Source organism: Nocardiopsis potens DSM 45234 (assembly GCF_000341105.1).
Lineage (GTDB): Bacteria > Actinomycetota > Actinomycetes > Streptosporangiales > Streptosporangiaceae > Nocardiopsis_A > Nocardiopsis_A potens.
In genome coordinates, this window is sequence record NZ_ANBB01000010.1 from 1 (window position 1) to 48,981 (window position 48,981).

The 48,981-nt window shown below is 76.0% G+C and carries 51 protein-coding genes; 26 read left to right on the forward strand and 25 right to left on the reverse strand.

Going from position 1 to position 48,981, the window contains the following annotated elements; all coding sequences use genetic code 11:
* The 4 genes from D459_RS0103940 to bioB all read right to left on the reverse strand — a co-directional run.
* Positions 1-319: RNHCP domain-containing protein (locus tag D459_RS0103940; protein ID WP_081620440.1), on the reverse strand; the 319-nt coding region annotated here is incomplete at its 3' end.
* A 289-nt stretch (positions 320-608) separates the two neighbouring features.
* Complete coding sequence (locus D459_RS0103945) at positions 609-1,238, reverse strand: hypothetical protein (RefSeq protein ID WP_017591697.1); 630 nt, start codon at positions 1,236-1,238, stop codon at positions 609-611.
* 83 nt (positions 1,239-1,321) lie between these two features.
* Positions 1,322-1,783, reverse strand: a complete 462-nt coding sequence (locus D459_RS0103950; protein WP_026120034.1) for a GNAT family N-acetyltransferase — start codon at positions 1,781-1,783, stop codon at positions 1,322-1,324.
* 148 nt (positions 1,784-1,931) lie between these two features.
* A complete protein-coding gene (bioB, locus tag D459_RS0103955) occupies positions 1,932-2,999 on the reverse strand; it encodes a biotin synthase BioB (protein ID WP_017591699.1) in 1,068 nt (355 codons plus the stop codon).
* Positions 3,000-3,164: 165 nt separating this feature from the next.
* On the opposite strand from bioB, the gene D459_RS0103960 reads away from it, so the two are divergent.
* Together D459_RS0103960 and D459_RS0103965 are read left to right on the forward strand one after the other, a co-directional pair.
* Positions 3,165-4,700, forward strand: coding sequence for a hypothetical protein (locus D459_RS0103960; RefSeq protein WP_017591700.1), 1,536 nt, complete (start codon positions 3,165-3,167; stop codon positions 4,698-4,700).
* Between the two features lie 98 nt (positions 4,701-4,798).
* Positions 4,799-5,386 carry a TIGR03086 family metal-binding protein gene (locus D459_RS0103965; protein WP_017591701.1) on the forward strand — a complete coding sequence of 196 codons (588 nt, stop codon included), beginning with the start codon at positions 4,799-4,801 and terminating at the stop codon, positions 5,384-5,386.
* A 1,637-nt stretch (positions 5,387-7,023) separates the two neighbouring features.
* On the opposite strand, the gene D459_RS0103970 is transcribed toward D459_RS0103965, so the two are convergent.
* Positions 7,024-7,605 carry a TIGR03086 family metal-binding protein gene (locus D459_RS0103970; protein WP_026120035.1) on the reverse strand — a complete coding sequence of 194 codons (582 nt, stop codon included), beginning with the start codon at positions 7,603-7,605 and terminating at the stop codon, positions 7,024-7,026.
* Positions 7,606-7,831: 226 nt separating this feature from the next.
* Between D459_RS0103970 and D459_RS0103975 the strand changes: the two genes are divergently transcribed.
* Complete coding sequence (locus D459_RS0103975) at positions 7,832-9,244, forward strand: sugar porter family MFS transporter (protein WP_017591703.1); 1,413 nt, start codon at positions 7,832-7,834, stop codon at positions 9,242-9,244.
* Positions 9,245-9,286: 42 nt separating this feature from the next.
* Here the strand turns inward: D459_RS0103975 and D459_RS0103980 are convergent, their stop codons facing one another.
* Positions 9,287-9,730, reverse strand: a complete 444-nt coding sequence (locus D459_RS0103980) for a VOC family protein (RefSeq protein ID WP_017591704.1) — start codon at positions 9,728-9,730, stop codon at positions 9,287-9,289.
* Positions 9,731-9,824: 94 nt separating this feature from the next.
* Between D459_RS0103980 and D459_RS0103985 the strand changes: the two genes are divergently transcribed.
* The 4 genes from D459_RS0103985 to D459_RS0104000 all read left to right on the forward strand — a co-directional run bounded on the left by D459_RS0103985 (position 9,825) and on the right by D459_RS0104000 (position 12,189).
* Positions 9,825-10,151, forward strand: coding sequence for an ArsR/SmtB family transcription factor (locus D459_RS0103985; protein ID WP_017591705.1), 327 nt, complete (start codon positions 9,825-9,827; stop codon positions 10,149-10,151).
* A gap of 154 nt (positions 10,152-10,305) precedes the next feature.
* Positions 10,306-10,803 carry a hypothetical protein gene (locus D459_RS0103990; protein WP_017591706.1) on the forward strand — a complete coding sequence of 166 codons (498 nt, stop codon included), beginning with the start codon at positions 10,306-10,308 and terminating at the stop codon, positions 10,801-10,803.
* Positions 10,804-10,906: 103 nt separating this feature from the next.
* Positions 10,907-11,233 carry an ArsR/SmtB family transcription factor gene (locus D459_RS0103995; protein ID WP_017591707.1) on the forward strand — a complete coding sequence of 109 codons (327 nt, stop codon included), beginning with the start codon at positions 10,907-10,909 and terminating at the stop codon, positions 11,231-11,233.
* On the forward strand, positions 11,233-12,189 hold the full coding sequence (locus tag D459_RS0104000) for an SRPBCC family protein (RefSeq protein ID WP_017591708.1): 957 nt from the start codon (positions 11,233-11,235) through the stop codon (positions 12,187-12,189). Before D459_RS0103995 ends, D459_RS0104000 begins: the two co-directional genes overlap by 1 nt.
* Before the next feature lie 115 nt (positions 12,190-12,304).
* Here D459_RS0104000 and D459_RS30680 read toward each other — a convergent pair whose 3' ends face one another.
* From D459_RS30680 to D459_RS0104035, 7 genes are all read right to left on the reverse strand, one after another.
* Positions 12,305-12,940, reverse strand: coding sequence for an NAD(P)-dependent oxidoreductase (locus D459_RS30680; RefSeq protein ID WP_017591709.1), 636 nt, complete (start codon positions 12,938-12,940; stop codon positions 12,305-12,307).
* A 97-nt stretch (positions 12,941-13,037) separates the two neighbouring features.
* Positions 13,038-13,676, reverse strand: a complete 639-nt coding sequence (locus D459_RS0104010) for a PadR family transcriptional regulator (RefSeq protein ID WP_017591710.1) — start codon at positions 13,674-13,676, stop codon at positions 13,038-13,040.
* Between the two features lie 218 nt (positions 13,677-13,894).
* Complete coding sequence (locus D459_RS0104015; RefSeq protein WP_017591711.1) at positions 13,895-14,599, reverse strand: sensor domain-containing protein; 705 nt, start codon at positions 14,597-14,599, stop codon at positions 13,895-13,897.
* 342 nt (positions 14,600-14,941) lie between these two features.
* Positions 14,942-15,334, reverse strand: a complete 393-nt coding sequence (locus tag D459_RS0104020; RefSeq protein ID WP_017591712.1) for a VOC family protein — start codon at positions 15,332-15,334, stop codon at positions 14,942-14,944.
* A gap of 308 nt (positions 15,335-15,642) precedes the next feature.
* The gene (locus tag D459_RS0104025) at positions 15,643-16,122 is read right to left on the reverse strand and encodes an SRPBCC family protein (RefSeq protein ID WP_017591713.1); all 480 of its coding nucleotides are present in this window, start codon (positions 16,120-16,122) and stop codon (positions 15,643-15,645) included.
* A complete protein-coding gene (locus tag D459_RS0104030; RefSeq protein ID WP_017591714.1) occupies positions 16,119-16,517 on the reverse strand; it encodes an ArsR/SmtB family transcription factor in 399 nt (132 codons plus the stop codon). Before D459_RS0104030 ends, D459_RS0104025 begins: the two co-directional genes overlap by 4 nt.
* A 107-nt stretch (positions 16,518-16,624) precedes the next feature.
* Entirely contained in the window at positions 16,625-17,086 is a 462-nt protein-coding gene (locus D459_RS0104035) for an ASCH domain-containing protein (RefSeq protein WP_017591715.1), read from the reverse strand.
* Positions 17,087-17,176: 90 nt separating this feature from the next.
* Here D459_RS0104035 and D459_RS0104040 point away from each other — a divergent pair, with 90 nt between their 5' ends.
* Positions 17,177-17,710 carry a pyridoxamine 5'-phosphate oxidase family protein gene (locus D459_RS0104040; RefSeq protein ID WP_017591716.1) on the forward strand — a complete coding sequence of 178 codons (534 nt, stop codon included), beginning with the start codon at positions 17,177-17,179 and terminating at the stop codon, positions 17,708-17,710.
* Between the two features lie 102 nt (positions 17,711-17,812).
* Here D459_RS0104040 and eda read toward each other — a convergent pair whose 3' ends face one another.
* The 4 genes from eda to zwf form a co-directional block, all read right to left on the reverse strand.
* Positions 17,813-18,445 (reverse strand): bifunctional 4-hydroxy-2-oxoglutarate aldolase/2-dehydro-3-deoxy-phosphogluconate aldolase, encoded by a 633-nt coding sequence (gene eda, locus D459_RS0104045; RefSeq protein ID WP_017591717.1) that lies wholly within the window; start codon positions 18,443-18,445, stop codon positions 17,813-17,815.
* The gene (gene glk, locus D459_RS0104050; RefSeq protein ID WP_017591718.1) at positions 18,442-19,437 is read right to left on the reverse strand and encodes a glucokinase; all 996 of its coding nucleotides are present in this window, start codon (positions 19,435-19,437) and stop codon (positions 18,442-18,444) included. Before glk ends, eda begins: the two co-directional genes overlap by 4 nt.
* A gap of 11 nt (positions 19,438-19,448) precedes the next feature.
* Positions 19,449-21,257, reverse strand: a complete 1,809-nt coding sequence (gene edd, locus D459_RS0104055) for a phosphogluconate dehydratase (protein WP_020380046.1) — start codon at positions 21,255-21,257, stop codon at positions 19,449-19,451.
* A 149-nt stretch (positions 21,258-21,406) separates the two neighbouring features.
* Entirely contained in the window at positions 21,407-22,897 is a 1,491-nt protein-coding gene (gene zwf / locus D459_RS0104060) for a glucose-6-phosphate dehydrogenase (protein WP_017591720.1), read from the reverse strand.
* Positions 22,898-23,041: 144 nt separating this feature from the next.
* Here zwf and D459_RS0104065 point away from each other — a divergent pair, with 144 nt between their 5' ends.
* Positions 23,042-24,250 (forward strand): ROK family transcriptional regulator, encoded by a 1,209-nt coding sequence (locus tag D459_RS0104065; RefSeq protein WP_017591721.1) that lies wholly within the window; start codon positions 23,042-23,044, stop codon positions 24,248-24,250.
* A gap of 148 nt (positions 24,251-24,398) precedes the next feature.
* Here D459_RS0104065 and D459_RS0104070 read toward each other — a convergent pair whose 3' ends face one another.
* Positions 24,399-24,869, reverse strand: a complete 471-nt coding sequence (locus tag D459_RS0104070; protein WP_017591722.1) for a hemerythrin domain-containing protein — start codon at positions 24,867-24,869, stop codon at positions 24,399-24,401.
* Positions 24,870-25,112: 243 nt separating this feature from the next.
* Between D459_RS0104070 and D459_RS0104075 the strand changes: the two genes are divergently transcribed.
* Positions 25,113-25,625: a GNAT family N-acetyltransferase gene (locus D459_RS0104075; protein ID WP_017591723.1), complete on the forward strand. Its 513-nt coding sequence runs from the start codon at positions 25,113-25,115 to the stop codon at positions 25,623-25,625.
* 1,552 nt (positions 25,626-27,177) lie between these two features.
* Here the strand turns inward: D459_RS0104075 and D459_RS0104080 are convergent.
* Positions 27,178-27,675, reverse strand: a complete 498-nt coding sequence (locus D459_RS0104080) for a MarR family winged helix-turn-helix transcriptional regulator (protein ID WP_017591724.1) — start codon at positions 27,673-27,675, stop codon at positions 27,178-27,180.
* A 95-nt stretch (positions 27,676-27,770) separates the two neighbouring features.
* On the opposite strand from D459_RS0104080, the gene D459_RS30685 reads away from it, so the two are divergent.
* Positions 27,771-29,513 (forward strand): FUSC family protein, encoded by a 1,743-nt coding sequence (locus D459_RS30685; protein ID WP_017591725.1) that lies wholly within the window; start codon positions 27,771-27,773, stop codon positions 29,511-29,513.
* Between the two features lie 430 nt (positions 29,514-29,943).
* On the opposite strand, the gene D459_RS36080 is transcribed toward D459_RS30685, so the two are convergent.
* Positions 29,944-30,117: a hypothetical protein gene (locus D459_RS36080; protein ID WP_017591726.1), complete on the reverse strand. Its 174-nt coding sequence runs from the start codon at positions 30,115-30,117 to the stop codon at positions 29,944-29,946.
* 79 nt (positions 30,118-30,196) lie between these two features.
* Between D459_RS36080 and D459_RS0104095 the strand changes: the two genes are divergently transcribed.
* From D459_RS0104095 to D459_RS0104115, 5 genes are all read left to right on the forward strand, one after another.
* Positions 30,197-30,718 carry a CGNR zinc finger domain-containing protein gene (locus tag D459_RS0104095; RefSeq protein ID WP_026120040.1) on the forward strand — a complete coding sequence of 174 codons (522 nt, stop codon included), beginning with the start codon at positions 30,197-30,199 and terminating at the stop codon, positions 30,716-30,718.
* Positions 30,719-31,201: 483 nt separating this feature from the next.
* Positions 31,202-31,387, forward strand: a complete 186-nt coding sequence (locus tag D459_RS0104100; protein ID WP_017591728.1) for a hypothetical protein — start codon at positions 31,202-31,204, stop codon at positions 31,385-31,387.
* A gap of 177 nt (positions 31,388-31,564) precedes the next feature.
* Entirely contained in the window at positions 31,565-32,134 is a 570-nt protein-coding gene (locus D459_RS0104105; RefSeq protein ID WP_017591729.1) for a PspA/IM30 family protein, read from the forward strand.
* A complete protein-coding gene (locus tag D459_RS33480) occupies positions 32,127-32,765 on the forward strand; it encodes a hypothetical protein (protein WP_017591730.1) in 639 nt (212 codons plus the stop codon). Before D459_RS0104105 ends, D459_RS33480 begins: the two co-directional genes overlap by 8 nt.
* Before the next feature lie 66 nt (positions 32,766-32,831).
* Positions 32,832-33,521, forward strand: a complete 690-nt coding sequence (locus D459_RS0104115; RefSeq protein WP_040709182.1) for a metal-dependent transcriptional regulator — start codon at positions 32,832-32,834, stop codon at positions 33,519-33,521.
* 10 nt (positions 33,522-33,531) lie between these two features.
* Here D459_RS0104115 and D459_RS0104120 read toward each other — a convergent pair whose 3' ends face one another.
* On the reverse strand, positions 33,532-33,939 hold the full coding sequence (locus tag D459_RS0104120; RefSeq protein ID WP_241484954.1) for a DUF6463 family protein: 408 nt from the start codon (positions 33,937-33,939) through the stop codon (positions 33,532-33,534).
* Positions 33,940-34,209: 270 nt separating this feature from the next.
* Between D459_RS0104120 and D459_RS0104125 the strand changes: the two genes are divergently transcribed.
* Genes D459_RS0104125 through D459_RS0104135 form a run of 3 tightly spaced genes read left to right on the forward strand, consistent with a single transcriptional unit; the run spans position 34,210 to position 37,297 of the window.
* Positions 34,210-35,466 carry an ABC transporter substrate-binding protein gene (locus D459_RS0104125; RefSeq protein ID WP_017591733.1) on the forward strand — a complete coding sequence of 419 codons (1,257 nt, stop codon included), beginning with the start codon at positions 34,210-34,212 and terminating at the stop codon, positions 35,464-35,466.
* On the forward strand, positions 35,463-36,425 hold the full coding sequence (locus D459_RS0104130) for a carbohydrate ABC transporter permease (protein ID WP_017591734.1): 963 nt from the start codon (positions 35,463-35,465) through the stop codon (positions 36,423-36,425). The genes D459_RS0104125 and D459_RS0104130 overlap by 4 nt, the downstream gene beginning before the upstream one ends.
* A complete protein-coding gene (locus D459_RS0104135) occupies positions 36,422-37,297 on the forward strand; it encodes a carbohydrate ABC transporter permease (protein WP_017591735.1) in 876 nt (291 codons plus the stop codon). Before D459_RS0104130 ends, D459_RS0104135 begins: the two co-directional genes overlap by 4 nt.
* A gap of 82 nt (positions 37,298-37,379) precedes the next feature.
* Here D459_RS0104135 and D459_RS0104140 read toward each other — a convergent pair whose 3' ends face one another.
* Positions 37,380-38,132 (reverse strand): (2Fe-2S)-binding protein, encoded by a 753-nt coding sequence (locus D459_RS0104140; RefSeq protein WP_017591736.1) that lies wholly within the window; start codon positions 38,130-38,132, stop codon positions 37,380-37,382.
* Positions 38,133-38,304: 172 nt separating this feature from the next.
* On the opposite strand from D459_RS0104140, the gene D459_RS0104145 reads away from it, so the two are divergent.
* From D459_RS0104145 to D459_RS0104155, 3 genes are read left to right on the forward strand one after another with little or no spacing between them, the layout of a single operon-like run.
* Positions 38,305-39,201 carry a metal ABC transporter substrate-binding protein gene (locus D459_RS0104145; RefSeq protein WP_017591737.1) on the forward strand — a complete coding sequence of 299 codons (897 nt, stop codon included), beginning with the start codon at positions 38,305-38,307 and terminating at the stop codon, positions 39,199-39,201.
* The gene (locus D459_RS0104150; protein WP_017591738.1) at positions 39,198-39,983 is read left to right on the forward strand and encodes a metal ABC transporter ATP-binding protein; all 786 of its coding nucleotides are present in this window, start codon (positions 39,198-39,200) and stop codon (positions 39,981-39,983) included. Before D459_RS0104145 ends, D459_RS0104150 begins: the two co-directional genes overlap by 4 nt.
* Positions 39,983-40,879, forward strand: a complete 897-nt coding sequence (locus tag D459_RS0104155) for a metal ABC transporter permease (protein ID WP_017591739.1) — start codon at positions 39,983-39,985, stop codon at positions 40,877-40,879. Before D459_RS0104150 ends, D459_RS0104155 begins: the two co-directional genes overlap by 1 nt.
* A 19-nt stretch (positions 40,880-40,898) precedes the next feature.
* On the opposite strand, the gene D459_RS0104160 is transcribed toward D459_RS0104155, so the two are convergent.
* A complete protein-coding gene (locus D459_RS0104160) occupies positions 40,899-41,711 on the reverse strand; it encodes an alpha/beta fold hydrolase (RefSeq protein ID WP_017591740.1) in 813 nt (270 codons plus the stop codon).
* 72 nt (positions 41,712-41,783) lie between these two features.
* Positions 41,784-42,602 carry an alpha/beta fold hydrolase gene (locus D459_RS0104165; protein ID WP_017591741.1) on the reverse strand — a complete coding sequence of 273 codons (819 nt, stop codon included), beginning with the start codon at positions 42,600-42,602 and terminating at the stop codon, positions 41,784-41,786.
* Between the two features lie 263 nt (positions 42,603-42,865).
* Between D459_RS0104165 and D459_RS0104170 the strand changes: the two genes are divergently transcribed.
* Positions 42,866-43,648 (forward strand): APH(3') family aminoglycoside O-phosphotransferase, encoded by a 783-nt coding sequence (locus tag D459_RS0104170; RefSeq protein WP_394296690.1) that lies wholly within the window; start codon positions 42,866-42,868, stop codon positions 43,646-43,648.
* Between the two features lie 77 nt (positions 43,649-43,725).
* Here D459_RS0104170 and D459_RS0104175 read toward each other — a convergent pair whose 3' ends face one another.
* Positions 43,726-44,277 (reverse strand): GNAT family N-acetyltransferase, encoded by a 552-nt coding sequence (locus D459_RS0104175; RefSeq protein WP_020380049.1) that lies wholly within the window; start codon positions 44,275-44,277, stop codon positions 43,726-43,728.
* 298 nt (positions 44,278-44,575) lie between these two features.
* On the opposite strand from D459_RS0104175, the gene D459_RS0104180 reads away from it, so the two are divergent.
* The 3 genes from D459_RS0104180 (at position 44,576) to D459_RS30695 (ending at position 48,861) form a co-directional block, all read left to right on the forward strand.
* A complete protein-coding gene (locus D459_RS0104180; RefSeq protein ID WP_241484955.1) occupies positions 44,576-45,127 on the forward strand; it encodes a GNAT family N-acetyltransferase in 552 nt (183 codons plus the stop codon).
* A 195-nt stretch (positions 45,128-45,322) separates the two neighbouring features.
* Positions 45,323-46,705, forward strand: a complete 1,383-nt coding sequence (locus D459_RS0104185) for an MFS transporter (protein WP_017591745.1) — start codon at positions 45,323-45,325, stop codon at positions 46,703-46,705.
* Positions 46,702-48,861, forward strand: a complete 2,160-nt coding sequence (locus D459_RS30695; protein ID WP_017591746.1) for a molybdopterin oxidoreductase family protein — start codon at positions 46,702-46,704, stop codon at positions 48,859-48,861. The genes D459_RS0104185 and D459_RS30695 overlap by 4 nt, the downstream gene beginning before the upstream one ends.
* Positions 48,862-48,981: the final 120 nt, after the last annotated feature.

A 48,981-nucleotide genomic window follows, 5' to 3' on the forward strand; every position in this document is an offset into this window, starting at 1 on the left:
TCAGCATCAGCGGGTTGTCGTCCCCGGCGCTGCGGTTGGCGCTGAGCGCGTCGCACCCGGAGCAGCGGTGGATGATCACCCATTCGCCGCCGCCGCGCACCGAGATGGCGATGGGCTCCATGCGCGCGTGGCACTCGGAGGCCCGGTCGCCCGGGACGCGGTCGTCGACGTGCTTGCTGTGCAGGCAGTTCGGGCAGTGGTTGCGGTGCCGCGTCCCCGGCGCGCTCAACGGGACGTCGAGGCGGCAGTGGACGCAGCGGAAGGAATCGGCCTCCTGGCGGAAGCGCGGTCGTCGGTTTTCGTCGCGTCGTCTGGACACGATCAGTGGCTCCTTGCCGAGTGTCGAGCGGTACCGGTCACACGGCGCCGCCCGCCCCTCCGCGCGGGCCCTCACTTCCCGGAGCCCTCCCGGGCCTCCGGTTCCGGCAGTGGTCAAGCCCCTCGCGGAGAGACGACGGCGCTCGACACGGCCCGGGGGGCACCCCACCACTGACTGCACATACAGACGACATCCTCGCTGCTCAACGGGAAGAATCGGAAAGTGCGGGACGCACTGCGCCCGCACCGACGATTGAAACCCCCGGCCCGCCCGGCGCGCAACGGGTTTTTCAGCCGGCGGCGAGCAGCGCCGCCACGTCCCCGCCGGTCCACCGCCCCGCGGCCCCCGGCCGGGAGGCCAGGTAGTCGCCGGTGCGGCGCGGCCCCCACCGGTGGGCGGCCTCCAGCCCGGAGCCGATCACCGCCAGGTACCCGGCGGAGGGGGCGGTCGGCTCGGTGTCGGCGGCGCCCCAGTGCGCGGTGAAGGTCAGCACCGGGCGGCCGGCGATGTCGCCGCAGTACAGCAGCGTCTCGTACCGGCCGGGGCCGAGGACCGCCCGGCCGGTGCGCAGCGCGGCGCGCGGATCGGGGCCGTCGCCGGGGGAGCGGTACATCTCCTGCGCGGCGATGTCGGCGAACTGCTCCGCGGTGACCAGGTAGGCCCTGGCCGGCGCCGCGCCCGGCAGCCCCGGGTCGAGCATCGCCAGGCCGCCGCCCCACATCGGCGACTCCAGGCCGAAGTGGACCCCGCCGGCCAGCCACACCGCGGCCTCGGCCCGCGGCGGCGTCCGGTTCCTGCACCCCGGGTTCTCCCGCGTCCCGCCCGGCGGCGCCCCGCCGGAGACGTAGCAGGAGAACCGCCCCCGGTCGGTGTTGGCCCCGTAGCTCGCGTACCAGACCAGGTCGCCGCCGGCCGCCATCCGCGCCCCTTCCCGTGCCGGTTCCGCCTCCCCTTCCAGGGTTCCCCGGAACGGGAGCGGCGCACCGGTTCCGGGGGCGGCGGTCAGTCGATGAGCTTCCGCTCGTAGCAGATGCTCGCCGCGCAGTCCGCGTAGTGGCCGAAGCGGTCGATCCGGTAGTAGCCGCACCGCTCGTACAGCCGGATCGCCTCCGGCTGCTCCGCCCCGGTCTCCAGGCGCATGATGACGGCCCCGGCGTCGGCCGCGTAGCGCTCCAGGGCGCGCAGCAGCACCTCGCCGATGCGCCGGCCGCGCCACTCCGGCACCACGTACATCCGCTTGACCTCGAAGGACTCCGAGTCCAGCCGGCGCAGGGCGCCGCAGCCCACGGGCTCACCGCTGCGGCCCTCGGCCGCCATCAGGAAGACGGACACGTCTCCGCCGGAGGGCTTGGGACCGAGCTCGAGGTCGGCGCCGTACCGCTCGATGGTCTCCCGCTCCTGGTCGGCCCGGAGCCGCACTCCGACCGGATCGTCCCAGCTCGTCTCTTCAAGGGTGATCTGCACGGAGAGGAACCCTATGCCCCGCGGAGAAGCGGCCGGAAACCCGCCCCCGCGAGGCGGGGACGGGGCCCGCCCCGGGCCGGCGCCGCCCAGGGCCTAGCGGTCGCGGGCCGCACGCCCGGGGCGCCCGCGCGGGCGCCCCGGGCGGGGATCAGGCGTTGGGCGGCAGGTCGGTGCCGGCGCCGCGGCGGCGGGCGCGGACCAGGTCGGGGCGCTCGCCCCCGCCGTCCTCCTGCTCGGGCCCGGCGCCCAGCACGGTGAACCCGGCGTCGCGGATCATCTCCAGGTCGGCCTTGCCGGCCTGGCCCTCGCTGGTCAGGTAGTCGCCGAGGAAGATCGAGTTGACCACGTACAGCGCCAGCGCCTGCAGGCTGCGCAGGTGCACCTCGCGCCCGGCGGCCAGCCGCACCTCGGTGTCGGGGAAGAGCAGCCGGGCCGCGGAGAGGATGCGCAGGCAGTGCTGCGGGGTGAGGTCCCAGCGCCCGGCCAGCGGGGTGCCCTCGAAGGGGATGAGGAAGTTCACCGGGACCGAGTCGGGGTCCAGCTCGCGCAGGGCCAGCAGCGCGTCGGCGATGTCTCCCTCGGACTCGCCCATGCCGGCGATCAGCCCGGAGCAGGGGGACAGCCCGGCCTGCTTGGCCTTGGACACGGTGTCCACCCGGTCGTCGAAGGTGTGCGTGCTGCAGATGTCGGCGTAGCGCTCGCCGGAGGTGTTGAGGTTGTGGTTGTAGGCGTCGGCGCCGGCCCGGCGCAGCTCGTCGGCCTGGCCGTCGGAGAGCAGGCCCAGGCAGGCGCAGACCTCCACGCCCGGGTGGTCGGCCTTGATCTTCTCGATGGTGGGCGCCAGCCGCCGGATGTCCCGGTCGGTGGGGCCGCGCCCGCTGGCCACCAGGCAGACCCGGGCGGCGCCGGCCCGCACGCCGCCGGCCACCGCGTCCCGGGTCTCCTCCGGTTTGAGCCAGGTATAGGTCACGATGTCGGCGGAGGAGCCCAGCCGCTGGGAGCAGTACCCGCAGTCCTCCGGGCACAGCCCGCTCTTCAGGTTCACCAGGTAGTTGAGTTTGACGGTCCGCCCGAAGTAGCGGGTCCGGGGCCGGGAGGCGGCCGCGACCAGGTCGAGCAGCTCGTCGTCGGTGCTGGTGAGCACGGACAGCAGCTCGTCGCGGGTGAGCGGCTCCCGGCGCAGGGACTTGGCGGCGAGTGGTTCGAAATCGGCCATGGCGACGATCTTTGGGCATGGCGGTGCGGCCGCGCATCCGCGGACGGCGACAAAGAACCCGCCCCGGTTTTGTGCGCCGCAGGTGGGCCCGCGTGTCGAAGACCACGGGCCGCATCCGGCCGCTGTTCCGGGGTCGCCGAGTGGACGTCGCTCCGGTGTGGCAGGATGCGGCGGGTGATTCAAGAGTTCCGCACCGCCGTCGGCAACGTGGCAGAAGTCGCCGAGAGCCGCCCCCACGAACTGCGCATGGCCATGGCCGAGGTCTTCCGCGCCGCCCCGCACGTCTCCCGGGAGGTGCGGACCGAGGGGATCGACGCGCTGGCCCGCACCCTGACCGAGCACCGCTGGTCGCCGGGGGTCGCCGTGGAGGTCGCCATCCTCTGCGGCGCGCTGGTGGAGAACGACACCCCGGCCGGCGCCGCCGGGGTGGAGGTCATGCGCCAGCTCTCCGAGAACGGCAAGGGCGCCGACCTGTTCCGGGCCGCCTGGGAGGAGGCCGGGCAGAAGCCGCCGGCCCCCGACGAGGTCACCGCCGACTCCGAGCGGCCGGTCGCCGAGTACCTGGCCCGGCCGGAGTTCGAGGTCGCCGACCCGGCGAGCATGGCCGCGAGCATGACCATGTGCTGGTGGGTCTCCCAGCGCTACGGCCTGGCGGCCAAGACCATGCTGAACGACGCGGGGGTGCGCGCCGCTCTGCGCGCCGAGCCGGAGATGCTCGGCGAGCTCACCACCATCGCGCAGAACCTCTCCGCGCACATCGAGGAGTACGGCGAGGTCCACGAGCTGCTGCGGATGGCGGGGGCCGACCGGGCCCTGGTGCTGGACCGCGCCTCGGGCCGCGGCTTCCGGGTCCGCTTCGACGGCGTCGCCGACAACTTCCAGCTGCACGTGCTGCTCGCCGACGCCCTGATCGGCGCCGAGGGGCGGGGCGTCCCCGGCGACCGGCCGCACCCGGCCTGGGTCGCCGCCTTCCGCGACGCGGAGAAGGACCCCCAGGCCGACATCGTGCAGGGGGTGTGGGACCTGGTCGGCGCGGACGGCTCCTGGGTGGGCAACGAGGCGCCGCCGGCGGCCGTCCCGGTCGTGGACGGCGAGCGCGCCCTGGTCCTGGAGCCGATCTCGCTGCCGCACAGCTGGCGGGCGGGCCGCCGGCACCCGCACATCGCAGGGTGGCTGGAGGTCGAGGAGGAGATCTCGACCGAGCAGGCCGCGGCCTGGTGGTCCAGGATCCACCCCGCCGGCGCCGTGGTGCACCCGCTGCAGGCGGGTTCCGCCGGGGGCGGCGCGGAGGCCCCGCAGGGCGCCCCCGCGCCGGAGTCCGCCCCGGCCTCCGCCGAGGGGGAGAACGCCGTCCCCTTCGACGAGGCGGTGGACGCGATCGCGGAGCGGATGGGCGAGCTGCTCGGCCTTCCCCCGGAGGCGGCCCGGGCACCGGAGCCCGCCCCGGCGCAGCCGGGCCCGGAGGGCCCCGCCGGGCCGGTCGGGGAACCCGTCCCCGCCCCCGCCCCGGTGGCGGCCGAGGCGCCGGTCGGCCCGCACGACGGCGCCCCGGCCCCCGCCGCCGGAGAGGACGCAGCCGGGCCGCAGACCCCGCCCGGCGCCGACTTCCTTCCGCCGCTGCCTCCGGGCGTCTCGGACAGCGCCGGGTGGAGCCCGGAGTGGAAGCAGCGCGCCTCCCTCCGCCTGCCCCCACGCTCCTGACCGCCCCGGGGCGGAAACGCCCCGGCGCCCGGAGCGATGAGTTCCAGGGGCCGGGGCGGTCCCAGTGGTGAGATGTCCCCATCGAGAGGAGCACCACCATGGACTCCCGCCCGGACCTGGCAGCGGCGGCGGAGCAGATGGCGGCCGTGGCGGCGGGGATCGGCGAGGACGACCTCGCCTCGCCCACGCCGTGCGCCGGGAGCACCGTGGGCGACCTGCTCGCCCACGTGCTGATGCTGACGCTCGCCTTCCGGCTCGCCGCCGAGAAGAAGCCGGCCCCGGTGGAGGGCCCGCCCCCGGAGCCGTCGATCGCCGACCTCCCGCCGGACTGGCGGCGTGTGCTCCCCGAGCGCCTGGACGACCTGGTCGCGGCGTGGCGTGACCCCGCCGCCTGGCAGGGCCGCACCACCGCCGGCGGGGTCGACCTGGCCGGCGGTGAGGCGGGCGTGGTGGCCCTGAACGAGCTGGTGCTGCACGCCTGGGACCTGGCCTCGGCCACCGGCCTGCCCTACCGGTGCGCCCCGGAGGACGCCCGCGCCTGCCTGGCCTTCGCGATGAGCGTCCCGGACGACCCGCAGGCCCGGCAGGGGCTCTTCGGCCCCCGCGTCCCGGTGCCCGAGGGCGCGCCGGACTTCGACCGCCTCCTCGGCTTCAGCGGCCGTGACCCGTCCTGGTCCCCGAGCTGACCGCCTCTCCGCAGGCCGGAGGGGCCGTACCGGCCCTTTCCGGCCTCCCGGCACCGCCCCACCTGCCAGAGCCTGGGCTGAGCCGTCCAGGCCGAAGCCCTCGACGAGTCCTTCGTTGCAACGATCACTCGACGGCAAACGCCTTCGCCATCAGTGGAAACGGGACACCTGGAGGCGGGGGCGGGGTCGGGCGCTCCGACCGAGCGCGGCGCCCCACGGAGTGAGTGTTCAAGCAGGCAGCGACGGCGAAGGTAGGGGCAGGGCGGAGGCGATCGCCCGGGCGCGGCACCTCGCGGGGCGGGGGTTCAAGCGGGCAGCGAAGGCGGCAGTGGGGGACCGGCCGGTCGGTCGGGTGCGGCACCCCGCAGAGCGAAGGTCAAGACGGGCGGCGACGGCAGCGGTAGGGGCGGGGCGGGGGCGGTCGCCCGGGCGCGGCGCCCCACGGGGTGAGGGTTCAAGCAGGCGGCGAGGGCGGGGAGGGGGACCGGCCGGCCGGTCGGTCCGGCGCGGCGCCCCGCGGGGTGAGGGTTCAAGCGGGCGGCGAGGGCGGTGGTGGGCACCGGCCGGTCGGTCGGGTGCGGCAGAGCGGGTGGGGGCGGTCGGGGTGGGCCGGGGCGGCGAGTTCGCCGTGCCCGCGTCGCCCGGGCGCCGGGGCCGGCCGCCCTTGAAACCGCTGCACCTCTCTGACCTGGGTGAATACTTAGGGTGATGGTTGGGTGGGGTGCCCTGCGCATCGCGAGAGCACCCCGGTGATTCCCGGGCGCGCATCCCGGCCCGGAACAGGCCCCTGGCGGCCCGAATGGCTCTGATCGGGCCGGTGTTCGGGGGTTCGAGCCGCCCGCAAGGCCGCAAAGCAGGGGGCCGGAACCCGGGAAGAGCAGGGGCGGGGGCGGAATGTCGCTTTTGCCCTGCGGGGAGGACCCGCCTTGGCCACTCTGGGTGATCGGCGAGGGGGTGGTGGGGGCCTGGGGGCTTACTACTCGCTGGTAGATGTAATCGGGGTGCTCTCGCGGTGCGCAGGGCGCCCCCGCCCCTGCCCGGTCCCCGCCGCGAACCCGGCATAGGGGATAAGGCCACCCCCTGGCGGGAGCGCGCACCGGGCCGGGCCGGTGAACGCGGCGCCCGGCCCACTGCCGCCTTCGCCGCCTGCTTGAACCCCCGCTCCGCGAGGCGCCGCGCCCGACCGACCGGCCGGTCCCTCTCCCCGCCTTCGCTGCCCGCTTGAACCCCGGCCCCGTGAGGCGCCGCACCCGGGCGACCACCCTCGTCCCGCCCCTACCTTCGCCGTCGCCGCCGGCCTGAACCTCCGCTCCGCGAGGCGCCGCGCCCGACCGACCGGCCGGCACGCCCCCTTCCCCTCGTCGCCGCCCGCTTGAACCTCCGCCCCGTGGGGCGCCGCACCTGACCGACCGGCCGGTCCCCCTCCCGCCGTCGCCGCCCGCCTTGACCTTCGCTCCGCGAGGCGCCGCGCCCGACCGACCGGCCGGCACGCCCTCCGGCCCTCGCCGCCTGCTCGAACCCCGGCCCCGTGGAGCCCTGACCGGCCGGCGCCCTGGGTCGGTCCGTGCTTCCGGGCGGCTTTGCCGTCAGGGCCCGCCCGCCGTCAGGGCCCGCCCGCCGTCAAGATCCGCTCGCCGTCAGGGCGTCCGTCCGGTGCGGGCCAGCAGGATCTGCTGGGGGCCGGCGTCGTTGGGGACCGACTTCTCCGGGGCGAAGATGCCGGCGCCTCCGCCGTCCTGGACCGCGCCGATCTCCTCCTCGAACCGCTCGGAGTCGATCAGGTCGCGGACCAGGCCCGGGTCGAGGGTGGCGTCCGCGCCGATCCCCTGGGCCAGGTCCCAGGCGTGCACGGCGAGGTCGAAGGTCATCTGCCAGAGGTAGAGGCTGCCGGGGGCGTCGCCGAAGGACAGGTGCACGGTGCGCTCCAGGGCGCCCGGCTCCAGCCAGGCGGTGCGCGCCGCCCGGGACGCCTCCTCCCAGGCGGCGACGGGGTCGGAGCCCAGCACATCGCCGTCGAAGCGCCCCTGGGCCTCGGCGATGGTCCCGCCGTCGAGCAGGTGCGGCACCCACAGCTGCTCGGAGACGAGGTGGGCGACGAGCGCTCGGACGTCCCACTCCTCGCACGGGGTGGGGCGGTGCCAGTCGGCGCCGCCGATCAGGTGCATGCGGCGGTCGAACTCCGCCATGGCGGTCGCGTGCAGGTCCAGCTGCCCGGGCATGGGCGCCTCCTCATCGGTCGTGGCCGGCCCCGGTCCCGCGGGGCCGGAGTCCAGCATGGCCTCCGGCGGGCCGTCGGGAAACGGCAATCTTCCCGGCTGTGTACGGCAACACGCCGCGCGGCTCGGCCGCCGCGGCGAGCTCCGCCGCCACCATGGGTCCCGGCGGGGCCGCGACCGCGCCCCCGACGTGACCACCCGAGACGTGACGACCCGAGGAGGAGCGGCCGTGGCCGGATCCGATTCTCGCCCCTCGGAGGGGGGCTCCGAGGCCAGCCTCGCCCACGTGTTGCTGATCGCCGGGGCCGCGGCCATGGGCGGGTTCCTGTTCGGCTACGACAGCTCGGTGATCAACGGCGCGGTCGACGCCGTCCAGGAGCGGTTCGGGGTGGGGGCGGGCGTCACCGGGCTGACCGTGGCGGCGGCGCTGCTCGGTTCGGCGGTGGGCGCCGGCATCGCCGGCGGCGCGGCCGACCGGATCGGCCGGATCCGCGTCATGCAGCTGGCCGGGGTGCTGTTCGTGGTCAGCGCGGTGGGTTCGGCGCTGCCGTTCGCCATCTGGGACCTGGCGATCTGGCGGGTGGTGGGCGGCATCGCGATCGGCATCGCCTCGGTGATCGCGCCGACCTACATCGCCGAGGTGTCTCCGGCGGCCTACCGGGGGCGGCTGGCGTCGATGCAGCAGCTGGCGATCGTGCTCGGCATCGCCGTCTCCCAGCTGGTCAACTACGCGCTGGCGGCGCTGGCGGGCGGCAGTGCGCTGGGCCGGCTCGGCCCGCTGGAGGCCTGGCAGTGGATGCTGGGGGCGGAGGCGGCCCCGGCGCTGCTGTACATCCTGCTGTCGCTGGTCATCCCGGAGTCGCCGCGCTACCTGGTGCGGGTGGGGCGGACGGACCGGGCCCGCGCGGTGCTGGCCGAGGTGGAGGGCGGCGACGTGGAGGGGCGCATCGCCGAGATCCGGGACGCCCTGGGGACGGAGGTCAAGCCGAGGCTGAGCGACCTGCGGGGCCCGTTCCTGCTGCTGCCGATCGTGTGGACCGGCATGGCGATCTCGGCGTTCCAGCAGCTGGTGGGGATCAACGTCATCTTCTACTACTCGTCGTCGCTGTGGCGGTCGGTGGGGGTGAACGAGAGCGACTCGCTGCTGCTGAGCCTGTTCACCTCGGTGGTGAACATCGTGGGCACCTTCATCGCCATCGGCCTGGTGGACCGGATCGGCCGCAGGCCGCTGCTGCTGGTCGGCTCGGCGGGCATGGCGGTGGCCCTGGCGGTGACCGGCTACGCCTTCTCCCACGCCGAGGTGGTGGAGGCGCAGGCGTCGCTGCCGTTCCTGTGGGGCGCGGTGGCGCTCACCTCGGCCAGTGCGTTCGTGCTGTTCTTCGCGCTGTCCTGGGGCGTGGTGACCTGGGTGCTGCTCGGCGAGATGTTCCCGCTGCGCATCCGCGCGGCCGCGATGGCGGTGGCCACGGCGACCCAGTGGATCGCCAACTGGCTGGTCACCGTCACCTTCCCGGCGCTGCGGGACTGGAACCTGCCCGGCACGTACATGCTCTACACCGCCTTCGCGGTGCTGTCGTTCTTCTTCGTGCTCCGCTACGTCGCCGAGACGAAGGGCAAGACCCTGGAGGAGATGGGCAGGTGAGGCGGTGGGGGCGGCCCGCGCGGGCCGCCCCCACCGGTGCGGTCAGAGGCCGTAGATGCCCTCGGTCAGCGCCACGGGCGGGCCCGCGCTGCCCTTGGCGACGTCCCAGTCCCAGAACTCCACGACGTTCCCGTCGGGGTCGGTGACGTAGGCGGAGCGGGTCCGACCTCCGAACTCGACCTCGTCGACGGTGTGGCCGTGGGAGCGGATCCGCTCGACGATGCCCGGGTACTCCTCCCGGTCGACGTGCACGGCGTAGTGGACGTGCACGCCGCCGCGCCCGCGGGAGATGCCGATCTGGGGGCGCCAGAGCCCGATGCGGGTGGTGCCGGCCAGGACCCACACCGCTTCGCGGTGGTTCCACTGCGGGCCGGACCAGCGCTCGATGACGGGGAAGTCGAGCACCCCGCTGTAGAAGCGCTCCGCGGCCTGCAGGTCCTTGACCTCCAGGACGAGTTCGTTGACGCCGTTCACCCGTGCGGCCATGGCCTTGCCTCCTGTCCCCGCCGCGCGGCGGGAATATAGGGAATCGCCTATTTAGTCCTCTGACTATATAGAGTGCGCGCGATACCCTGTCAACGTGCCTTCCACCGCCGCCCCCGCCGCCCCGGACACGGACACCGCCTCCGCCGGCGACGAGTCCGCCGTCCGGCGGTTCCGCGCCCTGGGCCACCCGGTGCGCCTGGGGATCCTCCGCCGGCTCGCCCGCACCCCCGACACCTGCGCCTGCGACTTCGCCGAGGTCTTCGACGTCAGCCAGCCCACCATCAGCCAGCACCTGAAGGTGCTGCGCGAGGCCGGCCTGGTCACCTCGGTGCGCCGCGGCAACCAGATCTGCTATTCCTCGGCCCCCGGATCCCTGGCCGAACTGCGCGCGCTGCTCGGCGCCCTGGCCCCGGAGGACTGACCGCCGGGGCCGCGATCCCCCTCTTCCCCGAGGAGATCCGGGCGGCCCGGCGGCGGAGCGGTGCGGCCCGGGGGATCGGCACCGGGACCGGCGGAACCGGCGTTGAGTACCGGTACTCACGCGCTCCCGACGGCGGCCGCGACAGGATGGGCACATGGACGAGACGATGCGGACCCGCTCCCGCAAGAACCCCGCCCTCCCCCTGGCGGGAGGGATCGCCCTGCTGGCCGGGGCCGCCCCCGCGGCCTGGTGGGCCGCCCGCACCTCCCCCGAGGAGGCGGCCGCCCGCCACGGCCATCCGCTCGGCGAGGCCGAGTACGCCGTCGAGCCGCTGCCGCTCCCGGACTGGGCGGTGCACGCGGCCGGCCTGGGCGGCGCCGCCGTCGCGCTGGCCGCCGCGGCGCTGCTGGCCTGGGGGATCTCCACCGGCCGGATCGAGCGGGTGTGGGGGCCGGTGCTGGTCTGCCTGCTGCCGCTCCCGGTGATGGCCGGCCTGTGGTGGGCGATCGCGACCGCGCCCGTCATCGGCGCCAACATCGGCCTGGGGCTGGCGACCTGGGCCTTCCCGCCGCTCGCCGCGGTCTTCCTGGCGACCGCGGCCACCATCGCGGTCCTGTCCCGGCGGCGGCGCGCCGGCCGGACCGCCTCCTGAACCGCGCGGGCACCACCGGAGAGGACGGCTCCGGCGGTGCCCGCGCCCCTTCCCGTCCGGCGCACCCCTTCCGCTTATATTCCATCTCGGTTATATTGCCGGCATGGTATTCGAGGTGCTGGCCGAACCGCGGCGCAGGCAGATCCTGGACATCCTGCGCACCGGAGAGCAGCGCGTCGGCGACCTGGTCGACCGGCTCCGGCTGACCCAGCCCGCGGTCTCCAAGCACCTGGCGGTGCTGCGCGACGCCGGGCTGGTCGAGGTGCGCCCGGACGCCCAGCGGCGCTGGTACCGACTGCGCCCGGAGCCGCTGGAGGAGCTCGACGCCTGGCTGGCCCCCTACCGGGCGCTGTGGGAGGACCGGCTGGACGCCCTGGAGCGGCGCCTGGACGCCATGCCCGATGACACGCCCGGGAAGGGGAGCACGTGATGGAACGGCCCAAGGCGGTCCTGCGGACCATCGGCGGGGAGCCGGTACTGCGCTTCGAGCGCCGGATCGCCCACCCGCCGGAGAAGGTGTGGCGGGCGGTGTCCGACCCCGCCGAACTGGCGCACTGGTTCCCGGCCGAGGTGCGGACCGAGCCGCGCGCGGGCGCGCCGGTACGGTTCGCCTTCCCCGGCGAGGACCCGAACGGCGGCGGCGCGGGGAAGGTGCTGGAGTACGACCCGCCCAGGGTGCACGCCTTCACCTGGGAGCAGGACGTGCTCCGCTTCGAGCTCTTCCCCGACGGGGAGGGAGGCTGCCTGCTGGTGTTCACCCACACCGTCGGCGGCGGCGCCCCGGGCCTGCTCACCGCCGGGCGCGCCGCGTACGGCTGGGACACCTGCCTGGCCGCCCTGGAGGACCGGCTGGCCGGCGCGGAGCCCGCCCCTCCCGGCGGGATGCTGGAAGGAGTGGAGGGCTACGTCGCCCGGTTCGGCCTCGACCAGGGCGAGGTGCGGCCGGGCGGGGACGGCGGCGGCACCGTGCACTTCGCCCGCGACCTGGGCTGGGCTCCGGTGGAGAAGGCCTGGGAGATCCTGTCCGGCGGCGGGTCCGCCGAGCCCGGGGGCGAGCCGCCGGCCGGGTTCACCAACGCCTACGTGCCGCCGGGCCGGATCTCCGCGGCCGAACCCCCGCACCTGCTCGAATACGCCTGGCTGCACGAGGGGGAGCCGGCCGGAGCGGTCCGCTGGGAGCTGGTGCACGCCCCCGAGACCGGCACCCGGGTGGAGCTGGCGCAGACCGTCCCGGCCCGCCTCTCAGAGGCGCTGCCCACCGCGCTGGCCGCCTGGCAGACCCAGCTGGAGATCCTGTTCGCCGCGGTGCACGGCGAGGTGCGCCGCCCCTGGCCCGAGGAGCGCACCGCCGAGCTGGAGCGGATGTACGCCGAGCGGCTGGGCTGAGCCGCCGCCCCGGCCGGGAAGGGCGCCCCCGGCCGGGGCTGAACCGCGCCGGGGAGGGCGGGGCCCGCCGGTGCCCCGCCCTCCCCGGCCTTCCGCGCGCCCGGAGGCGGCGGAGTCACCCGGTCTTGCTCTTGGCGCCGCCCTTGGAGCGGGAGCCGGTGCGGATCCCGCCGACCCCGACCGCCCGGCGGATCAGCGAGTCGTCCTCGGCCGTGTCGATCAGGGCCATCGCGTAGTCGGCGCGGGGGAGCCGGTGGTCGCCGCCGGTGGCGTCGGCCTCGAAGTCGGTGTGCACCTTCCCGGCCCCGGCGTCGTCGGTGAGCATGGAGCCGCGCACGACGGTCCAGTCCAGCTCGCTCATCTCCAGCATGCCCTCGGCGCGGGCCAGGTCGGCGTAGGAGGTGCGGAGCAGGATCCACATCACCGCCACCACCGCCTTGGGGCGGGTGGCGACGATGGAGCGGCTGCTGGTCATCACCAGGCGCTTCACCCCGGCCTCGGCCATGGCGGGGATCAGGGCGCGCAGGATCGCGCTGGATCCCACGGCGGAGACGACCGCGTCCTGGCCCTGCAGCGCCTCGCGCAGGACCTTCGGGTCGGTGGCGTCGCCGCGGACCTCGGCCTGCGGGGCGCGCCCCGGGCCCTGGAGCGGGCGGCGCGCCAGCGAGGTCACGGTGTGGCCACGCCCGACCGCCTGGTCGACGACGAGCCGGCCGGTCCGGCCGGCGGCTCCGATGACGAGGATCTTCATGGTGGTCCTTTCGATGGGCGCCCCGCTCCCGTGTGGGCGGAGCCGACTTCCGGGCGGGCGACCGCCGTGCCCGGGCCCGCGGGCCTCCCGTTCACGGTCAGCCGCCGCGGGGCTCCGCTCCGGGGCCGTGCGGCTCCGGGTCGGATCCCGGAACGGGCAGGCCGGCGAAGCCGGCGGGCGCATCGAGGCCTCCCGCGTCCAGGTCGTCGGCCAGGGCCGAGACCCAGTCCCGCTCGGCGGCGATGCGGGCCGCCTCGTACTCGTTCTCGATCAGGAGGAGGCGCGGCAGCCTCCCTTCCGCCTCACCCAGGGCCCGGGCCAGCTCCGCGTGCTGCTCGGCCAGGTCCTTGACCCGGTCGCGCAGGGCGGCCGCGGCCTCGCCCGGCTGCAGCACCCCGAGGAAGGACAGTGCCGCCACGAGCGGCGTGGTGTCCCGGTCGGGGGTGCGCAGCAGGCGCAGCTCCCGGTCGCGCAGGGCGGCGCGCCCGTCCGGGGTGATCGCGTAGACGGTGCGCTCGGGGCGGGCCCCGCCGCGGGTCGTCCCCACCGCTTCGACCAGGCCGTCCCGGTGCAGCCGCTCGACCGCGTGGTACATGCTCCGCGGCAGGCCGGTGACGAAGTCCTTGTGCGTGCCGACCATCATCCGGTGCATCTCGTAGGTGTGCCGGGGCCCGGTCGTCAGCAGCGCGAGAACGGTCAGCCCGGTCAGGTCCCGGTCCGATCGGCGCAGTGCCATGCGCGCCTCCTCATATATTGCTTACTTCATTATGGCGGCGTGCACTATATGGAGGCAAGGGGGCGGGCAGTGGCGCCGGTCACGGGAGGGCGGCGTGCGGCCTGTCCGGGACCGCCGCCCGGCCGCGGGGCGGCGGTCGGGGCGCGCACGGCGGCGCCCGGCCGGCCGTCGCCGCCTGCGGGGGCGGGACGGCCGGCCGGGCGCCGCGGGGAGCGGGGTCAGCGCATCGCGTAGGCGGAGGCCGGGTCGGCCGAGGGGGCCTGCGGGTACGGGTACGGCGGGTGCGGCGGGCCCGCGGAGCCGGGCCGCACCGGGGCGACCGGGGAGAGGAAGGCCTTGGCGAAACCCGCGTTGAGCTGGGCGAGGAAGCGCAGCACCACGGGCAGCAGCAGCGCGAAGAGCGCGCCCAGCACCAGGTGGAAGGCGATCCCGGTGCGCAGGTCGCCGCCGTGGCCGAGCAGCTCGGGCAGGCCCTGGTTGCCGGGGATCCGGTGCAGCGCCCAGCCGTAGGCGGGGTAGAGCAGGCCGCCGATGGCCACCGCCCACCAGGAGACGGTGATCGCGAAGGAGGCCACCGCGAGCGGCAGGCGCAGGATGCCGTGGCCCAGGTCCATCCAGCTCTGCCCGCAGGTCAGCGGGGTGATCCCGGCGCGGAACCAGCCGGCCCCCTCGGGCGGGCGCCGGTAGCGCGGCGCGTCGATGGGGCGGGCCAGCACCTCCGCGGACGCCTGCCGCTCGACGGCGGCGAACCCCCGCGCGATGATCAGGGCCAGGCCCAGCGCGAACAGCCCGCCCACGATCACCGCGGTGCCGAGCCCGGCGGCGAACACCGGCACCAGCAGGCAGAAGGAGACGACAGCGAGGGGGAACCCGGTGATCAGGTAGCGGGTGTCGGCGCCGGCGCGGCGGATGATGTTCGACATGCCGGCAACGCTACGCAGCGCGCGGGCGGCGGGCACTACTCCGCTCGCCCGTCTCCATGGTGGTGCGCACTCCACCACCGCCCGGCGGAGCCGCTCGCCTCCGACCGGTGCGGGTGGTCCGCCGTCCGCGCTCGGCGCGCGGAACCCGCACCGGACGCGCTCCCGCCCCTCGGCGCTCCGCGGCCGGTCCGGCGGGGTGGCCGGCCCCGGGGCGCGGCCCGAGGGCCGGATCCGGGGGAGCGCCCCGCCGTGGGCGGAGGGGCGGGCGGAGGGGCCGGTGGAGTCCGCCCCGGCCCGGGCCGGCGCCCTGCGCCGTCGGGCCTCATCGCGGGCGGCGGGCGGTCAGGGGCGGCGGCGGGCCAGGACGCAGAACTCGTTCCCCTCCGGGTCGGCGAGGACCACCCAGCTCTCGTCGCCCTGGCCGACGTCGGCGTGCCGTGCACCCAGGTCGAGCAGGCGGCGGACCTCTTCGTCCTGCTCCCTGTCGGACGGGCTGACGTCGATGTGCACCCTGTTCTTGACGGTCTTGCCCTCGGGCACCCGCGCGAACGTCAGCACCGGCGGCACCGGGCCGGCGCGCTCCCCGCCCCCGGGGCCCGCGGGCGGGCCGATCGTGACGACCAGGCCGCCCTCCTCTTCGCCGTGCACCTCGTAGCCGAGGACCGAGCACCAGAACCGGGCGAGGCGGCCGGGGTCGGCGCAGTCGATCTCGAGCTCGGTGAACCTGCTGGCCATCCCGGACCGCCCTCTCGGTGAAAGGCCCGCCCCGCTCCGGGCGGACCCGTCGGACATCCGACCGCTTCCGGCGCCGGTGCGGCCCCGGGGCCCGGCGGGGAGAAGGCCGGAGAGGACCGGCGCCCCGTGCGGGCCACCGGGAGCGTACCGCGGCGCCGCCGCGCCGTTCCATCCGTTTCCCGCGCGTCCCCGGGGAACCCGGCTCCCCGGGACGCCCGGGGAACCGGGCGAGGGGCCGGCCGGAGAGCCGGCCCGGAGGGCGGCGCGCGGGGCGGCGGGACCCGGAGGCCCGCCGCCCCGCGCCGCTCCTACGCCTTCTCCACCAGGGCGGCGAGGCGGTCCATGCCCTCAGCGGCGCCCTCGTCCATCCCGGAGGCGGTCATGGCGTCGCGGGCCTCCACCGTCTGGAAGACCGCCACCGCGGTGTAGCGGGTGCCGCCGTCGACCTCCTCCAGGGTGAGCGTCTCCAGGGAGACGTGCCCCGGGGCGCCCTCGAACTCGGAGGTCTGCACGATCCGCTCGGGGGAGACCTCGTGGAAGACCCCGTGGAAGGGGTACTCGGCCTCGCCGTCGCCGCTGATGAAGCGCCAGGACCCGCCGGGGCGGAAGTCGGCCCGCTCGACCTTGGTGGCGTAGCGCGCCGGCCCCCACCACTGCGGGACGAGGTCGGGGTCGGTCAGCGCCTTGAACACCGCCTCGCGCGGGGCGTCGAAGAACCGGGTGATGGTGACGTCGTGCCGCCCCGGCTCGATGGTGAACTCGGTCTTGCCCACGGTGTGCTTGCTCATCGTCCTGTCTCCTCTTCGTTCGTCCGCTGCTTCTGATCCGCTGCGCCGCTCGCGGCGGGACCGCCCGCCGAGCGCCGCATGATCCCCTGGACCACCTCGTCGAGGCGGTCGAGGCGCTCGGCCTGGATCTCGGTGTAGCGGGAGATCCAGCCGGAGGCCTCTTCCAAGGGGGCCGTCTCCAACCGGCAGGGCCGCCACTGCGCGTCGCGCCCCCGCACCACCAGCCCCGCCCGCTCCAAGACCTTCAGGTGCTTGGAGACCGCCTGCAGGCTGATCGGGAACGGCTCCGCGAGCTCGTTGACCGTCGCCTCCCCTTGGGAGAGGCGGGCCAGCAGCGCCCGCCGGGTGGGGTCCGCCAGGGCGGCGAACGTGGCACTGAGCTGATCGTCGGCCATCTCTTATTCAACTCTCCGGTTGTTCAACCTCTAAGTTGAATATGCGGCATGGGGGTGCCTCCTGTCAACACCTCGGAGAGGAGAAGGGAGGGAGCAGGAGCCGGGCCTCAGCCCCGCTCGGCGGCCCCGCGCAGGTCGGCGACGAGCCGGAACCGCTCCAGGACCACCGGCGTGGCGTCGTCCACCTCGGACCAGGCGCCGCCCAGCTCGGCGCGCATCTCCGCGCCGTGCCAGAACCGCTCGTGCCCGGCGCGCCACTCCGCCACCGAGGCGTCTCCTTCGCCCTCGGCCAGCACGTGCGCCAGGTCCACCTCGCCCAGCGGCACGGTGCGCACCTCGGTGGTCTCGATGACGGCGACCGGGCGCCCGGCCGAGTCGACCACCGTCCCCCGCACGCCGGGCCGCGGCATCTCCTCGCCGGAGTGGTCGAACTCGGCCAGCAGCGTCGTGGTGGAGGTCTTCTCACCGGTGAGGACCGCGCCCACCAGCGCGTCCCGCAGCGGACCGGGGAAGGCGAACTCCACCACCGGGGGGAGAGGGGCGCCGCCGGCGCCCGCGAGGGTCGTCATCCGGCCAGGCTAGCGCCGCCCCGGGCGATGAGTCCCGGCGCCCGGGGGAGTCGGAAAGGGGACGGAACCGGAGCGGAGAGGAAGACCGGCATGAGCGACAGGTCCGAGGTCGGCCCGGCGACCCGGCTCGACGAGCGCTACAGCAGCGAGGGCGCCGAAGCGGTCCCCTGGCCGCAGGCGCGCGCGGTACTGGAGAAGGCGGGGATCTTCTGGCTGACCACGGTGCGCCCGGACGGGCGCCCGCACACCACCCCGCTGATCGCGGTCTGGTCGGAGGGCGCGGTGTACTTCTGCACCGGCGCCGATGAGCGCAAGGCCCGCAACCTGGCCGGAAACCCGCACGTCACCGTGGTCACCGGCAGCAGCGACCTGCACTCCGGGCTCGATGTGGTGGTGGAGGGCGAAGCCGAGCGGACCGGCGACGAGGCGCTGCTGCGCCGCGTGGCCGGCGCCTACACCGCCAAGTACGGCGACGAGTGGCGGTTCGAGGTGGAGGACGGCGCCTTCCGGCACCCCGACGGCGGGCGGGCCGACGTCTACCGGGTCGCCCCGGTCACCGCGTTCGGCTTCGCCCGGGGGGCCGCGTACGGCCAGACCCGATGGCGGTTCGCCCCCGCGGGCTGAGGCCCGGCCCGGCGGGGCGGCCGCCCCGCCGGGCCCGGAAACGCGGAAGGGGCGGGCGCGGGGGCGCCTCCGCGCCCGGCGCCCGCCCCCTCGGGCGCTCCGCTAGCCGCGCAGTGCCGCGGCCTGGCGGGCCAGGGCCTCGATCGCGCCCCAGTCCTCGGCCGCCACCGCCTCGGCCGGGGTCAGCCAGGTGCCGCCGACGCAGCCCACGTTGGGCAGCGCCAGGTAGTCCGGGGCGCTCGCCGGGGTGATGCCGCCGGTGGGGCAGAACCGCACCTGCGGCAGCGGCCCGGCCAGCGACTTCAGGTAGGGGCGGCCGCCCGCGGCCTCGGCGGGGAAGAACTTCATCGCGGTGACGCCCTGCTCCAGCAGCGCCAGCGCCTCCGAGGCGGTGGCCACGCCGGGCAGGAACGGCAGCCCGGTGCCGGCCATGGCGCCGCGCAGCCGTTCGGTGCAGCCGGGGCTGACCAGGAAGGCCGCGCCCGCCTTGGCCGCCGCGGCGGCCTGCTCGGGGTCGGTGACGGTGCCGGCGCCGACCACGGCCTCGGGGACCTCGGCGGCGATCCGCTCGATCGCCGGCAGCCCGGCCTCGGTGCGCAGGGTGACCTCGATGGCCGGCAGCCCGCCCCGGGCCAGGGCGCGGGCCAGCGGCACCGCCCGGTCCGCGTCGTCGAGCACCACCACCGGCACCACCGGGGCGAGGGCGAAGAGGTCGTCGCTGGTCTTGGGATTCACGCACGCTCCAACTGCTGGTCGAGCCGGGCCGCCGCGCCGAGCAGCGCCGGGTTCCCGGCGGTGATCAGCACGGTGGCGATGTTCTTCAGGTAGTCGGTCATCCGGCCCTTGGCCTCGAAGCGCATCCGGAAGCGCCCGTCGCGCAGGACGCCGGGGATGCGGGGGAGGACCCCGCCGCCGAGGAAGACGCCGCCGGTCGCCCCCAGGGTGAGGGCGACGTTCCCGGCGAAGCCGCCGAGCAGGGCGCCGAAGACCTCCAGGGTCTCACGGGCCAGGGAGTCGGCCCCGTCCGGGTCGGTGCCGGCCGCGGTGATCTCACCGGGGGTCAGGTCGGGCGCCCCGGTGCCGAGGATCTCGCCCAGGGCGCGGTGCAGCCGGGGCAGGCCCGGGCCGCTGAGCAGCGCCTCCGCGCTGACCCGGCCGCGCTCGGCGGTGATCACCCGGACCACCTCGGCCTCCAGGTCCTCCACGGCGGGGGCGTCCACGTGCCCGCCCTCGCCGGGCAGCGGCAGCCACCCGCCGGCGGGCAGCGGGACCAGCCCGGCCACGCCCAGGCCGGTGCCCGGGCCCAGGACCGCCATCGGGGCGGCCGGGTCGACCGAGCCGCCGCCCAGCGGCAGCAGGTCCTCCTCGCCCAGCGCGGGCAGCGACTGCGCCAGCGCCGCGAAGTCGTTGACCACCTCCAGGTGGTCCAGGCCCAGGCCGGCGCGGTCCCGCTCGACCGAGAAGTCCCAGCCGACGTTGGTCAGCCGGATCCGGTCGCCCAGCACCGGGCCGGCCACCGCGACGCAGGCCGCCGAGGGGCGCACCTCCTCGGGCAGCCCGGCGAGGTAGGCGCGGACCGCCGAGGCCAGCCCGTCGTGCAGGGCGCTGGGCACCTTGCCCACGTGCACCGGGCGCGCGCCGGCCTCCCGCACCAGGCCGAACCGCGCGTTGGTGCCGCCGATGTCGCCGACCAGCCAGGGCCGCTCGACGCCGGGAGCGGACTGCACAGATGTCACCGTCATCCTCCAAAGACGCTGGCGCCGCGCTCGGCCGGGCCGACCGAGGCGCGGAAGGCTGCGAAGAGCTCGCGGCCGGTGCCTGCGGAGGAGTCGACGGTGGGCTCCGCCGGGGCCCGGTCCCCCAGGTCGGCGGCGAGCACCTCCAGTGTGCCGGATTCGGCGTCCAGGCGTACCGTGTCGCCGTCGCGCACCCGGGACAGCGGGCCGCCCGCGGCGGCCTCGGGGGAGACGTGGATGGCGGCCGGCACCTTGCCCGAGGCGCCCGACATCCGCCCGTCGGTGACCAGGGCGACCTTGTGCCCGCGGTCCTGCAGCACGCCCAGCGCCGGGGTGAGCTTGTGCAGCTCGGGCATGCCGTTGGCGGCCGGGCCCTGGAAGCGCACCACCGCGACGACGTCGCGGTCCAGCTCGCCCGCGGCGAACGCCTCCTGCAGCGCGGCCTGGGAGTCGAAGACCCGGGCGGGCGCCTCCACCACGCGGCGCTCCGGGGCGACCGCGGACACCTTGATCACCGACCGGCCCAGGTTGCCGCGGAGCATGCGCAGACCGCCGTCGGCGGAGAACGGGTCGTCGGCCGGGCGCAGCACGGTCTCGTCGCCGCTCTCCTTGGGCTCGTCGCCCCAGGTCAGCTCGGTCCCGTTGAGGATCGGCCGCTGCCGGTAGCGGTCCAGGCCGGGGCCGGCGACGGTGCCCGCATCGGGGTGGAGCAGCCCGGCGTCGAGCAGCCGGCCGATCAGGTAGGCCATCCCGCCGACCTCGTGGAAGCGGTTCACGTCGGCCGAGCCGTTGGGGTACATCCGGGCGAGCAGCGGCACCACCTCGGACAGCTCCGCGAAGTCGTCCCAGGTCAGCTCGATGCCGGCGGCCCGGGCGATGGCGACCAGGTGCAGCGTGTGGTTGGTGGAGCCGCCGGTGGCCAGCAGCGCGACCACGGCGTTGACGATCGCGCGCTCGTCGACCATCTCGCCGACCGGGGTGTGCTCGCCGGCCAGGGCGGTGAGCCCGACGACGCGGCGGCCCGCCTCGGCGGTGAGCGCCTCGCGCATCGGGGTGCCGGGCTGCTCGAAGCTGGCGCCGGGCAGGTGCAGCCCCATGACCTCCATCAGCATCTGGTTGGAGTTGGCGGTGCCGTAGAAGGTGCAGGTGCCCGGGGAGTGGTAGGCGGCCGACTCGGCCTGCAGCAGCTCGGTCCGGTCGGCCCGGCCCTCGGCGAAGCGCTGGCGGACCCGGGCCTTCTCCTTGTTGGGCAGCCCGGAGGGCATCGGCCCGGCGGGCACGAAGGCCACCGGCAGGTGGCCGAAGCTCAGCGCCCCGATGAGCAGGCCGGGCACGATCTTGTCGCACACGCCCAGCATCAGGGCGCCGTCGAACATGTCGTGGGAGAGCGCGATGGCGGTGGACATCGCGATGACGTCCCGGCTGTACAGGGAGAGCTCCATGCCGGCCCGGCCCTGGGTGATGCCGTCGCACATGGCGGGCACGCCGCCGGCGAACTGGGCGACGCCGCCGGCCTCGGCCACCGCCTTCTTGAGCACCGCCGGGTAGTCGTGCAGCGGCTGGTGCGCGGAGAGCATGTCGTTGTAGGCGGAGACGATGGCGATGTTGGGCTTGGGCGTGCTGCTCAGCGCCAGCTTCTCGCCGACCGTGCAGGCGGCGATGCCGTGCGCGAGGTTGGCGCAGCCCAGGGCGGCCCGGGACGGGCCCTCCTCGGCGGCGGCGCGGATGCGCTCCAGGTATGCCGCCCGGGAGGCGGCGCTGCGGGCCGCGAGGGCCTCGGTCACGTCAGCGATGCGCGGATGCAGGGACAACGGTGGTGCTCCCTCGTCGTGCCGGTGGTTCGGGTCGTGCCGCGCCCGCCGGGACCGACCGGGATCGGCCGGGGCCGGCCCTTCCCGGGAGGGGCCCGGCGGGGCGGGTGCTGCGGGGCGCCCGGCGGTGCCGTCCGCCGGGCGCGGGATCAGTCCAGCCAGGTCCGGCCGGAGCGGGCGAGCAGCCGGTGCGCGCCGTCGGGGCCGGTGCCGCCGGGGGCGTAGGGCTCGGGATCGGTGCCCTGCCAGGCGGAGATGACCGGGTCGGCCCAGCGCCAGGCGGCCTCCACCTCGTCCCGGCGCATGAACAGGGTCGGGTCGCCCGCCATGACGTCCATCAGCAGCCGCTCGTAGGCGTCGGGGGAGCGGACCGCGAAGGTGTCGGCGAAGCTGAGCTCCAGCGGCGCCGGGCGCAGCCGCAGCCCGCCCGCGCCGGGCTCCTTGGCGAGCATGTGCAGGTGGATGGTCTCCTCCGGCTGCAGCCGGATGACCAGCCGGTTGGGGGCGGCGGCCTGGCCGGGGAAGATCGGGTGCGGGACGTCGCGGAACTGCACCGCGATCTCGGAGTAGCGGCGCGCCATCCGCTTGCCGGTGCGCAGGTAGAAGGGGACTCCGGCCCAGCGCCAGTTGGCCACCGAGGCCTCCAGGGCGACGAAGGTCTCGGTGGCGCTGGGGCCGTCGGCGCCGGGCTCCTCGGCGTAGCCGGGCACCGGGCGCCCCGACTGGACTCCGGCGGTGTACTGGCCGCGGGCGGTGCGCTCCAGCGCCTCGGGGCCGGACAGCGGCTTGAGCGCGCGGAGCACCTTGACCTTCTCGTCGCGGACCGCGTCGGGGTCGAAGCCGGCCGGCGGCTCCATGGCGATCAGGCAGAGCAGCTGCAGCAGGTGGTTCTGGACCATGTCGCGCATGGCCCCGGAGCGGTCGTAGTAGTCGCGCCGGGAGCCCACGCCGACCGTCTCGGCCGCGGTGATCTGCACGTGGTCGACCCAGCGGCTGTTCCAGACCGGCTCCAGGAACATGTTGGCGAAGCGCAGCGCCAGCAGGTTCTGCACCGTCTCCTTGCCGAGGTAGTGGTCGATGCGGAAGATCCGCTCCTCGGGGAAGACCGCGCCCACCTCGTCGTTGATGGCCTGGGCGGAGGCCAGGTCGCGGCCGAGCGGCTTCTCCAGCACGACCCGGGAGCGGTCGGTGACCAGGCCGCGGGCGGCCAGGTCGGCGCAGACCCGGCCGAACAGCATCGGCGGCATCGCCAGGTAGAAGACCCGGTCGCGGTCGCCGCCGAGCAGGCCGGCCAGGTGCTCCCAGCCGCCGCCGGGCTGGTCGAGGTCGAGGCTGACGTGGTGCAGCCGGTCGGTGAAGCGGCGCACCAGCGCGCCGGAGACGGCCCCGGCGCGCAGCACCGAGGGGCTCTCGCGGACCGCGGCGGCGGCCTTGCCGCGGTAGTCGGCGTCGTCCACGCCGTCCCGGGAGACGGCGATGATCCGCACCTCGGGGCCCAGGCCGCCCTCGGTCTCGCAGAGGAAGAGGGCCGGCAGCAGCTTGCGCAGGGCGAGGTCGCCGGTACCGCCGAAGACGACCAGGTCGGTCGGCCCGGTGGGCGGCGCGGGCTCCGCGTGCGGGGCGGGGACAGGTGCGGACATCGCGACCTTTCCAGGGACTTCGGGGTGATCGGTTGAAACCTAACGGCAACTTCCGTCACACCACAAGTCATACTTCTGAAATTCTTTTTGCATAAGTAGGGAAGTTCCGCCCCCGCAGGGCCCCGAACATGGTTCAATTGCGGCATGCCACGACGCCCCGGACAGGCCGCCCCGACCGCCACCAGCGGCCACGTCCTGCGGCTCATCCGGACCGGCGAGGCGACCACCCGCGCCGAGATCGCCCGGCACACCGGCCTGTCCCGCCCCTCGGTCGCCTCCCGGGTCTCCGAACTCCTCGACGCCGGCCTGGTCACCGACGGCGACAGCGGCCCCTCCAGCGGCGGCCGCCCTCCCGGCCGGCTGGCGCTCAACGCCGACGGCGGCGTGGTGCTCAGCGCGGCCCTGGGCATCTCCCGCAGCCAGGCCGCCGTGTGCGACCTGGCCGGCCGGGTCCTGGCCCGCACCGAGGGCTCACCCGAGGTCGCCCAAGGCCCCGACACCGCGCTGCCGTGGCTGATGGAGACCTGGACCCGGCTGCTCGGCGAGTGCGGCCGCGCCGCGGAGACCGCGCGCGGCGTCGGCATCGGCCTGCCCGGGACGGTCCGCTTCGCGCTGGGCCGCGCCGAGCAGCCGCCGGTGCTGCACGGCTGGGGCGGCGTGGACATCGCCCCGCTGGTCGCCGAGCGCTTCCCGGTGCCGGTGCTGCTGGACAACGACGTCAACGTGATGGCGCTCGGCTCGCACATGGCCGACTACCCCGACACCGACGACCTGGTCTTCGTGAAGGTCTCCACCGGCGTCGGCGCCGGCATCATCTCCGGCGGCGCGCTGCTCCGCGGCGCGCTGGGCGCCGCCGGGGAGATCGGGCACATCCCGGTCCCCGGCGGCGGGGGAACGGTGTGCCGGTGCGGCAACACCGACTGCCTGGAGTCGCTGGCCGGCGGGCCCGCGCTGCTGGCCCGGTTCGCCGAGCGCGGCCGCACCGCCTCCGGCGCCCAGGAGCTGGCCGCGCTGGCCGCCGACGGCGACCCCGACGCGGTGGCGCTGGTCCGCGAGGCGGGCCGCAGGGTCGGCGAGGTGCTCTCCGGCGCGGTCAACCTGCTCAACCCGGCGGTGATCGTGCTCGGCGGGCACCTGGGCACCGCCTTCGACCACCTGGCCGCCGGGGTCCGCGAGGCGGTCTTCGCCCGCTGCACCGCCCTGGCCACCCGCCAGCTGCGGATCGCCCCCAACCGCTCCGGCGGCGAGGCCGGCCTGCGCGGCGGCGCCGCCCTGGTGCTCGACCACATCCTCGCCCCCGAAGCGGTCGACGCGGCCCTGGCCTCCGGCACCGCCCGCCCCGCCGGGGTCTGACCCCGCCGCCGGAAGGAAACCGGGGAAACCGGGAGGGACCCGCCCAGGGCGGTGATCTCGGATCTCGACGGCGCACTCGGCGCCGCGGCCCTACCGCAGGGCGCCCTGGCAGGGCCGCGACGCCGAGGTCACCGGCGGCGGGGGAGGGTCACAGCGGCCCCAGGACGTCGCGCGGATCGGCGTCCAGGGCCAGGGTGTCGAGCACGGTGAGCAGTTTCCGCTCCTCGTAGCGGAAGTGCGACTCCATGATCGCGGCGATCCCCTCGAAGTGCCGGTCGAGTTCGGCCGGGGAGGCCCTCCGGTCCAGCGCGGCCTGCAGGTCGGTGAGGAGGTACTCGATCATCGAATGGTCCTGCTGCAGGCGGTGCAGGGTCTCGCGCAGTTCGGGGCGGGCCGCGGCGATCGCGGGGAACAGCTCCCGGTCCTCGCCCTTGTGGTGCCCGCTCAGCGCGGTGCAGAAGCCGTGGCAGAACAGCAGCAGGTCGCGCGCGGCCGGTTCGGCCGCTCCGCCGTCCTCCAGGGCGGCCCGCGCCACCCGCAGGGCCTTGCGCAACCGCTCGTGGACGGCGCGCAGTTCACGGCTCCAGGCGATCAGCCTGGTCTTCTCGCCCTCAGTCACGAGAGGGCGAAGGGGACGACGTCTTCATCGCCGTACTCCTTCGGGTTCCGCGCCTCCATGCCTGACACGGACTGCCACCGGCACGCGACACTGGGGCCAGCGTAGCGGCTCCGGGGCCTTGCGGCAGCTGCGGCCCCGAGGGGCGGCGGTCTCCAGGGGGCGGCAGGCGGCGGCCGGACCGGCCGCCGTGTACATTCGCCTGCCGGGCCTCCCGGACCGCCCGGGGCCCGAGAGGGGGCGAGCATGGCCGGGACCGGCGAGGAGCAGGGGCATACCGGGGAACCGTCCCCGCCCGAGGGCGTCGAGGTGCGCCGGGCCGAGGCCCGAGACCTGCCGGAGATCGTCGCGCTGCTCGCCGACGACCCGCTGGGCGCCGGCCGGGAGGACGCCTCTGACCTCGCCCCCTACCGGGCGGCCTTCGCCGAGATCGGCGCCGACCCGAACCAGTTCCTCGCGGTGGCGGTACGCGGGGACCGAGTGGTCGGCACCCTCCAGGTCACCTTCATTCCGGGCCTGTCCCGCGGCGCGGCCAAGCGCGCCCAGATCGAGGCGGTCCGGGTGCACCGCAACGAGCGCGGCTCCGGCCTCGGCGGCCACCTGATGGCCTGGGCCGAGGCCCGCGCCCGGGAGGCGGGCTGTGCTCTAGTTCAGCTCACCTCCGACCGGACCCGCCCCGACGCCCACCGGTTCTACGAGCGGCTCGGCTACACGCCCGGCCACATCGGCTTCAAGAAGCCGCTGCCGACATCGGACTGAACCGGGATCCAGGCCGTCCGGTCGCCCCCTGCGGGCCGCCGTCTCCCACCCCGAACCGAGCACCCCGACCGAGCACGGCGTGCACGGCGCCCCACGGGGCCGGAGTTCAGACGGGCAGCGACGGCGGGAGGGGACCGGCCGGTCGGTCGGGCGCGGCGCCCCGCAGAGCGAAGGTCAAGACGGGCGGCGAAGGCAGCGGTAGGGGCGAGGCAGAGGCGGTCACCCGAGCGCGGCGCCTCGCGGAGCGAAGGTCAAGACGGGCAGCGACGGCGGCAGTGGGCACCGGCCGGTCGGTCCGGCGCGGCGCCTCGCGGAGCGAAGGTTCAGACCGGCGGCGACGGCGGCAGTGGGCACCGGCCGGTCGGTCCGGCGCGGCGCCCCACGGGGCCAAGGTCCAAGCGGGCGGCGAGGGCGGGCAGGGGCACCGGCCGGTCGGTCGGGTGCGGCAGAGCGGGGCGGAGGGCGGTCGGGGTGGGCCGGGGTGGCGGGTTCGCCGTTCCCGCGTCGCCCCGGGCGCCGTTGCCGGCCGCCCTTGAAACCGCTGCCCCTCCCTGACCTGGGTGAATACGCAGGGTGATGGTGGGGTGGGGTGCCCTGCGCACCGCGAGAGCACCCCGGTGATTCCCGGGCGCGCATCCCGGCCCGGATCGGCCCCCGTCAGGCCCGAATCGCTCTGATCGGGCCGGTGATCGGGGGTTCGAGCCGCCCGCAAGGCCGCAAAGCAGGGGACCGGAACCCGGGCAGGGGCGGCACGGGGGCGAGATGTCGCTTTTGCCCTGCAGGAAGGACCCGCCTCGGCCACTCTGGGTGATCGGAGAGGGGGCGATGGGGGCCTGGGGGCTTACTACTCGCTGGTAGATGCAATCGGGGTGCTCTCGCGGTGCGCAGGGCGCCCCCACCTGCGCCCGCCCCTCGCCGCGAACCGGGCATACAGGGATAAGGCCCCCTGGTGGGCGCGGGCCGGGCCGGTGAACGCGGCGCCCGGCCCCTCCCGCCGTCGCCGCCCGCTTGAACCCCCGCTCCGCGAGGCGCCGCACCCGACCGACCGGCCGGTCCCCTCCCCGCCTTCGCCGACCGCTTGAACCCCGGCCCCGTGAGGCGCCGCGCCCGGGCGACGCCTGCACCTTGCCCTTACCGGCGCCGTCGCCGCCCGCTTGAACCCCCGCTCCGCGAGGCGCCGCACCCGACCGACCGGCCGGTGCCCTGCCCGTCGCCGCCGCCTGCTTGAAGCCCGGCCCCGCGAGAGGGCGCGCCCGACCGACCGGCCGGCACGCCCTCCTGCCGTCGCTGCCCGTATTGACCCCCGCTCCGCGAGACGCCGCGCCCGGGTGACCGCCTGCACCCCGCTCCTACCTGCGCCGTCGCCGCTGCTTGAACCTGCACTCCGTGAGGCGCCGTACTCGGCCGGCTCGGCCGGAGCGCCCGGCCCCGCCCCTTCCTCGGGTGTCGCCGTCTGCATGAGCCCCGGCCCCGTGGGGTGCCGGGCCCGGCCGGAGGTGGGGGGCGATGCGACTCAGGGGCCAAAAGCAGGGGCGTGAGGGCGGGAAACCGGTCAGAGCCCCTCGGCGCGGTCGATCGGGGTGAGGACCGCGGCGAGGGCGGCGGCGAGCGCCTCGCGCTCCGCCGGGGGGAGCGGGGCGAGGATGCCGGCCTCGCGCTCCAGCTGCTCGGCGAAGAGCCGGTCGATGAGGGCGGCCCCCGCCTCGGTGAGGCGGACGTCGACCTCGCGGCGGTCGCGCTCGGAGGGGGTGCGGGCGATCAGGCCGGCCTGCTCCAGGCGGATCAGCCGCTTGGTGGTGGCCGCACCGGAGGAGATGGTCTCCCGGGTGAGCCTTCCGGGGCGCAGGCCGGAGGGGGAGGCCCGGCGCAGCGCGGCCAGGACCTCGAACTCCGGGCGGGAGACGCCCGACCCGGCCAGGCCCTCCTCGGTGGCCTGGTTCATCAGCGCGGCCAGGCGGAGGACCCGCCCCATCACCTCCATGCTGGACAGGTCCAGGTCGGGGCGGCGCTCCGCCCAGCTGTCCCGAAAGCGGGCCACGGCGTCGCCCATGGTCCCCTCCGCTCCTCCGCACCGGGGCCGCGGCCCGGCCGCGTCGCCCATCTCACGTTTCTTTCACTCGTGAAACACTCTACGATAATTTACTTGTGAAAGATCTTCCGTCCTCGGCCCTCCGGCTCCGCCGGGCCCTGGGGGTCCGCGCCGCGTTCGCACCCCGCAGGCTGCACGGCAACATCCTGGTCACCGCCGTGCGCGCCGGGCTGTGCGTACTGGCCGCGGTCGGCTCGCTGTACGCCCTGGACCGCCCCGACCTGGCGCCCTACGCCGCCCTGGGCTGCTTCACCGCGCTCTACGCCCGGGACGACTCCTACGCCCGCCGCGGCTGGGTGCTGGCGCTGGTCGGTACCGGCCTGACCGCCTCGGTCGCGCTGGGCGGCCTGGTCGCGCCGGTCGGCGGGCTCGCCCTGCCGGTGCTGGTCGTCGCGCTGGTCGCCGCCGCGGCCAAGTACGCCTCCGACGCGCTGGCGCTCGGCCCGCCCGGCGGGCTGATGTTCGTCTTCGCGGCGGGCGTGGCCGCCTACACCCCGCAGAGCGCCGCCGCCCTGCCCGGCGAGGTCGCGATCACCGCCGGGGCGGCCCTGTTCTGCTGGTGCGCGGCGCTGGCCGGCCGGCTGGCCCACCCGCTCGCCCCGCAGCGGCTGGCGGTCTCCCGAGCGCTGATCGCCGCCGCCCGCCACCTGGAGGCGGCCCCGCGCTCGCCGACCGCCCGGCACGCCGCCCACCAGGCCGTCCAGCGCGCCTGGTCGGTGCTGGGCGAGGCCCCGCGGGGCCGCCGCGCCCCGGTCCTGGACCGGCTGGAGGCCCTCACCGCGCGCGCCGAGGCGCTGCTGCCCGGCGCCCCGGACCCCGTCCGCGACGCCCGCACCGCCGCCGAGCTGTACGAACTGGCCCGCCGCACCCGGCGGAGGCGCTCGCCCGACCTCCTGGCCTCCCCCGCCGAGGCCGCCGTGCTGGCCGCCCGCGCCCGGGAGCGGCGCGCCGCCGCGGCCGCAGCCGCCGGGCCCCGACGCCTACGTCTCTCCGGGTTGCGCGAAGCGCTGCGCCGCCCTTCGCCGACGCCGGTCTCGGTGCTGCGGATCTTCCTCGCCTCGGCCGCCGCCGGGCTGGCCGGCGCGGCGTTCGGCATCGAGCACGGCTACTGGGCGGCGGTGTCGGCCGGGGCGGTGCTGCAGTCGGTGAACGTCACCGCCACCTGGCACCGCACCCTGCAGCGCGGCGCGGGAACCGTGGTCGGCGCGCTGCTCGCCGCCGCCCTGTTCACCTTCGCCGACCCCGCGCCGTGGCAGCTCATCGCGCTGGTCGCGCTCTGCCAGGCCTGCGCCGAGCTGCTGGTGCTCACCAACTACGGCTACGCCATCGTCTTCGTGACCCCGCTGACCGTGGCGCTGTCCCGGCTGGCGCACCCCGCCCCGGCCGGCGAGCTGGTCGCCGAGCGGGTGGCGGCCACCCTGCTCGGGGCGGCCATCGGGGTCGCGGTGAGCATCGCCCTGGTCAACCGGGGCAACTCCGCCCGGCTGGCCGGTGCGCTGGCGGCCTGCCGGCGGGCCCGCGCCGAGCTGGCCGAGCGCACCGGCTTCGGGTCGGAGGGAACCGGTGCGGACGGCAGCGGCGCGGAGGGAACCGGTGCGGCCCGCGACCGGCTGTCCGCGGCGGTGGTGGCGCTGCGCGAGGCGCACATCGCGGCCCAGGGCGAGCCGTGGGCCGAGCGCCCGGGCGACGAGGAGGTGCTGGCAGCCGAGCACGAGGCCTACGAGCTGCTGGCCCGCACCGCCCGTACCGCCGGTTCCGGGGAGCGGCAGGGGGCCGCGGTACCGGCCGCCGGCGCCTGACGCCCGCAGTACGCGCCCGCGCGTCCGCTCTGGAGGGGCCTCGCCCGGGCCGTGCGCCCGGCCTGTGCAGGCGGCCGGTTCAGGCGGCCCGTTCGGGCCGGCCACTCGGCGGGGAGGAGGACGGCGCCCGACGCCCGGTTTCTCCCGCCGGGGCCGCCCCGCCCCCTCGGTCCTCCGGCGATTCGGCGGGCTGTACCGCGGCTCGGCGCGGGGGCGAGGGGCGGCGTCCCGCCGGGCCGGTCGCCTCTCGGGCCGGGGCCGGGCGAGCGGTCGCCCGGCCCCGGCCCTCGGCACGGGTTACGCGGGCCTGCGAGGGCCTGTGCGGGCCCGCGCCGAACGGGGTCCTTCTCCGGTCCCCGCCGCACCCCCAGGAGCGGCGGGGACCGTACCGCTCCGACCGAAAGGACGGTCCCGGTCGGAGCGCGGCCGGTCAGCCCCGGGAGAGGCCGCCGGCCAGCTCGACCCGCCTGCGCCCGCACGGGCAGCGCAGGTAGCGCACGATGCCCTCGGTCGTGTAGTGCGAGGACTCCACCTCGGCGGCGCCCTCCGGCCGACCGCACGCCCCGCAGGACCTGGTGTCGAACCCGGTGCCGTACGCCCTCATCGCGGCCTCCCCCTAACGCCCGGGGGCCGGCGGCCCTGTCCGCCGGTCCCGACGGCGAACAGCATGGTGTAATGCCCTTGTGCAGTTCAACACTTACGGAGGGACCGGGACGTTCCTCGCCGTGGACCTGCTCAACTCGGCGGACCGCGGCCCCGAAGCCCTGTCGGGGATCCTCCGGGCGCACCGGGTCACCCTCCCCGACATCGACGCCGACCAGGCTCGCCGGCTGTCGGCCTGGGTGGAGCGGCTGCGGCCGCTCTTCGGCGAGACCGACCGGGACCGCCAGATCGCCCTGCTCAACGGACTGCTCCGGGAGTCGGCCACCTGCGTGCAGATCTCCACGCACGACGGCGCCGACCCGCACCTGCACTACGTCAGCCAGGTGCCCGACACCGCGGAGCGGCTCAAGGGGACCACCTCCGGCGGGCTGGCCGTCGCCCTCTGCGGCGCCGGCGGCGACCGGCTGGGGTGCTGCGCCCGCGACGGCTGCCGGGTGGTCTTCGTCGACACCTCGCGCAACGGGCGCCGCCGGTTCTGCTCGGTCGCCTGCGCCAACCGGGTCAACGTCGCCGCCCACCGGGCCCGCGCCGCGGCCCGCTGACACCGGTGGGCAGGGGCCGCGGGAACGGGTCGTCCTTTCGCCGCGGCGTTCCCCCGCAGCCGGGCCGAATGGAGCGGAACGCCCGCGGCCGCGAATTGGCGTGACCATCATCACCTTTTCCGCGAGATTCCCCCCGGGGCGGCGACCGGAACACCGAAACGGCAGGAAGAAGCGGTGGAACGGTGTCGCCGGGCCGGCCCGACACACCCTTTCACCCGCAGGTCCTCTTGCGGCCAAACGGCCCCGCAAGGGCGGTCGCGGAGCGCGACCAGCCCCTGTCCAGGTCGGACACGGCGGCCGCCCGGGCCCGCGGAAGCCCGCCCGCCGGCGCCTGGGCCTTGCGGGCCCCCTCCGGACCGGATAATCCTTTCCCTGAGGAATGGGCGTCGATTAACACGCCGTTCTCGAAGGGATGGTTCACAAGACCGTTTCCGTTCACGAGTGCGTCCATTTCGTCCTCCGTACCCCTTCGAAAGGACATCGGTGAAGAACGCTCGCCTCCTGATCAATTCCGGCGGCACGGTGGCGGCCTCGGCGCTGCTGGCCTCCCTGCTCGCCGCCCCGGTCTCCGCCGAGGCCGACCTCCTCCGGACCGGCGCGGGCGAGCCCCTGCTGCGCCGGCGCCCGAAGAGCCGCCCCCCGGCGCCGAGGCCTCCCCGGACGGACTGACCGCCGCCGGGAACGGCCGGAGAAGGCGGTCACCGGCTCCTTCGCGGCCGTTCATCGCCCGGACGCGGCCCCGTCGGCCGGCGGACACGGGCCGGGGTAGGGAAGGGGCGCCCCCCGTTCCCCCTTCCGGAGGCCCCCATCGGCTCCCTGCTCCGGTACCGCACCGCGGTCCGCACCGTGCTCCTGGCCACCGCCGCCATGCTCGGCGTCTCCGGCGACTACGCCGGCACCCTGGAGGGCGGCACCTGGTACCAGCGCGGCTGGATGCTCCTGTTCGCCCTGGCGATCTTCGCCGCGCACATCGCGGTGGAGCTGTTCAACACCCGCGAGGACCGGCGGATGGACCGCGCCCTGGAGGACGCCCGCGACGACCTCGCCGAGGCGCGCGAGGAGCTGGACCGGCTGCAAGGGGAGAAGAAGCGCCTGGAGCGCGACGTCGGCGACCTCCGCGGGAAGGCCGCCGCGCACCTGATCAGGATCCAGGAGGCCAAGAAGGACTCCGACGACCTCGCCTGGCTCGCCGGCCCGCAGGGCAGGCAGGCCCTCCAGGGCCTCCAGGACTTCGCCGAACGGGTCCTGGACACCCCCGCTCCGGACCGGGCGGGGCCCGCCGCCGGGCGGCGCGCCGCCCCCGGGGCCGCACCGCGCCGCGGCGTGCCGCCGGTCGCCCTCCAGCTGGCCACCGGCCTGCTCGTCGCGCTCCTGGCCGGGGCCGCCGTGCTCGGAATCGAGATCTTCCTTGACTGACCGCAACCCCCCGCGCGCCCGGCTCGGCGCCGCCGCGGCCGCGCTGCTCGCCACCGCCGCCTGCACCGGATACGAGCCGGCGCACCACACCGACGTGGTCAGCCACACCGACGCGCACGGCGCAGCCTGCACCACGGTGGCGGTGCGGAAGCCCGGCGCCCGGACCGCGAGGGAGACCGAGAGCAGCACCGACTGCGCGTTCCCGCCCGAGGGCGAGCGGCCCGCCGAGGCCGGTCGGCGGCCGCTGCCCGACCCCGACCCCGGGCGGGAGTGGGGCTGGACCGCGCTGCTCACCTTCACCGACGCGCACGGGCGCGCCTGCACCCTCGCGGCCACCCTGCTCGGCAGCGGCGCCGTCGACGAGACCGCCCTGGACTGCGACTACCCGCCGCCGGGCGCCTCCCCCGGCGCCGACACCCGCACCGACCCGCCCGACCCCGACCCGGACTCCGACGACTACCGGATCGAGGTCGCCTCGTTCACCGACGCGCACGGGCGCGCCTGCACGACCACCACCTCCAAGGCGGCGGTCATCCTGACCGGCGGGGGCTCCGAGATCGACCTGACCTGCTCCTACCCCGAGGACGGGGGCGCGGTGGCCCAGCCCTCCGAGCGGCCGCTGCCCGAATGAGGCCGGCCGTCCACACCCCGGTCGGAAGCACCGGCCCGAGGGGCCGTTCACGGTAGCGTTGGGACCATGGAAACAGCACCACCGGACCGGCCGTCCACGTCGGTGGAGGACTACGTGAAGGTCATCTACGACCTTCAGGAGCGCGGCGCGGGGCCCGTCACGATCTCGGCGATGGCCGAGCGGCTCTCGGTGTCCAACTCCTCGGTCTCGGGGATGCTGCGCAAGCTCGGCGAGCTCGGCCTGGTCGACCACCGCCGGTACGGCTCGGTGCAGCTGACCGAGACCGGCGCCAAGGCCGCGCTGGCGGTGCTGCGCCGGCACCGGCTGCTGGAGACCTACCTGGTGGAGGCGCTGGGCTACTCCTGGGACGAGGTGCACGAGGAGGCCGAGGAGCTGGAGCACGCCGTCTCCGACAAGTTCGTCGACCGGATCGCCGAGCACCTGGGCGACCCGGTGGTCGACCCGCACGGCGACCCCATCCCCACCCGCGACGGCAAGGTGGTCCAGCGCGCCACCGGGCTGCTGTCCGAGGCCGAGGCGGGCACCGCCGGCACCATCGTCCGGGTCAACGACACCGACCCCGAGCTGCTGCGCTACCTGGCCGAGCAGAACATCGGCATCGGCATGCGCATCGAAGTGGTGGAGCGCCAGCCCTTCGGCGGGTCGCTGATCGTGCGGATCGGCTCCGGCGGCCAGACCCGGGAGCGCTCGCTGGGCCTGGTCGCCGCCGAGGCGCTGTGGATCGGCCGCCCCTGAGGCGCCCCGCTCAGCGCGGCCGCACCGCCCCGTCGCCGGCGCGCCGCGCCGCCCGGGCCCGCAGGTCCTCGGCGATGAGCAGCCCCGCGGGGACGAACCCGGTCAGGAACCCGCTGGGGCCGATGAGCAGCACGCACCCGCCCGCCCAGGCCGCGATCGCCCAGCCGGTGTAGGCCGGCAGGGCCTCGCCGCGCCGCCCCAGCCGGGCCACCGTCAGCCCGAACAGGACCAGCACCGCGGTGAAGCCCCCGGGGAGCGCCCAGAAGACCGAGTAGGACGCGTCGCTCCCCCCTCCGGACCACAGCCCGCCGGAGAGCCACTCCGCCCAGTAGGGGTGCGGCAGGAAGAAGAGGGTGTGCAGGGCGCCGATGGCCACCATCGACCAGCCGGCGCCCACTGTCAGCCGTTTCGCGCTCATTCCCCCAGCCTCGCGGCGCCGCCCGCCGCGCACCTCCCGCGCGCGGGGGAGGCCCGGCCCCGGCAGGGGGAACCGGTCCGGCCGGCGCGGGGAGAGGCCGCGCCGCTCATCTGAGCGCCGCCGGTCACGTCTTGGCGACGTGACCGGCGGCACTATTGCCGTGCGCGGTTCCGGGAGAAAAGATGACGGATGCGTTGACAGTGTGACCCAAGGCACGTATCGGGGCAGGGCGGTGGGACGGGGGGCGTCCGGCCCGGGGAGGGAATCCTCATGCGCAGACGTTGGACGCGGGCCTCCGCCGCGGCGCTGGGAGCCGTGCTCGCCGCCTCCGGGTGCGGGGGAGGGGGCGGCGGGAACCAGGTCGAGGTCTTCTCCTGGTGGACCGGCGGCGGGGAGGAGGCCGGGCTGAACGCCCTCATCGACCGGTTCGAGCAGGACAACCCCGGCACCGAGTTCGTGAACGCGGCGGTGGCCGGCGGGTCGGGCACCAACGCCCAGGCGGTGCTGGAGGGGCGGCTGCAGAGCCAGGACCCGCCCGACTCCTTCCAGGGCCACGCCGGCGCCGAGCTGCTGGACTACATCGAGGCCGGCTACCTCCAGCCGCTCGACGACCTCTACGACGAGCAGGGGCTCCGCGAGGCCCTGCCCGAGCAGCTGGTGGAGCAGATCAGCCACGACGGCAGCGTCTACTCGGTGCCGGTGAACATCCACCGCTCCAACGTCATGTGGTTCAACCCCTCGGTGCTGGAGGAGGCCGGGGTGGAGGAGCCGCCGCGGACACTGGACGAGCTGATCGGCGCCCTGGACGCGGTCGAGGAGAAGACCGACGCGATCCCGATGGCGGTGGGCGCCCAGTGGACCGTGGACCACCTGCTGGAGAGCGTGCTGCTGGGGTCGCTGGGCCCGGAGGGCTACAACGCCCTGTGGGAGCCGGGCGCGGACTGGGACACCCCCGAGGTCGCCGCGGCCCTGGCCGACTTCGAGGCGGTCATGGAGCACACCCAGGAGGAGTCGGCCGCCGAGGACTGGCAGGAGGCCGCGCAGCGGGTCGCCGAGGGCGAGGCGGCCTTCAACATCATGGGCGACTGGGCCGCCGGCTACTTCGACGAGCTGGGCAAGACCGCCGGCGAGGACTACGACTGGGCGCCCTCGCCCGGCACCGAGGGCACCTACATGTGGCTGTCGGACAGCTTCACCCTGCCGGTGGGCGCCCCCAACGAGGAGGCCGCCCGCACCTGGCTGGAGCTGGTCGGCAGCAAGGGCGGCCAGGACGCCTTCAACCCGCTCAAGGGCTCCATCCCGGCGCGCTCCGACGCCGACCCGCAGGCCTACGCCGACAGCCCCTACCTGTCGGCGGCGCTGGAGGAGTGGCAGTCCGGCCCGGAGCTGGCCGGGTCGTTCTGGCATGGGGTGACCGTGGACAACCGGTGGAAGAACGACATCGACACCGCGGTCGGCCTGTACCTGCAGGACGGCGACCTCGACGGGCTCCAGGCCGCCCTGCACCAGGCCGCGCAGGCCGAATGAGCGCGGCGGGCGGGGCGGCGCCCGCCGCCCCCTCCCCGGCGCCCCGGCGCCGCGCCCGGCGGGGCGCGGGCCGGGCCGCCTCCTGGCTGCCCGGGCTGCTGCTGGTCTCGCCCTCGATCGTGCTGATCGCGGTGTTCGTCTACGGCATGATCGGCTGGAACACCGCGCTGGCCCTGTCCGACAAGCACGCCCCGATCGAGGAGGGCTCCTTCGCCGGCCTGGAGAACCTGGCCGCGCTCTGGCAGGAGGCGCGCTGGCCGGCGGCGGTGGCCAACGCGGCGGTGTTCACCGTGTTCTTCGTCGGCGGGGCGCTGCTGCTGGGCTGGCTGCTGGGGCTGCTGCTGGAGAAGGGCATCGCCGGCGAGCCGGTGCTGCGCACCCTGTTCCTGGCGCCGATGGCGGTCTCCTTCATCGCCACCGGGGTGGTGTGGCGGTGGCTGATGAACCCGGCCCCGGCCGAGCGGGCGACCGGCCTCAACGCGCTCTTCGTCCACCTGAACCTGGACTTCCTGGTCAACGACTGGTGGACCGCGCCCGACCTGGGCATGGCGGCGATGGCGCTGCCCGCCGTCTGGCAGCTGTCCGGCTACATCATGGCGCTGTTCCTGGCCGGGTTCCGCGGGGTGCCCGAGGAGCTGCGCGAGGCCGCCCGGGTGGACGGCTGCTCGGAGTGGCAGGTCTACCGGCACGTGGTCATGCCGCAGCTGCGGCCGGTCACCCTGACCGCGGTGATCATCCTGGGCCACATGTCGCTGAAGGTGTTCGACCTGATCATCGCGGTCGCCGGCAAGCAGATCGCGGCCGACGTCCCGGCGGTCTACATGTGGACGATGGTCTTCGAGGTGCGCGACCCGGCCAAGGGCGCGGCGATCGCGACCTACCTGCTGCTGGCGGTGGCGGTGTTCGTCGTCCCCTACCTGGTGTGGACGGTGCGCAAGGAACGGAGCGAGGGCCGATGAGCGGGACCGTGCCGGGCGCCGACCGGGTGATCGCGGCCGGCGGGCGGACCGCGGGCACCACCCGGCGCGGCCAGGCGGTGAAGTTCGCGGTGCTGCTGGCGCTGGCGGTGCTGTTCCTGCTGCCGATGTACGTGCTGCTGGTCACCGGGTTCAAGCCGTTCGCCGAGGCCACCGCCGGGCGGGCGTGGCTGCCGCCGCGGGAGTGGAGCCTGCAGGGGTGGGCGGCGGCCTGGGAGGCGCTGGCCCCGGGGCTGTGGAACAGCGTGCGGATGGCGGTGCCCAGCGCGGTGCTCTCGGCGCTGCTGGGCTCGATGAACGGCTACGTGCTGGCCCGGTGGCGCTTCCCCGGCGCCGACGCGGTGTTCACCCTGTTCCTGTTCGGGATGTTCATCCCCTACCAGGCGGTGATGATCCCGCTGCAGCAGACGCTGGTCTCGGCGAACCTGATGGGCGGGCTGTTCCCGCTGATCCTGGCGCACACCGTGTACGGCATCCCGATCTGCACGCTGATCTTCCGCAACTACTACGCCGCCGTCCCGCACACCCTGATCGAGGCGGCCCGGGTGGACGGCGCGGGCATGCTCGGCACCTACGCCCGGGTGGTGCTGCCGCTGTCGGCGCCGGCCTTCGCGGTGACGCTGATCTGGCAGGCCACCTCGGCCTGGAACGACTTCCTGTTCGCGGTCTTCCTCACCGGGCCGGACAGCTGGCCGGTGACGGTGCAGCTGAACAACGTCGCCGGCTCCATGGTGGTGCCCTACAACCAGCAGATGGCCGCGGCGGTGCTGGCGTCGCTGCCCACCCTGGCCGTCTACCTGGTGCTGGGCCGCTACTTCATGCGCGGGCTGATGGCCGGGGCGCTCAAGGGCTAGACGCACACCCTGCCCTGCAGGCCCCGGTGGCCCCGGCGCCGCGGAGGCGTCGGAGCGCTCTGGTGCGCCCGCGGCGCCGAGGTCACCGCCCGGGGGCGGGGCGGCGGCCGAGCAGGGCGCAGTCCCCGCACTTGCCGGCCCCGGGGAGCCGGTAGTACAGGCAGCAGGTGGTGCGCACGAAGGACTCGGCCACCCCGGTACCGGGCTCGGCCGGGCCGCCGAGCCCGGCCAGGGGCGGGGCGGCCAGCAGCTCGGCGCCGGTGCGCGAGGCCGCCCCGGCGGTGCCCGGGCGGGCCCGGGCCAGCGCCTGCAGCGCCCCGGCCAGCGCGGAGGCCGCGTCGCCCCACAGCAGCCGGGAGGCGACCGGGGTGCGGGCGCGCACCGCGCCGGCCAGCGGGGCCAGCACCGCGGTGAGGACGTGCCGGTGCAGGGCCGCGGCGGCGCCGCCCGGGCCGGCGGCGTGCGCGCGGTCGCCGGTGCGGGCCGGGGCCAGGGCCCCGAAGGCGTCGGTGCGCCACCCCAGCGACCCCGGGTCGGCCAGCACGCCGTGGCAGAGCACCGAGGCGGCGGCGGGGGAGAGCAGCCGGGCGGCCGCGCCCTGGAAGAACAGCGAGGCGGCGACCCGGGCCTCCACCCGGTGCGGCGCGGTCCCGGCGCGCTCGGCCAGCCGGGCGCGCACCGCCGCCACCTGGGCGTCCAGGTAGTCCGGGTCGCGCCACAGGTCGGCCAGCGGCCGCACCCGGTCCGCGGGCAGGGCGGGGACCTCGAAGAACGGGTTGATCCGGGCGATGTCCTCCAGGGCGCGGCGCAGCGCGCCCGGTTCGGCGCCGTCCATCTGGTGCTCCTCGGCGAACGCCCGGCCGCTGCCGGTTCCGGTGGGACGAGGGCGATCCTAGCCGCGGAGGCGGGGCGGGGAAGGGCCGCGGTCGGCGTTCAAGGCGGACCTATGGTAAAAGTTAGGCGTGCCGAACATTTCAGGTTGGAGAGCTGCAATCCGCCGCGGCGCGGTGGTCCCCGCGGCCGGGGCGCTGGCGGCCGCGACCGCCTGCTCCGCCGCCCCCGCCGCCGAGGACGACGGCCGCCCCAAGGTCGTCACCACCTTCACCGTCATCGCCGACATGGTGCGCAACGTCGCCGGCGAACACGCCCAGGTGGAATCGATCACCCGCCCCGGCGCCGAGATCCACGGCTACGACCCCACCCCCGACGACCTCGTCCGCGCCCAGGACGCCGACCTCGTCATCGACAACGGCCTGGGCCTGGAGGCCTGGTTCGAGCAGTTCACCGACCCCCTGGACGCCCCCACCGCCACCCTCACCGACGGCGTCCGGACCATCCCCATCACCTCCGGCGAATACCAGGGCAAGGCCAACCCGCACGCCTGGATGTCCGCCGACGAGGCCCAGGTCTACATCGCCAACATCCGCGACGCCCTCAGCGGCATCGACCCCGCCCACGCCGAGGACTACGCCCGCGCCGCCGAGGACTACTCCGCCCGGGTCGCAGAGGTCGGCGAAGAGCTCCGCACCGACCTGCAGGCCCTGCCCGCCGACCGGCGCGCCCTGGTCACCTGCGAAGGCGCCTTCTCCTACCTGGCCCGCGACGCCGGCCTCACCGAGAAGTACCTGTGGCCGGTCAACTCCGACGCCCAGGGCACCCCGCAGCAGATCGCCTCCGCCGTCACCTTCGTCGAAGACAAGCAGGTCCCCGCGGTGTTCTGCGAGACCACCGTCAACGACAAGGCGCAGAAGCAGGTCGCCGCCGAGAGCGGGGCCCGCTTCGCCGGCTCCCTCTACGTCGACTCGCTGTCCAAGGAGGACGGCCCGGTGCCCACCTACCTCGACCTGCTCCGCCACGGCGCCGAGACCATCGCCGCAGGCCTCACCGGAGAGGAGGACCGATGACCGCCACCGCCGCCGACCCCGCGGCCGGGACCGGGCACGCCCCCGCCCCCGCCATCGACGCCGCCGGCGTCACCGTCCGCTACGGCGACGTCCTCGCCCTGGAGGACGTCGCCCTGACCGTCGCCCCCGGCCGCATCTGCGGCCTGCTCGGCACCAACGGGTCCGGCAAGTCCACCCTCTTCTCCGCCCTCATCGGACTGATCCGCCCGGCCCGCGGCCGGGTCCTGCTGCACGGCCGCACCCCCGACCGGGCCCGCAAGGCCGGCCTGGTCGCCTACGTCCCGCAGAGCGAGCAGATCGACGACGCCTTCCCGGTGCGGGTGCGCGACGTCGTCATGATGGGCCGCTACGGCCACATGGGGCCCACCCGCCGGCCCCGCCGCGCCGACCGCGAAGCCGTCGCCGAGGCCCTGGACCGCACCGGCCTCACCGACCTGGCCCACCGCCGGATCGGCGCCCTCTCCGGCGGCCAGCGCAAACGCGCCTTCGTCGCCCGCGGCATCGCCCAGGGCGCCCGGGTGTTCCTGCTCGACGAGCCCTTCGCCGGCGTCGACAAGGGCTCGGAGGGCACCATCATCGACGTCATGCGCCGGATGCGCGACGACGGCCGCACCCTGCTGGTCTCCACCCACGACCTGGCCGGCGTCGGCGACTTCTGCGACGAGGCGGTGCTGCTGCAGCGCCGCGTCCTGGCCCGCGGCGCCCCCCGCGAGGTGCTCACCCCGCAGCGGCTGGCCGAGGCCTTCGGCATGGGCCGCCCCGACCCCGCCGAGGAGGCGTGATGGAACCGCTCAACGCCGTGGTGGAGTGGTTCACCCTCCCCCTGCAGTTCGACTTCATGTGGCGGGCGATGCTGGTCAGCGTGGTCGCCGGCGCGGTGTGCGCGGTGCTGTCCTGCTGGATGACGCTGATCGGCTGGTCGCTGATGGGCGACGCGGTCTCGCACGCGGTACTGCCCGGGGTGGTGCTGTCCTACCTGCTCGGGCTGCCCTTCGCGGTGGGCGCGCTGGTCTTCGGCGCCGGGTCGGTCGCGCTGATCGGGGTGGTCAACCGCACCTCCCGGGTCAAGGAGGACGCGGTGATCGGCACCGTGTTCACCGCCCTGTTCGCGGTGGGCGTCCTGCTGGTGTCCAAGATCCCCAGCCAGACCGACCTGATGCACATCCTGTTCGGCAACGTGCTGGGCGTCTCCGACGGCGACATCGCCCAGGTGCTGGCCATGGGCGCGGTGGTGCTGGCGGTCGTGCTCATCAAGCACCGCGACCTCACCCTGTTCGCCTTCGACCGGGTGCACGCCCACGCCATCGGGCTCAGCCCGCGCCGCCTGGAGACGCTGCTGCTGGGCCTGCTCGCCGTCACCGTCGTGGTCGCCCTGCAGGCGGTGGGCATCATCCTGGTCGTGGCCATGGTGATCGTGCCCGGCGCCACCGCCTACCTGCTCACCGACCGCTTCGAGCGCATGCTGGTGATCGCGGTGGCGGTCTCGGTCACCGCCTCGGTGCTGGGCACCTACCTCAGCTTCCACCTGGACGCCGCCACCGGCGGCGCCGTGGTCGCCGTGCAGGCGTGCGCGTTCGCCCTGGCCTACCTGTTCGCCCCCGCGCACGGCGTCATCGCCCGGCGGCTGCGCGAACGGGCGGCCTCCCGCCCCGCGGCCCCCGACCCGGCGGGGCGCTGACCCCGCCGCCGGGCCCGGGTCAGGACCGGGCCGCCATCTCGGTGAAGAACCCGCGCAGCACCGGCGCGATCGCCTCCGGCCGCACCACGTGCTCCTCCCCGCGCACCACCGTCCGCCGCACGTCCGACAGCACCGCCGCCAGCGCATCGGAGCCCATGCCGTAGAGCGGCTCGCTCCTCTCCCCGCTGGCCACCAGCACCGGCACCCGCACCGCGTCCCAGCGCCGCGCCGGCAGCGGCGCCCCCGACATCGCCTCGGCCACCAGCACCCCGTCGTAGGCCAGGGTGTGCGCGGCGTCCTGCATCAGCGCATAGCAGGGGTCGCGGCGGATCGGCTCCAGCGCCCCCGCGGGCACCCCCACCGCCTCGGTGAGGAAGCAGTCCACCGCCTCGGCGCGGCGCCCCTCGGCGGCCAGCGCCCCCACCCGCCGGGCGTAGTCGGCGGGCAGCGGGGCCCGGCCGCCGCCCAGCACGAACGGCGGCTCGTACAGCGCCAGCGCCGCGACGGCCAGCCCGCGGGCGGCGGCCTCCAGGGCCGGCACCGCCCCCGAGGAGACCCCGAACAGGAAGGCGCGGCCGCCGGCGGCGCCGATCAGCGCGGCGATGTCGTCGACCTCGCGCCGCACGATCTCCTCGGCCCCGCCGGCGTCGCCGCCGCCGCGCCGGTCGTAGCCGAACACGGTGAAGGAGTCGGAGAGCAGGGCGGCCAGGCCGCCGGGCGGGCCGAAGGCGCCCCGGCCCATGGTGCCGTGCACCAGGATCAGGGCCGGCCCCGATCCGCACCGCTCGTAGGCGACGGGGGTTCCGTCCCGGGATATCGCGATCTGCTGCATGGGGGTGTGCTCCTCCTCGCTGGGGGTGCCCGGCCCCGGGGCGGGGCCGGGCCGGGGGCGTTCGCTCGAAGGTCAGCCGGCCTCGGGGGCGGCCTTGGCGGCGGTGTCGGTGAGGAACTCCTCGATCATCGGGACCAGCAGGTCCTCCCGGTGCACCGCGGTGATGTGGGTGGTGCCGGGCAGCACCGCCAGCCGCGCGGCGGGCAGCCCGGCCAGGTCCCCCGGCACGCCGCCGCCGAGGAGCCGGAACAGCTCCGCGGCGTGCTCGGGGCGGACGATGTCGGAGTCGCCGACGGCCAGCAGCACCGGCGCGGTGATCGCGCCCAGCTCCCCGGGCGTCCAGGTCCTGATGTCGGAGTCCAGCTCCTGCACCTTGGCGAAGAGCCCGGCCCAGCCCTGCGGGTCGGGGGCGGTGCGCATGTACTCCTCGTAGAACGGCGAGCCGGCCATGTCCTCGGCGGCCATCTCCCCGATGCCGCCCAGCACCTCGGGGTAGAGGCCCTCGGGGGAGAACCCGACCGAGATCAGCACCAGCGAGCGCACCAGGTCCGGCTCGGCCGCCGCCAGCTCCATCGCCACGCCGCCGCCCATGCTGTAGCCGAGCACGTCGGCCGGGCCGCCGACCACCTCGCGCAGCAGCCCGGCGACGTCGGAGGCCATCGCCTTCCCGCTGAGCGGCCGGTCGGTGTCGGGGGTGCGCCCGTGGCCCTGCAGCTCCACCGCGATGACCCGGCGCCGCCGGGCCAGCGCCGGCAGCAGCACACCGAAGGAGGTCCCGATGCCCGACAGCGCCCCGTGCAGCAGCACCAGCGGGTCGCCCTCGCCGTGCACCTCGTAGTACATGTCGACGCCGTTGACCTGCACCCGGCCGCTGCGCACCGCCTCGCCCATGGGGGTTCCTCTTCCCGTTCCCGGACGCGCCACGGCGGCGCGCCCCTCACCACTCTCAGACCGGGGGCGCCGGCGGAACTCATCGCCGCGGCGGAGATTTCTCCGCCCCGGCCCGGAGACGGCCGCGCGGGGGGCGGCTCCTTCCCGGACCGGGGCGCCGGGCGGAGGGGCACGGGGCCGGCCGGCGCCCGGCGCCGCCGCCCTCGCCCGCTGCGGGCCGGGCGGCTCCGGGACCCGTTCCGGCCCGATTGAATGGAAGGGTGATCGAATCCGTCCGCCGGCGGCTGCGCCGCCGCCACCTGCTGTACTCCTGGACCCGCGTGTCCACCGGCGCCTCCGGTGACGAGGTGTGGCGCCTGTCCGGGCGCTCGGAGCTCTACGCCAAGATCAGCGCCGACCCCGAGGGGCTGGCCGCCGAGGCCGAGCGCGCCCGCTGGCTGATCGGCGCCGGGGTGGCCGCCCCCGACCCGGTGGAGCAGGGCGAGCGCGACGGCACCGGGTGGCTGATCAGCACCGCCGTCCCCGGCCGCCCGGTCTCCGCGGACTGGCCCGCGCACCTGCGCGCACCGGTCGTGGCCGCCTTCGCCCGGCTGGCCCGCCGCCTGCACGACCTGCCCGCCGGCGGCTGCCCGTTCCACCGCGGCCTGGACACCGCCGTGCCGTTGGCCCGCGAGCGGACGGCCGCCGGCGCCGTCGACCCCGAGGACTTCGACGACGAGCGCCGGGGAGCCTCCCCCGAGGAGGCCCTGGCCGAACTGGAGGCGCGCCGCCCGGCCGAGCCCGCCGCCGACGCCGCGGTCTGCCACGGCGACCTCACCGGCGACAACGTCCTCGTCGACCCGGCCACCCTGGAGTGGACCGGGGTGGTGGACACCGCCCGGCTGGGCGTCTCCGACCGCCACCGCGACCTCGCCGTGGCCCTGCGCGACCTGGACGGCGCCCCCTACGGGCCGCCCTTCGCCCGCGCCTTCGCCCACCACTACGGCGACCACCTGATCGACGGGGAGCGGCTGGCCTACTACCGGCTGCTGGACGAGTTCTTCTGATCCCGGGCCCCGCGCCCGCCCGCGCCGGTGCGCCGGCCCCGCCCGGCCCCCCGGGGCGGGGCCAAGGCCGGGGCGGGTCAGCCCCCCGGGAGCAGGGAGAACACCGCCAGGTCGCGCCGCTCGCCGGCGATCTCCATGTAGCCGCGCAGCACGCCCTCGAAGGCGAACCCGGCGCGCTCGGCGGTGCGCAGCGACGCGGTGTTGCCCGGCTCGACGTGCAGCTCCAACCGGGCCAGGCCCAGCTCCGCCAGCCCCCAGGAGGCCGCCAGGGACAGCGCCCGGGCCGCCAGGCCTCGGCCGCGGTGCGGCGGGGCGACCCAGTAGCCCAGCGAGGCGCGCCCGCCGTCGGCGCGGTCGCGCCACAGCCCGATCGCCCCGGCGGCCCCGCCCCGCTCCTCGATCGCGAACGGGAAGCCGACGCCCAGCTCCGCCAGGCGGGCCTGGTGCGCGACGAAGTCCCGGGCGGCCCGGTCGGTGAACTCGGCGGGCACCCGGGTGATCCGCACGATCGCGGGGTCGGCGGAGGCCGCGCGGAGCACCCCGCCGTCCCCCTCCGACCAGGGGCGCAGCACCAGCCCGCGGCCGCGCAGCCGGGGCACCTCCAGCGGGGGCTCAGGGAACTCTGCCACGGACCGATCGTGCCGCGCCGCCGGCCGCGCCGGCAACCGGATTCCGCCCCCGGGGATCGGTCGTCGAGGTTGTGCGCGATGCACAGCAGCGCCTCGACCGCGTCCAGCCCGCCGTCGGGCAGCGCGCCCGGCGGGGTGCCCTCCTCGATCAGCCGCCGGTGCACCGGCTCCGTGTCCGGCACCAGCGCCACCCCCGTCACCGGCGCGCTGATCCGCGCCGCGAACAGCGTCTCCCACGCGGTATGCGCGCCCGCGCATACCGGCCGCTCGCGGCCACCGGAGGCGAAAAGGGTTGCCGGTGCGGCGACCACAGGGCAGGGTGGCGGCCATGCCGACCCTGCACGCCGCCGCCATCACCACCCCCCGCCTGGTGCTGGAACCCCTCACCCCCGGCCACGCCGAGGAGATGGCCGGCGTCCTGGCCGACCCCGGGCTCTACACCCACATCGGCGGGGAACCGCCCACCGCCGCCGACCTGCGCCGCCGCTACACCGCCTGGGCCGCCGGCGCCCCCGACCCGGGGACCTCCTGGTGCAACTGGGCGGTCACCGCCGGCGGGCGGGCGGTGGGCACCGTCCAGGCCACCGTGGAGGAGCACCCCGGGGCCGAGACCCGCGCCGCGCTGGCCTGGATCACCGGCGCCCCCTGGCAGGGCCGCGGCTACGCCGCCGAGGCCGCCCGCGCCCTGGCCCAATGGCTGGCCGGCCAGGGGGTGCACCGGCTCAGCGCGGCCGTGCACCCCGCCAACACCGCCTCCGAGCGCATCGCCCGCGCCTGCGGCATGCGCCCCACCGGCCGGTGGGAGGAGGGCGAGCGGATCTGGGAGCGCCGCACCACCGCCCCGGCCTGACCCCGCCCGGCCCCGCGAACCGGGCGCCCACCGCCCGGTCCCGCCCGCCGGGGCGGCCCCGCGCGGGCGCCTCACCGCGCCCCGGACCCCTCTGTGAGCACCCCGTTTCCCCGGTGTTACCGGACGACCCGCGCAGGTAACGGCGGCTTCCTAGCATCGTCGGCGTTCCACCCCGCCGACCTGGAAGGCCCCGCCGTGACGAGCCGAGACACCGCCGAACGCGCGGGCGGGCGCTGGATCGCCCGCTGGGACCCCGAGGACCGCGAATTCTGGGAGGCCTCCGGGCGGCGCATCGCCCGCCGCAACCTGTGGGTGTCGGTCTTCGCCGAGCACCTGGGCTTCTCGGTGTGGTCCATCTGGTCGGTGCTGACCCTGTTCATGGTCCCCGAGGCCGGATTCGACTACACCCCCGCCCAGAAGTTCCTGCTGGTGTCGGTGGTGACCCTGGTCGGGGCCGTGCTGCGGGTGCCCTACACCCTGGCCGTGCCCGCGTTCGGCGGCCGCAACTGGACCACGGTGTCGGTGGCGGCGCTGCTGGTGCCCACCGCCACCGCCGTGCTGCTCGTCCAGCGCCCCGACACCCCGTTCTGGCTGTTCCTGCTGCTGGCCGCCACCGCCGGGCTGGGCGGCGGCAACTTCTCCTCCTCCATGGCCAACATCAACTCCTTCTACCCCGAGCGGGAGAAGGGCCTGGCCCTGGGGCTCAACGCCGGAGGCGGCAACATCGGGGTGCCGGTGGTGCAGCTGGCCGGGCTCGCGGTGATCGCCGCGATCGGCCCGGGCGGCGGGGCGCTGCTGGCCGCCGCCTACATCCCGCTGCTGGCCCTGGCCGCCTGGCTGTCCTGGACCCGGATGGACAACCTGGCCACCGCCCGCGCCGACCCCGGCGCCCAGGCCGCCACCGCCAAGGACCGCGACTTCTGGATCATGTCCCTGCTCTACATCGGCACCTTCGGGTCCTTCATCGGGTTCTCCTTCGCCTTCGGGCTGCTGCTGCAGAACCAGTTCGGCCGCACCCCGCTGGAGGCCGCCGCCGTCACCTTCCTCGGACCGCTCATCGGCTCGCTGATCCGCCCGGTGGGCGGCAGGCTCGCCGACCGGTTCGGCGGCGCCCGCGTCACCCTGGCGACCTTCCTGGCCATGGCCGCCGGCACCGCGCTGATCGTCGCCGCCTCCCTGACCGGCTCCCTGGCGCCGTTCACCGCCGCCTTCATCGCCCTGTTCGTGCTCACCGGCATCGGCAACGGCTCCACCTACAAGATGATCCCCTCCATCTACGCCGCCCGCGCCGCCGACCTCGCCGCCTCCGGCACCCCCCGCGCCGAGGCCGAGGCCCGGTTCCGCCGCATCTCCGGGGCGGCCCTGGGGCTGGTCGGCGCCATCGGCGCGCTCGGCGGCGTCGCCATCAACCTGGTGTTCCGCCAGTCCTTCGAGGCCACCGGCGGCGCCACCCCCGCCTACGCCGCCTTCCTCGGCTTCTACCTGCTGTGCGCCGCCGTCACCTGGGCGGTCTACCTGCGCCGGCCGCGCACCGCACCGCCCGCGCCGGCCCCCGCCACCGGGGCGGAGGCCCGATGACCCGCACCCACTGCCCCTACTGCGCCCTGCAGTGCGCCATGCACGTCGAACCCGCCCCCGGCGGGCGCTGGGCCACCCGACCCGCCGACTTCCCGGTCAACCGGGGCGGGCTGTGCCGCAAAGGCTGGACCGCCGCCGAACTGCTCACCCACCCCGGCCGGCTCACCGCCCCGCTGCTGCGCACCTCCCGCACCGGCCCGCTGCGCCCGGTCGACTGGGACACCGCCCTGGACCACATCGCCGCCCGGCTGCGCGCCCTGCAGGCCGAGCACGGCCCCGACGCCGCGGCGGTGTTCGGCTCCGGCGGGCTGACCAACGAGAAGTCCTACCTGCTCGGCAAGTTCGCCCGGGTGGCGCTGGGCACCTCCCGCATCGACTACAACGGCCGGTTCTGCATGTCCTCGGCGGCCGCCGCCGGCAACCGCGCCTTCGGCCTCGACCGCGGCCTGCCCTTCCCCGTCACCGACCTGCCCGGAGCCGAAGCGGTGCTGCTGGCCGGCGCCAACCCCGCCGAGACCATGCCGCCGCTGATGGGCCACCTGTCCGCGCCCCGGCTGATCGTCGTCGACCCCCGCCGCACCGCCACCGCCCGGGCCGCCCTGGACGCCGGCGGCCTCCACCTGGCGCCCCGCCCCGGCACCGACACCGCCCTGGCCCTGGGCCTGCTGCACGCCGCCCGGGCCCAGGGCCTGCTCGACGAGGACTACATCGCGCGGCGCACCACCGGCTTCGAAGCGGCCTGGGCCCACGCGGTGCCGTGGTGGCCCGAGCACACCGAGCAGGCCACCGGGGTGCCCGCGCACCTGGTCCGCGAGGCCGCCCGCGCCCTGGGCGAGGCCGCCGCCGGGCGCGGCGCCCACGTCCTCACCGGGCGCGGCACCGAGCAGCACTCCAAGGGCACCGACACCGCCTCCGCCTGGATCAACCTGGCCCTGGCGCTGGGCCTGCCCGGCCGCCGCGGATCCGGCTACGGCTGCCTGACCGGGCAGGGCAACGGCCAGGGCGGCCGCGAGCACGGCCAGAAGGCCGACCAGCTGCCCGGCTACCGGCCCATCACCGACCCCGCGGCGCGCACGCACATGGCCGCCGTATGGGGCGTGGACGAGGCCGACATCCCCGGGCCCGGCACCAGCGCCTACGAGCTGCTGGACTCCCTGGGCGCCCCCGGCGGCCCGAAGGCGCTCCTGGTGTTCGGCTCCAACCCGGCGGTCTCCGCGCCCGCCGCCGCCCGCGTCCGCGACCGCCTGGCCGCCACCGGCCTGCTGGTCGTCGCCGACTTCGTGATGTCGGAGACCGCCGCACAGGCCGACGCGGTGCTGCCGGTGGCCCAGTGGGCCGAGGAGGAGGGCACCATGACCAACCTGGAAGGCCGGGTGCTGCGCCGCCGCAAGGCCCTCGCCCCGCCGCCCGGGGTCCGCACCGACCTGCAGGTCATCGCCGCACTCGCCCGCCGGCTGGGCCGCGGCGCCGACGAGTTCCCCGACGACCCCGGCGCGGTCCTGGCCGAGCTGCGCGCCGCCACCGCCGGCGCCCCCGCCGACTACTCCGGCGTCACCCCCGAGCGGCTGGAGTCCGGCGAGGCGCTGCACTGGCCCGTCCCGGCCCCGCCCGGCCCCGGCGGCCCGCCCGCACGGCCCACCCCCCGGCTGTTCCTGGACCGCTTCGCCCACCCCGACGGGCGGGCCCGGTTCACCCCCGTCGCACACCGCCCCCCGGCCGAGGCCCCCGACGCCGACCACCCGCTGCTGCTCACCACCGGCCGCACCATGGGCCACTACCAGTCCGGGGCGCAGACCCGCCGGATCGCCGAACTGGCCGGCGCCGAACCCGAGGCGTGGGTGGAGGTCCACCCCGACACCGCCGCCGAGCACGGGCTGTCCCCGGACGGGTGGGCGCGGCTGACCTCCCGGCGCGGCACCATGCTCGCCCGGGTGCGGCTGCAGCACACCGCCCGCCGCGACACCGTCTTCGCCCCCTTCCACTACGGCGGCGACCAGACCGCCAACGACCTGACCAACCCCGCCCTCGACCCCGTCAGCCGGATGCCGGAGTTCAAGGTCGCCGCCGTGCGCATCGAACCCGCCCCGACGGGCGGGCCCGGCGCCGAACCGGACCCGGCCCGCACCGGCCGGCGCACCACCGGAGGTACCCGATGACACCCGACGCCCCGCACCGCCCGCGCCGCATCGCGGTCATCGGCAACGGCATGACCGGCGCCCGCTTCGCCGAGGAGGCCGCCCGCCGCGACCCCGGCGGGCGGCGGGGGCACCTGACCG

Bases quoted from the DNA above. Each gene is read 5' to 3' on its own strand.
- D459_RS0104135 (WP_017591735.1), top strand. From the start codon at position 36,422: ATGAGCGGGACCGTGCCGGGCGCCGACCGGGTGATCGCGGCCGGCGGG.
- D459_RS0104160 (WP_017591740.1), bottom strand. From the start codon at position 41,711: ATGCAGCAGATCGCGATATCCCGGGACGGAACCCCCGTCGCCTACGAG.
- D459_RS0104155 (WP_017591739.1), top strand. From the start codon at position 39,983: ATGGAACCGCTCAACGCCGTGGTGGAGTGGTTCACCCTCCCCCTGCAG.
- D459_RS0104015 (WP_017591711.1), bottom strand. From the start codon at position 14,599: ATGTCGAACATCATCCGCCGCGCCGGCGCCGACACCCGCTACCTGATC.
- D459_RS0104025 (WP_017591713.1), bottom strand. From the start codon at position 16,122: ATGAGCAAGCACACCGTGGGCAAGACCGAGTTCACCATCGAGCCGGGG.
- D459_RS0104065 (WP_017591721.1), top strand. From the start codon at position 23,042: ATGCCACGACGCCCCGGACAGGCCGCCCCGACCGCCACCAGCGGCCAC.
- D459_RS36080 (WP_017591726.1), bottom strand. From the start codon at position 30,117: ATGAGGGCGTACGGCACCGGGTTCGACACCAGGTCCTGCGGGGCGTGC.
- D459_RS0104150 (WP_017591738.1), top strand. From the start codon at position 39,198: ATGACCGCCACCGCCGCCGACCCCGCGGCCGGGACCGGGCACGCCCCC.
- D459_RS0104140 (WP_017591736.1), bottom strand. From the start codon at position 38,132: ATGGACGGCGCCGAACCGGGCGCGCTGCGCCGCGCCCTGGAGGACATC.
- D459_RS0104000 (WP_017591708.1), top strand. From the start codon at position 11,233: ATGGAACGGCCCAAGGCGGTCCTGCGGACCATCGGCGGGGAGCCGGTA.
- D459_RS0104130 (WP_017591734.1), top strand. From the start codon at position 35,463: ATGAGCGCGGCGGGCGGGGCGGCGCCCGCCGCCCCCTCCCCGGCGCCC.
- D459_RS0103965 (WP_017591701.1), top strand. From the start codon at position 4,799: ATGGACTCCCGCCCGGACCTGGCAGCGGCGGCGGAGCAGATGGCGGCC.
- D459_RS0104165 (WP_017591741.1), bottom strand. From the start codon at position 42,602: ATGGGCGAGGCGGTGCGCAGCGGCCGGGTGCAGGTCAACGGCGTCGAC.
- bioB (WP_017591699.1), bottom strand. From the start codon at position 2,999: ATGGCCGATTTCGAACCACTCGCCGCCAAGTCCCTGCGCCGGGAGCCG.
- D459_RS30695 (WP_017591746.1), top strand. From the start codon at position 46,702: ATGACCCGCACCCACTGCCCCTACTGCGCCCTGCAGTGCGCCATGCAC.
- D459_RS0103945 (WP_017591697.1), bottom strand. From the start codon at position 1,238: ATGGCGGCCGGCGGCGACCTGGTCTGGTACGCGAGCTACGGGGCCAAC.
- D459_RS0104030 (WP_017591714.1), bottom strand. From the start codon at position 16,517: ATGGCCGACGATCAGCTCAGTGCCACGTTCGCCGCCCTGGCGGACCCC.
- D459_RS0104080 (WP_017591724.1), bottom strand. From the start codon at position 27,675: ATGGGCGACGCCGTGGCCCGCTTTCGGGACAGCTGGGCGGAGCGCCGC.
- D459_RS0103960 (WP_017591700.1), top strand. From the start codon at position 3,165: ATGCGGCGGGTGATTCAAGAGTTCCGCACCGCCGTCGGCAACGTGGCA.
- D459_RS0104115 (WP_040709182.1), top strand. From the start codon at position 32,832: ATGGAAACAGCACCACCGGACCGGCCGTCCACGTCGGTGGAGGACTAC.
- D459_RS0104010 (WP_017591710.1), bottom strand. From the start codon at position 13,676: ATGGCACTGCGCCGATCGGACCGGGACCTGACCGGGCTGACCGTTCTC.
- D459_RS0104020 (WP_017591712.1), bottom strand. From the start codon at position 15,334: ATGGCCAGCAGGTTCACCGAGCTCGAGATCGACTGCGCCGACCCCGGC.
- zwf (WP_017591720.1), bottom strand. From the start codon at position 22,897: ATGTCCGCACCTGTCCCCGCCCCGCACGCGGAGCCCGCGCCGCCCACC.
- D459_RS0103970 (WP_026120035.1), bottom strand. From the start codon at position 7,605: ATGCCCGGGCAGCTGGACCTGCACGCGACCGCCATGGCGGAGTTCGAC.
- D459_RS0104075 (WP_017591723.1), top strand. From the start codon at position 25,113: ATGGCCGGGACCGGCGAGGAGCAGGGGCATACCGGGGAACCGTCCCCG.
- D459_RS0104120 (WP_241484954.1), bottom strand. From the start codon at position 33,939: ATGAGCGCGAAACGGCTGACAGTGGGCGCCGGCTGGTCGATGGTGGCC.
- D459_RS0104040 (WP_017591716.1), top strand. From the start codon at position 17,177: ATGAGCGACAGGTCCGAGGTCGGCCCGGCGACCCGGCTCGACGAGCGC.
- D459_RS0103980 (WP_017591704.1), bottom strand. From the start codon at position 9,730: ATGGCCGCACGGGTGAACGGCGTCAACGAACTCGTCCTGGAGGTCAAG.
- D459_RS0103995 (WP_017591707.1), top strand. From the start codon at position 10,907: ATGGTATTCGAGGTGCTGGCCGAACCGCGGCGCAGGCAGATCCTGGAC.
- D459_RS0103990 (WP_017591706.1), top strand. From the start codon at position 10,306: ATGGACGAGACGATGCGGACCCGCTCCCGCAAGAACCCCGCCCTCCCC.
- D459_RS0104035 (WP_017591715.1), bottom strand. From the start codon at position 17,086: ATGACGACCCTCGCGGGCGCCGGCGGCGCCCCTCTCCCCCCGGTGGTG.
- D459_RS0104125 (WP_017591733.1), top strand. From the start codon at position 34,210: ATGCGCAGACGTTGGACGCGGGCCTCCGCCGCGGCGCTGGGAGCCGTG.
- D459_RS30680 (WP_017591709.1), bottom strand. From the start codon at position 12,940: ATGAAGATCCTCGTCATCGGAGCCGCCGGCCGGACCGGCCGGCTCGTC.